The organism is Glutamicibacter sp. M10, from assembly GCF_025452055.1.
Taxonomy (GTDB): domain Bacteria; phylum Actinomycetota; class Actinomycetes; order Actinomycetales; family Micrococcaceae; genus Glutamicibacter.
The window spans coordinates 57672-112868 of the sequence record NZ_CP104918.1; the positions used below are offsets into that span (position 1 = coordinate 57672).

General features: G+C 57.3%; 57 protein-coding genes, 1 tRNA gene and 5 pseudogenes (1 of these 63 cut by a window edge). 31 read left to right on the forward strand and 32 right to left on the reverse strand.

Annotated features, from left to right (window positions below; all coding sequences use genetic code 11):
- The 3 genes from N6V40_RS00295 to N6V40_RS00305 all read right to left on the reverse strand — a co-directional run.
- On the reverse strand, positions 1–239 hold the beginning of the coding sequence (locus N6V40_RS00295) for a carbohydrate ABC transporter permease (protein WP_262198472.1). It extends 886 nt beyond the left edge of the window; 239 of the gene's 1125 nt are visible here — the first part of the coding sequence; it begins with the start codon at positions 237–239; its stop codon lies off the left edge, out of view.
- Between the two features lie 91 nt (positions 240–330).
- Entirely contained in the window at positions 331–1662 is a 1332-nt protein-coding gene (locus tag N6V40_RS00300; RefSeq protein WP_131090422.1) for an ABC transporter substrate-binding protein, read from the reverse strand.
- A 279-nt stretch (positions 1663–1941) separates the two neighbouring features.
- Positions 1942–3852, reverse strand: coding sequence for an ExeM/NucH family extracellular endonuclease (locus N6V40_RS00305; protein ID WP_262198474.1), 1911 nt, complete (start codon positions 3850–3852; stop codon positions 1942–1944).
- Positions 3853–4122: 270 nt separating this feature from the next.
- On the opposite strand from N6V40_RS00305, the gene N6V40_RS00310 reads away from it, so the two are divergent.
- The 4 genes from N6V40_RS00310 (at position 4123) to N6V40_RS00325 (ending at position 7847) form a co-directional block, all read left to right on the forward strand.
- Positions 4123–4533, forward strand: a complete 411-nt coding sequence (locus N6V40_RS00310; protein ID WP_262198476.1) for a hypothetical protein — start codon at positions 4123–4125, stop codon at positions 4531–4533.
- Positions 4482–4910 (forward strand): hypothetical protein, encoded by a 429-nt coding sequence (locus N6V40_RS00315; protein WP_262198478.1) that lies wholly within the window; start codon positions 4482–4484, stop codon positions 4908–4910. The genes N6V40_RS00310 and N6V40_RS00315 overlap by 52 nt, the downstream gene beginning before the upstream one ends.
- Positions 4910–7240, forward strand: coding sequence for a YhgE/Pip domain-containing protein (locus tag N6V40_RS00320; RefSeq protein ID WP_131090425.1), 2331 nt, complete (start codon positions 4910–4912; stop codon positions 7238–7240). Before N6V40_RS00315 ends, N6V40_RS00320 begins: the two co-directional genes overlap by 1 nt.
- A gap of 67 nt (positions 7241–7307) precedes the next feature.
- Positions 7308–7847, forward strand: coding sequence for a TetR/AcrR family transcriptional regulator (locus tag N6V40_RS00325; protein WP_262198481.1), 540 nt, complete (start codon positions 7308–7310; stop codon positions 7845–7847).
- On the opposite strand, the gene N6V40_RS00330 is transcribed toward N6V40_RS00325, so the two are convergent.
- The 4 genes and pseudogenes from N6V40_RS00330 to N6V40_RS00345 all read right to left on the reverse strand — a co-directional run bounded on the left by N6V40_RS00330 (position 7801) and on the right by N6V40_RS00345 (position 12166).
- Complete coding sequence (locus tag N6V40_RS00330; protein ID WP_262198483.1) at positions 7801–9471, reverse strand: ABC transporter ATP-binding protein; 1671 nt, start codon at positions 9469–9471, stop codon at positions 7801–7803. The two genes, N6V40_RS00325 and N6V40_RS00330, sit on opposite strands and share 47 nt — an antisense overlap.
- Positions 9429–10556, reverse strand: a complete 1128-nt coding sequence (locus N6V40_RS00335; protein ID WP_262198484.1) for a DUF1611 domain-containing protein — start codon at positions 10554–10556, stop codon at positions 9429–9431. The genes N6V40_RS00330 and N6V40_RS00335 overlap by 43 nt, the downstream gene beginning before the upstream one ends.
- A 228-nt stretch (positions 10557–10784) precedes the next feature.
- Positions 10785–11311, reverse strand: a pseudogene (locus tag N6V40_RS00340) (SixA phosphatase family protein).
- Between the two features lie 69 nt (positions 11312–11380).
- Positions 11381–12166, reverse strand: coding sequence for a winged helix-turn-helix domain-containing protein (locus N6V40_RS00345; protein WP_131090430.1), 786 nt, complete (start codon positions 12164–12166; stop codon positions 11381–11383).
- 616 nt (positions 12167–12782) lie between these two features.
- Here N6V40_RS00345 and N6V40_RS00350 point away from each other — a divergent pair.
- Together N6V40_RS00350 and N6V40_RS00355 are read left to right on the forward strand one after the other, a co-directional pair.
- Positions 12783–13523, forward strand: a complete 741-nt coding sequence (locus N6V40_RS00350; RefSeq protein ID WP_131090431.1) for a response regulator transcription factor — start codon at positions 12783–12785, stop codon at positions 13521–13523.
- The gene (locus N6V40_RS00355) at positions 13520–15034 is read left to right on the forward strand and encodes a sensor histidine kinase (RefSeq protein WP_262198487.1); all 1515 of its coding nucleotides are present in this window, start codon (positions 13520–13522) and stop codon (positions 15032–15034) included. The genes N6V40_RS00350 and N6V40_RS00355 overlap by 4 nt, the downstream gene beginning before the upstream one ends.
- A 34-nt stretch (positions 15035–15068) precedes the next feature.
- On the opposite strand, the gene upp is transcribed toward N6V40_RS00355, so the two are convergent.
- Positions 15069–15716 carry a uracil phosphoribosyltransferase gene (gene upp, locus N6V40_RS00360; RefSeq protein ID WP_131090433.1) on the reverse strand — a complete coding sequence of 216 codons (648 nt, stop codon included), beginning with the start codon at positions 15714–15716 and terminating at the stop codon, positions 15069–15071.
- A gap of 124 nt (positions 15717–15840) precedes the next feature.
- On the opposite strand from upp, the pseudogene N6V40_RS00365 reads away from it, so the two are divergent.
- A pseudogene (locus N6V40_RS00365) lies at positions 15841–16316 on the forward strand (nucleoside deaminase).
- Positions 16317–16410: 94 nt separating this feature from the next.
- Positions 16411–16501, forward strand: a tRNA-Ser gene (locus N6V40_RS00370).
- Between the two features lie 62 nt (positions 16502–16563).
- Here N6V40_RS00370 and N6V40_RS00375 read toward each other — a convergent pair.
- The 9 genes and pseudogenes from N6V40_RS00375 to modA form a co-directional block, all read right to left on the reverse strand.
- On the reverse strand, positions 16564–17766 hold the full coding sequence (locus tag N6V40_RS00375; protein WP_131090435.1) for a glycerophosphodiester phosphodiesterase family protein: 1203 nt from the start codon (positions 17764–17766) through the stop codon (positions 16564–16566).
- A 97-nt stretch (positions 17767–17863) separates the two neighbouring features.
- A pseudogene (locus N6V40_RS00380) lies at positions 17864–18405 on the reverse strand (YaeQ family protein).
- A 58-nt stretch (positions 18406–18463) separates the two neighbouring features.
- Positions 18464–19900 (reverse strand): hypothetical protein, encoded by a 1437-nt coding sequence (locus tag N6V40_RS00385; RefSeq protein WP_262198490.1) that lies wholly within the window; start codon positions 19898–19900, stop codon positions 18464–18466.
- A 112-nt stretch (positions 19901–20012) separates the two neighbouring features.
- Positions 20013–20285: a DUF6457 domain-containing protein gene (locus N6V40_RS00390; RefSeq protein WP_131090438.1), complete on the reverse strand. Its 273-nt coding sequence runs from the start codon at positions 20283–20285 to the stop codon at positions 20013–20015.
- Between the two features lies 1 nt (position 20286).
- Positions 20287–20868, reverse strand: a complete 582-nt coding sequence (locus N6V40_RS00395) for a molybdenum cofactor guanylyltransferase (RefSeq protein WP_131090439.1) — start codon at positions 20866–20868, stop codon at positions 20287–20289.
- The gene (gene glp / locus N6V40_RS00400) at positions 20865–22118 is read right to left on the reverse strand and encodes a molybdopterin molybdotransferase MoeA (protein WP_131090440.1); all 1254 of its coding nucleotides are present in this window, start codon (positions 22116–22118) and stop codon (positions 20865–20867) included. The genes N6V40_RS00395 and glp overlap by 4 nt, the downstream gene beginning before the upstream one ends.
- Positions 22115–22855, reverse strand: a complete 741-nt coding sequence (locus N6V40_RS00405) for an ATP-binding cassette domain-containing protein (RefSeq protein ID WP_262198495.1) — start codon at positions 22853–22855, stop codon at positions 22115–22117. Before N6V40_RS00405 ends, glp begins: the two co-directional genes overlap by 4 nt.
- A pseudogene (locus N6V40_RS00410) lies at positions 22852–23657 on the reverse strand (ABC transporter permease). Before N6V40_RS00410 ends, N6V40_RS00405 begins: the two are co-directional and overlap by 4 nt.
- The gene (gene modA, locus N6V40_RS00415) at positions 23650–24420 is read right to left on the reverse strand and encodes a molybdate ABC transporter substrate-binding protein (RefSeq protein WP_262198497.1); all 771 of its coding nucleotides are present in this window, start codon (positions 24418–24420) and stop codon (positions 23650–23652) included. Before modA ends, N6V40_RS00410 begins: the two are co-directional and overlap by 8 nt.
- Before the next feature lie 132 nt (positions 24421–24552).
- Here modA and moaA point away from each other — a divergent pair, with 132 nt between their 5' ends.
- A complete protein-coding gene (moaA, locus tag N6V40_RS00420; protein WP_262198499.1) occupies positions 24553–25629 on the forward strand; it encodes a GTP 3',8-cyclase MoaA in 1077 nt (358 codons plus the stop codon).
- On the opposite strand, the gene N6V40_RS00425 is transcribed toward moaA, so the two are convergent.
- Positions 25589–26134: a DinB family protein gene (locus tag N6V40_RS00425; RefSeq protein WP_165477389.1), complete on the reverse strand. Its 546-nt coding sequence runs from the start codon at positions 26132–26134 to the stop codon at positions 25589–25591. The two genes, moaA and N6V40_RS00425, sit on opposite strands and share 41 nt — an antisense overlap.
- Positions 26135–26238: 104 nt before the next feature.
- Here N6V40_RS00425 and N6V40_RS00430 point away from each other — a divergent pair, with 104 nt between their 5' ends.
- The gene (locus N6V40_RS00430; protein WP_131090445.1) at positions 26239–27183 is read left to right on the forward strand and encodes a helix-turn-helix transcriptional regulator; all 945 of its coding nucleotides are present in this window, start codon (positions 26239–26241) and stop codon (positions 27181–27183) included.
- 226 nt (positions 27184–27409) lie between these two features.
- Positions 27410–28603, forward strand: a complete 1194-nt coding sequence (locus tag N6V40_RS00435) for a M20 metallopeptidase family protein (protein ID WP_262198502.1) — start codon at positions 27410–27412, stop codon at positions 28601–28603.
- A 16-nt stretch (positions 28604–28619) separates the two neighbouring features.
- Here N6V40_RS00435 and N6V40_RS00440 read toward each other — a convergent pair whose 3' ends face one another.
- The 4 genes from N6V40_RS00440 to N6V40_RS17165 all read right to left on the reverse strand — a co-directional run bounded on the left by N6V40_RS00440 (position 28620) and on the right by N6V40_RS17165 (position 31008).
- Positions 28620–29327, reverse strand: coding sequence for a GNAT family N-acetyltransferase (locus N6V40_RS00440; protein ID WP_262198504.1), 708 nt, complete (start codon positions 29325–29327; stop codon positions 28620–28622).
- A 96-nt stretch (positions 29328–29423) separates the two neighbouring features.
- Entirely contained in the window at positions 29424–29831 is a 408-nt protein-coding gene (locus tag N6V40_RS00445) for a molybdenum cofactor biosynthesis protein MoaE (protein WP_022875540.1), read from the reverse strand.
- Positions 29828–30382 carry a rhodanese-like domain-containing protein gene (locus N6V40_RS17160; RefSeq protein ID WP_315973733.1) on the reverse strand — a complete coding sequence of 185 codons (555 nt, stop codon included), beginning with the start codon at positions 30380–30382 and terminating at the stop codon, positions 29828–29830. The genes N6V40_RS00445 and N6V40_RS17160 overlap by 4 nt, the downstream gene beginning before the upstream one ends.
- Positions 30355–31008, reverse strand: a complete 654-nt coding sequence (locus tag N6V40_RS17165) for a HesA/MoeB/ThiF family protein (protein ID WP_315973734.1) — start codon at positions 31006–31008, stop codon at positions 30355–30357. Before N6V40_RS17165 ends, N6V40_RS17160 begins: the two co-directional genes overlap by 28 nt.
- A gap of 37 nt (positions 31009–31045) precedes the next feature.
- Here N6V40_RS17165 and N6V40_RS00455 point away from each other — a divergent pair, with 37 nt between their 5' ends.
- The 7 genes and pseudogenes from N6V40_RS00455 to N6V40_RS00480 all read left to right on the forward strand — a co-directional run bounded on the left by N6V40_RS00455 (position 31046) and on the right by N6V40_RS00480 (position 33724).
- Positions 31046–31297: a MoaD/ThiS family protein gene (locus N6V40_RS00455; RefSeq protein ID WP_262198507.1), complete on the forward strand. Its 252-nt coding sequence runs from the start codon at positions 31046–31048 to the stop codon at positions 31295–31297.
- A 3-nt stretch (positions 31298–31300) separates the two neighbouring features.
- Entirely contained in the window at positions 31301–32074 is a 774-nt protein-coding gene (locus N6V40_RS00460) for a molybdopterin-binding domain-containing protein (protein WP_262198509.1), read from the forward strand.
- Positions 31966–32532: a molybdopterin-binding protein gene (locus N6V40_RS00465; RefSeq protein WP_262198511.1), complete on the forward strand. Its 567-nt coding sequence runs from the start codon at positions 31966–31968 to the stop codon at positions 32530–32532. The genes N6V40_RS00460 and N6V40_RS00465 overlap by 109 nt, the downstream gene beginning before the upstream one ends.
- Positions 32525–33001 (forward strand): cyclic pyranopterin monophosphate synthase MoaC, encoded by a 477-nt coding sequence (moaC, locus tag N6V40_RS00470; RefSeq protein ID WP_131090451.1) that lies wholly within the window; start codon positions 32525–32527, stop codon positions 32999–33001. Before N6V40_RS00465 ends, moaC begins: the two co-directional genes overlap by 8 nt.
- A 52-nt stretch (positions 33002–33053) precedes the next feature.
- Positions 33054–33161: pseudogene (locus N6V40_RS17170) on the forward strand (MogA/MoaB family molybdenum cofactor biosynthesis protein); the annotation flags it as partial.
- Between the two features lie 77 nt (positions 33162–33238).
- Positions 33239–33367 (forward strand): molybdopterin-binding domain-containing protein, encoded by a 129-nt coding sequence (locus N6V40_RS17175; RefSeq protein ID WP_315973818.1) that lies wholly within the window; start codon positions 33239–33241, stop codon positions 33365–33367.
- 147 nt (positions 33368–33514) lie between these two features.
- On the forward strand, positions 33515–33724 hold the full coding sequence (locus N6V40_RS00480) for a DUF1653 domain-containing protein (protein WP_131090453.1): 210 nt from the start codon (positions 33515–33517) through the stop codon (positions 33722–33724).
- Between the two features lies 1 nt (position 33725).
- Here the strand turns inward: N6V40_RS00480 and N6V40_RS00485 are convergent, their stop codons facing one another.
- The gene (locus N6V40_RS00485; protein ID WP_131090454.1) at positions 33726–34157 is read right to left on the reverse strand and encodes a MarR family winged helix-turn-helix transcriptional regulator; all 432 of its coding nucleotides are present in this window, start codon (positions 34155–34157) and stop codon (positions 33726–33728) included.
- 197 nt (positions 34158–34354) lie between these two features.
- Here N6V40_RS00485 and N6V40_RS00490 point away from each other — a divergent pair, with 197 nt between their 5' ends.
- Complete coding sequence (locus tag N6V40_RS00490) at positions 34355–35332, forward strand: hypothetical protein (protein ID WP_262198514.1); 978 nt, start codon at positions 34355–34357, stop codon at positions 35330–35332.
- 60 nt (positions 35333–35392) lie between these two features.
- On the opposite strand, the gene N6V40_RS00495 is transcribed toward N6V40_RS00490, so the two are convergent.
- Positions 35393–36031: an alpha/beta hydrolase gene (locus tag N6V40_RS00495; RefSeq protein ID WP_262198515.1), complete on the reverse strand. Its 639-nt coding sequence runs from the start codon at positions 36029–36031 to the stop codon at positions 35393–35395.
- A gap of 215 nt (positions 36032–36246) precedes the next feature.
- On the opposite strand from N6V40_RS00495, the gene N6V40_RS00500 reads away from it, so the two are divergent.
- Positions 36247–37185, forward strand: coding sequence for an esterase/lipase family protein (locus tag N6V40_RS00500; protein WP_262198516.1), 939 nt, complete (start codon positions 36247–36249; stop codon positions 37183–37185).
- On the opposite strand, the gene N6V40_RS00505 is transcribed toward N6V40_RS00500, so the two are convergent.
- The 4 genes from N6V40_RS00505 to N6V40_RS00520 form a co-directional block, all read right to left on the reverse strand.
- Complete coding sequence (locus tag N6V40_RS00505; RefSeq protein ID WP_131090457.1) at positions 37186–37971, reverse strand: IclR family transcriptional regulator domain-containing protein; 786 nt, start codon at positions 37969–37971, stop codon at positions 37186–37188.
- A 75-nt stretch (positions 37972–38046) separates the two neighbouring features.
- On the reverse strand, positions 38047–38703 hold the full coding sequence (locus N6V40_RS00510; RefSeq protein ID WP_131090458.1) for a 3-oxoacid CoA-transferase subunit B: 657 nt from the start codon (positions 38701–38703) through the stop codon (positions 38047–38049).
- Complete coding sequence (locus tag N6V40_RS00515; RefSeq protein ID WP_131090459.1) at positions 38700–39374, reverse strand: 3-oxoacid CoA-transferase subunit A; 675 nt, start codon at positions 39372–39374, stop codon at positions 38700–38702. Before N6V40_RS00515 ends, N6V40_RS00510 begins: the two co-directional genes overlap by 4 nt.
- Before the next feature lie 18 nt (positions 39375–39392).
- The gene (locus N6V40_RS00520; protein ID WP_131090460.1) at positions 39393–40604 is read right to left on the reverse strand and encodes a thiolase family protein; all 1212 of its coding nucleotides are present in this window, start codon (positions 40602–40604) and stop codon (positions 39393–39395) included.
- A 209-nt stretch (positions 40605–40813) separates the two neighbouring features.
- Here N6V40_RS00520 and N6V40_RS00525 point away from each other — a divergent pair, with 209 nt between their 5' ends.
- The 8 genes from N6V40_RS00525 to pcaC all read left to right on the forward strand — a co-directional run bounded on the left by N6V40_RS00525 (position 40814) and on the right by pcaC (position 48177).
- Positions 40814–42007, forward strand: a complete 1194-nt coding sequence (locus N6V40_RS00525; protein WP_262198518.1) for an MFS transporter — start codon at positions 40814–40816, stop codon at positions 42005–42007.
- Between the two features lie 9 nt (positions 42008–42016).
- The gene (locus N6V40_RS00530; RefSeq protein WP_131090462.1) at positions 42017–42766 is read left to right on the forward strand and encodes an IclR family transcriptional regulator; all 750 of its coding nucleotides are present in this window, start codon (positions 42017–42019) and stop codon (positions 42764–42766) included.
- A 128-nt stretch (positions 42767–42894) separates the two neighbouring features.
- The gene (locus N6V40_RS00535) at positions 42895–44091 is read left to right on the forward strand and encodes a 4-hydroxybenzoate 3-monooxygenase (protein WP_131090463.1); all 1197 of its coding nucleotides are present in this window, start codon (positions 42895–42897) and stop codon (positions 44089–44091) included.
- A gap of 36 nt (positions 44092–44127) precedes the next feature.
- Positions 44128–44934: a protocatechuate 3,4-dioxygenase subunit beta gene (pcaH, locus tag N6V40_RS00540; protein ID WP_131090464.1), complete on the forward strand. Its 807-nt coding sequence runs from the start codon at positions 44128–44130 to the stop codon at positions 44932–44934.
- Entirely contained in the window at positions 44934–45512 is a 579-nt protein-coding gene (pcaG, locus tag N6V40_RS00545; RefSeq protein ID WP_131090465.1) for a protocatechuate 3,4-dioxygenase subunit alpha, read from the forward strand. The genes pcaH and pcaG overlap by 1 nt, the downstream gene beginning before the upstream one ends.
- Positions 45513–45575: 63 nt before the next feature.
- Positions 45576–46982 carry a lyase family protein gene (locus N6V40_RS00550; RefSeq protein ID WP_131090466.1) on the forward strand — a complete coding sequence of 469 codons (1407 nt, stop codon included), beginning with the start codon at positions 45576–45578 and terminating at the stop codon, positions 46980–46982.
- Complete coding sequence (locus tag N6V40_RS00555) at positions 46964–47761, forward strand: alpha/beta fold hydrolase (RefSeq protein WP_131090467.1); 798 nt, start codon at positions 46964–46966, stop codon at positions 47759–47761. Before N6V40_RS00550 ends, N6V40_RS00555 begins: the two co-directional genes overlap by 19 nt.
- 17 nt (positions 47762–47778) lie before the next feature.
- A complete protein-coding gene (pcaC, locus tag N6V40_RS00560; RefSeq protein WP_131090468.1) occupies positions 47779–48177 on the forward strand; it encodes a 4-carboxymuconolactone decarboxylase in 399 nt (132 codons plus the stop codon).
- A 58-nt stretch (positions 48178–48235) separates the two neighbouring features.
- On the opposite strand, the gene N6V40_RS00565 is transcribed toward pcaC, so the two are convergent.
- Complete coding sequence (locus N6V40_RS00565) at positions 48236–48682, reverse strand: acyl-CoA thioesterase (protein ID WP_131090469.1); 447 nt, start codon at positions 48680–48682, stop codon at positions 48236–48238.
- Positions 48683–49021: 339 nt separating this feature from the next.
- Between N6V40_RS00565 and N6V40_RS00570 the strand changes: the two genes are divergently transcribed.
- A complete protein-coding gene (locus N6V40_RS00570; protein ID WP_131090470.1) occupies positions 49022–50869 on the forward strand; it encodes a calcineurin-like phosphoesterase C-terminal domain-containing protein in 1848 nt (615 codons plus the stop codon).
- A gap of 998 nt (positions 50870–51867) precedes the next feature.
- On the opposite strand, the gene N6V40_RS00575 is transcribed toward N6V40_RS00570, so the two are convergent.
- Positions 51868–52968, reverse strand: coding sequence for a HigA family addiction module antitoxin (locus N6V40_RS00575; protein ID WP_262198523.1), 1101 nt, complete (start codon positions 52966–52968; stop codon positions 51868–51870).
- A gap of 11 nt (positions 52969–52979) precedes the next feature.
- Positions 52980–53282, reverse strand: coding sequence for a type II toxin-antitoxin system RelE/ParE family toxin (locus N6V40_RS17545; RefSeq protein ID WP_131090473.1), 303 nt, complete (start codon positions 53280–53282; stop codon positions 52980–52982).
- A gap of 210 nt (positions 53283–53492) precedes the next feature.
- Between N6V40_RS17545 and N6V40_RS17180 the strand changes: the two genes are divergently transcribed.
- The gene (locus N6V40_RS17180) at positions 53493–53714 is read left to right on the forward strand and encodes a hypothetical protein (RefSeq protein ID WP_315973735.1); all 222 of its coding nucleotides are present in this window, start codon (positions 53493–53495) and stop codon (positions 53712–53714) included.
- The gene (locus N6V40_RS00580) at positions 53711–54463 is read left to right on the forward strand and encodes a D-2-hydroxyacid dehydrogenase family protein (RefSeq protein ID WP_315973736.1); all 753 of its coding nucleotides are present in this window, start codon (positions 53711–53713) and stop codon (positions 54461–54463) included. The genes N6V40_RS17180 and N6V40_RS00580 overlap by 4 nt, the downstream gene beginning before the upstream one ends.
- On the opposite strand, the gene N6V40_RS00585 is transcribed toward N6V40_RS00580, so the two are convergent.
- Positions 54432–55145, reverse strand: a complete 714-nt coding sequence (locus tag N6V40_RS00585) for a phosphatase PAP2 family protein (protein ID WP_165477391.1) — start codon at positions 55143–55145, stop codon at positions 54432–54434. The two genes, N6V40_RS00580 and N6V40_RS00585, sit on opposite strands and share 32 nt — an antisense overlap.
- Positions 55146–55197 lie beyond the last annotated feature (52 nt).

The window sequence follows — 55197 nt, forward strand, 5'->3', positions numbered from 1 at the left end:
TCCCAGTCATTAATCGACACCACGAAGGTGTAAACCAGCGGGAAGAGGCCGACCAAACCGAAGAGGATAAAGAAGGGCGAGATGTAAAGATATGGGGAGTATTTGTAGTCCAACCGTCCGCGGAAGTGGCGCCGTCTGATGCTTCGCTCCGCTTTAGTTTCATCCAGCTTCTCACCGGTGCTTACACGCGGTAGTTCGGTGTTGAGGTGGGGCCGTGACATTGGTGTCGTGGTACTCATCTGTGTTGTCTTTTCTGCTGCAGTGCCTCTGCGCGAGGGAAGAAATCCGTGGTTGGTTTCGCCCTCGCGCAGAGCGGTGAAGGGTACTTAGTTACTTGATTTCCAGTTCCTTCAGCGTTGACAGCGCACTGTTCCACGCGGATTCTCCGTCGGTGCCCTTATCAATGGCGATGGTTGCTGGCCCGAAGACCTGTTCCTGGATCACCGAGTCATCGGCGCCCTTGAACTGTGCTTTGACGCCGTCGGCTCGGTGGCCCAACATTTCACCAATCGGTGCTCCATTGAAGAACTTCGTTAGGTCGTTCTCACCGGTCACGGCCTTGGACTTCTGTGCTTCAACGTTGCTCGGGAACGCTCCGGCAGTTTCGAAGGAGGTAGCCTGCGAAGTGGCGTTGGTCAGGTACTGGGCCAGCTTGGCCGCCTCGGCAGGGTGCTTTGAGGTGGTAGGTACGGTCAGGAATGCGCCACCCCAGTTAGCTGCGCCTCCGGGGAAGACATCAGCAAAGTCCCATCCAGCTGAGGAATCCCCGCCAGCTCCTTCAACCTGGCCTTTGACGTTTCCGAGCATCCAGCCTGGGCAAGGCATAACCGCAAAGGAACCGTCAATGAATGCCTGTCCTTTACCCCAGTCCCACTGGGTCTGCCCGGATGACAGTCCCTTCTTTGCTGCCGCTGAGAGCTTGTCCCATTGTTCGCGCAGCTGCGTATTTCCCTCGATGTTCAAGGTTCCATCGGCCTTGTAGTAGCCCTCATCGAGTTGGTTGGCCATTGCGTTCCAGACAAAGCCGGACTGGTCGTAGAAGGCCTTGTCGGTTTTCTTGACGTAGTCTTCGCCGACGCTGAAGAAGTCATCCCAGGTGGCATCTTCGCCGCCGAAGAGTTCAGCCACCTTTTCACGGTCGCTCGGAAGTCCTGCCGCTTTGAAGAGCTTGGAGTTGTAGCACAGGCCCATCGGCCCGATGTCGGTGCCGTAACCAATGAGTCGTCCTTGCTCATCGGTAGCCTGCTTAACTTTCCAGTCCACCCAATCAGCTGAGATGTCCTTGGCACCATACTCGTTGAGATCGGTGAAGCTCTCGGAGACGGTCATGACCTGACCCAGCCAGCCTTCTTCCACGGCCTGGACATCTGGCAGACCTGCGCCGGCAGCCTGCTTGGTCTTCCAGTCCGTCAATGCGTTGCCGCCGGTGTCGATGTTGGTGGCTTCGATGGTGACGCCAGGATTTTCTTTTTCGTATTTCTTGTACAGCGGGTCAAGGCCCTGAGTGCCGAAGGTGGTGACGGTCAGGGTGACGGGATTATCCGCCGAAGCTGGCTGGGCGGCATCTTTGCTTTCGCCCGATGAGCAACCTGCTGCGAGCAAGGCGATGCTTGAGGTCAGTGCGACAACCTTGGCAAGGCGAGATGTTCGTGAAGACTTCACGGTGACTCCATTCAAGTTCGGTTCGTGCGAGTGTGGGGTACTTCAATATTTTGAGAGCGCTCTCAAAATACGGCAAAAAGAATAGGGTTCATCCCTGAACCCTGCTTGCCATGGTTATGAAAGCAGCTCCGCTTTTCGTTTTGTGAGCGCTCTCACAAGACGTCTTCATCAATTCTCCACGAAGCGATTTTTCTGTCAACCCCAAATTTAAACCGAGTACGGCCAGGTGCCCCTTGCTGGCAGGTTCACCTGGCCGTTCCGGTTTGCTAGAAACTAGCCTTACTTGTTCAATTCAAGTCCCACCAACACCGGATCATGATCCGATGAGCGGTACTGATTTGCGGTGAACAAGTCGGTGATGTTGTAGTTGTGACGGCTGTACTCGTAGCCCACAGATTCGATGGCGTTGATGTTCCAGATGTCCTGACCGGTCACCTTGGAAGCCAATTCCGGAGAAGCCAAAATGTGGTCCAACGAACCACTCAATCCGTCATAAACATAGCTCTGCGAGTCAGCTGCAGCTCCCAAATCGGTGAAGCCAGCATCCTTGAGAACCCGGATTGGATCCTCAGCGGCATAGGAGTTGAAGTCTCCTGCAAGCAGCACCTTCTTGGTATTGCGGGAGATCTTAAGATCCTCGGTGAATTTCACCAAGGCCTTGGCCTGCTCAACACGGTCCGCGTTCCAGGCACCCTGGCCATCGCCAGAGTCCACGTTGCCTGAACCATCATTTGGTCCGGAGCCCTTGGACTTGAAGTGGTTTGCGACCACCACAAAGCGGGTGTTCTGATTTCCACCAACTTTTTGGAAGGCTTGGCCTAGCGGATCACGTGCATTATCAAAAGCAGGATCCTGCAGGATCACCGATTCCTCGACTGGCTTCACTGCCTGAGCACGGTAAATAATCGCAGTGCGGATCACGTCCTCATCAGCTGGCACAGTTGCCGGGCTTGGAACAAGGTTCCATACCTTGCTACCAGCAGCCACGTTCAACTGATCAACAAGATGAGCCAGAGACGCGTCACGATCTTCGCCGAAGCGCGCTGAGTTCTCAATTTCTTCCAGAACCACTACGTCCGCGGTGAACTTGCTCAACGCCGAAACAATCTTGGACTGCTGCCGGTTGAAGTTTTCCGCGTTGGCGGCGCCACGAGCATCACAGCCCTGACGAACGGTGAGCGGGTTGCCCTCACGGTCACGGTAGTAGGTGCACCCTTCGAGCTGGTCACCGGTAGTAGTGAAGTAGTTCAACACGTTAAAGCTACCGACGCTCACGTTCCCGCCGACCTCTTCGGGAGCTTCATTGTTGATCTGCTCGAAGTTCAGCGCGATATCAGCATCATTGGAACCAATCACTTGTCCCTGCGGCTGCAGCCGCCACAGGTCGTAGCGGTAATCCAGGATCATCGCCGAGGTGAACGTGGCTTTTGCGCCAACGGTCACGCGCTGCTTGGCATCGATGTATGGCAAAGCCACGGAGGTGTTTTTGGCGGTGCTGAAATTCAAGGTGGCACCATCATCAACCACAATGGCTCGCCGCTCATTTTCATCGGCCAAGGCTTTGGCGTCTGCGCTATTGGGAGCAAAAACATCGGTAGGCTGACGCAGTAGTTTTTCGCCGGGCAAGATTGAGCTGGTTCCTTGCGCAAGGCTCAGCTCACCGTACTGGTTCAGCGAGTAGTTATCCGAGACAGTAAAATCTCCCTGCGGATCCACGAGCATTGATTCGATCTGTTCACGTGCCGCGTCGCCATTAGGCAGTGGCACCGCCAACGGCTTCACGCTCTCGGCCGGTTCGCTCAACCGCGTGACTTCTTGGGCCTTGATCTGGGTCAGCCCGTAATATTCACCGACGCTTCCGGCGACCTGAATGTAGTCCCCAACCTGGACCGAAGAAACCTCATCAGGCGCATAGACGAAGATCGCTGGGCTGCCTTCTGTGGGCAACTGGCCTCCGGTGCCGGGGGTCTGAACATAAAATCCGCGAATCCCGCCCTCGGCATAGGCGCCAGTGACAACACCGCGCACTGTCGCGTCCTTGCCTACCATCGGCGAGTTAGCTCCAGTACCTTGCACCTGTTCGATGGGGGTAATTTCAACAGTGTCCGCTTGGGCAACCGAAACGCATGAGAGCGCTAGGGCACCTCCCAAGAACACTGCAGCAATGCGAGTTGTTGACCTCTTGCTCATGTTTTCCCTTAGCTGATGATGATCGTAGGCGGCGAGGTAATCGCAACCATGGCTATGGTCTCGAGGTAATCAAAGTTCGGTGAACCACCGGTGAACTTTGTCCTGCATTAGCGAGACCACCCCAAGAACCATCCAAAGGCATCAAGCGGTTTACGTCTAGAGGTGATTAAAAGAATATAGTCACTAATTGAACTGACCGGTCAGTTCAATTAGTCTGGTTTTGTGCTTATCGCAGATTCAGTCACCGTCAAAGGCCGCCATGAAGAACTAGTGCCGCCCACCTCTTTACGTGTGGACCGCGGTGAAGTTCTCTTAGTTGTTGCCGACCCGCAGATTTCGCGTACCGCGTTGGCCCTCGCGCTCAGCGGACGGATGCAGCCAACCACCGGAACGGTGGCCTGGGGACATTCAGACTCACTGAAAACCCTGCGACAGCACAGCGCATTGCTCGACTCCCCTGAAGTCAACGAGCCCGAAGCACACCTAAAGGTCCGTGACCTAGTCGGCGAAGACCTTGCATTGGTTCCCGGTCCCATTTGGCGCAAGCCTCGGCCCAAAAGTGGATGGAAGAGCACGGTTTCAGCGATGTTGCCAGCGAATGGGCCGACGCAATCGACCCAGCACAACGCATGGAACTACAGCTACTTCTGGCTGCTGAGAACCCCAAGTTGGAACTGCTAGTTCTCGATGCACCAGACCGTCACGATATGCAAGACGAACTCTGGATGGATCTGCTGGCCGATTTTGCTTCCAGCTCACGCGAATTTGCTGTGGTGGCCATCGTGAGCAATGTTCCCTACGGCTGGGATGGCCCGGTGAGTTACCTCGGATCTCTCTCGGCGCAGCCCATTGAGCTGACCCTTCCGGCGGTCGAACCAATGCACGAAGAGTTCTCCGGCGAAGAATTTGTGCAAGAAGAACTGGACCTAGATCTTCCCGAACCCACGAACCAGGTACCGCTTGCTGATGAATCAGCCAGAGAAGCTCCTCTCGATGAGGATCCGGTCAGTGAAGACGAACCAATCGCCACTGAGACCAGCGAAGCGAAGGAAAACTAATGACGACTTTGCAACTTGCGCTCTCTGAACTTAAGCGCATGACCCGTGGCACCCTGCCTAAACTGGCGCTGATCGCTTTGACCTGTGTCCCGTTGCTTTACGGTGCCCTATACCTCTACGCCAACTGGAATCCTCAGGGAAACTTGGACAAGGTCACCGCAGCTGTGGTCAACCTCGATGACGGCGCAAAAAAGGACGGCGAGTTCACCCGCGTTGGTGATAGCGTCGTCGACAACCTCGAAGAGGACGGCACCTTCAGCTGGGCCCACCTCGACTCCCGTAAAGACGCCGAGGACGCGGTGGCCAGCGGCGAATACGCCTTTGCACTCGTTCTGCCGGATAACTTCAGCGCTGCCCTCGTTTCCCCGGGCGACTTTAAGGACGCCGACCAGGCAGACCTTGAGCTGCTGACCAACGACGCCAATAACTTCATGGTTTCCAACTTCGCCCGCACGCTCGCCGGCGAAGTGCGCACCTCCGTCTCTGAAGAGGTGGGAACCGAAACTGCCTCAGCGATGATTGCCGGTTTTGTGGACATCCACGATTCCATGGGCGAAGCCGCGGACGGCGCCGAAAAACTCTACGACGGTACGATGAGCCTCGGCGACGGTGTTCTCACCCTGGCCGATGGCACCACCAAATTAGTTGACGGCAGCAGCGAACTGTCCGACGGCAGCGTTAAGCTCAAGGGCGGCACCGCCCAGCTCTCGGGCGGTCTACAGGAACTACTGGCCGGACAGAAAAAGCTGAGCAACGGCACCAACGATTTGGCCGACGGCACCAGTGAACTAGCCGCTGGTGCGGACAAGCTCAGCTCCGGGCTAAACACCATGGAATCCAAAACCAAGGCGCTGCCAAGCTCGGTGGACCAGCTTAACGACGGTGCGCAGAGCGCCAAGAGCGCGGCCGATCAGCTCGCCACCGGCTCCCGTCAGGTCGCCGACGGCAACAAGCAACTGGCTACCACCGCCGATGATGCCATCTCGGTAATTGATCAGCTGCAAACGGACGCAGATAAAAAGCTGGACAACGTCAAAACCGACACTCAGGCACAGCTGGACAAGCTCGTCGCCGACGGCACCTTGACCGAAGAGCAAGCCACAACCGTTGAATCCACGGTCACCCAAAGTGTTGAGAATTCCACTGTGCCCAGCACCCTGGATTCCAAGGTGAACGAGGTCAACTCCGGACTGACCAGCATGCAACAGAAGCTGCATACACTCTCCGATGGCTCCGAGAAGGTAGCCGACGGCAACAAGCAGCTTGCCACCGGACTGGGTACTTTGGCTGCCGGTACCCAAAAACTGGACGCCGCAGTACCATCTCTGGTCGACGGTATTTCCACCGCCGCCGATGGTTCGGCCAAGCTGGCCACCGGCGCGCACAGTGCCAACGACGGAGCTCAGAAACTGGCCGACGGTCAAGCCTCCGCGCTAGAGGGCACCGCCAAGGCTGCCGACGGCGCCAAAACCCTTGATACCGGAGCCGCTTCCCTCGTTGACGGTACCGATCAACTGCACGGTGGGCTCGTGAAACTTTCTGACGGAGTTGGTGATCTGTCCAAGGGCGCTAACAAGCTTGAAGACGGTTCCTCCGATCTCGCCAGCGGTCTTGATGATGGTGTAAAGCAGGTACCCAACCCGGATCAAAAGACCAGCGATAAGCTCGCCGATGTCATCGGTTCGCCGGTAGCGCTTGATAACGTCAAACAGGCCGAGGCCCAGTCCTACGGTGCCGGTTTGGCCCCATTCTTCATGACCTTGGCAACCTACATGGGTGTTTTGGTCCTGACCCAGGTGATGCGCCCGATCACCAAGCGCGCGCTACTATCCAACGGTAGTAACTGGAAGATTTCGATCGGCGGCTGGCTTCCCTTTGCAGCCATTGCCGTGGTGCAGACCAGCATGCTCTACGCTGCGGTGCACTTCGGTCTGGGCCTGAACACGGCGCACCCATGGATGGCTTGGCTGCTACTGGTCCTCGCGGCCCTATGCTTCAGTGCCCTGATCCAAGGATTCTTCGCGTTGCTGGGCACCGCGGGTAAGTTCCTCGTATTGGTGCTCATGGTGCTGCAGCTGATCACCGCCGGTGGTACCTTCCCATGGCAGACCTTGCCAGAACCGTTGCAATTCCTGCACCAAATCTTGCCCATGGGCAACGTGGTACTGGGCTTGCGTCACCTGGTCTACGGTGCCGATCTGGGCGTGCTCTCGGGCATCATCGGATCCTTGCTCGCCTACACCGCCCTAGGATTACTGCTAAGCATGCTGGCCGTGCGCAAGAACAAAACTTGGACCTTGAAGACCCTGCAACCGGAGTTGAAAGATTGACAGCCATCCCAGCCCAGCGCCAACGGGTGCGCGCCACCAGTTCCAAGGAACGGCTTTTGAAGCTGCCATGAAACTGCTGGGCACCCGTTCCCCCGACGCGGTGTCGGTCGATGAAATCGCTTCGGCAGCCGGAGTGTCTAAAGGAACCGTGTATTACAACTATGGCTCCAAGGACGAACTGGTCAGCCAGATCCTGAACTTTGGTGCGCAGAAACTCCTTGATGGGCTCAGTCAGGCAGCCGCCTGCGCTGATCCCTATCAAGCGTTCAAGAAAATGCTGGAATTCTCCATGGACTTCGTGGCCAGCTACCCGGCATTTGTTCAACTGTGGATGCAAGAGCAGCTCAGCGCCGACACCGCCAGTGACTTCACTTCCACTCCGTTGCACTCTCAGGTCACCACCTTGCTCATCGAAGTCCTCGAGCGCTTGGTGAAACTGCCCAAAGCAGAAAAGCTGCCAGTAGCCACCACCATTTTTGGTGCGACACTTTTCAACGCACGCATGAGCACGACGCGCAGCGATGAACTGGGGCGCGATCAGATGGTGCGCTCAGTACTGCTCATCGTTGATGGCTTGCTGGCAACTGCGCCGCCTGCCAAGAACTAGTCGGATTAATTCCCGGCAAGTCTCCGGCATAAATCACCACGCCCGGATAGTTGTTGACCCGCTGCACCACGCCCGGGTATGCGCTATGCGGTAGACGGGTCAGCAACTCATCGATCACCAGCACCGGCGGTTCGCGCAATAAGGCACGAGCCACCAAAAGGGCTGCCTGCTGACTTCGCTCCAGTGGCTTTCCGCCACGACGAAGTCGGGTTTGATCCCGCTCTGGTAACTGCGTCAGGTCAAGCCCACACTCCTCCGCCAATTTCAGTGCTTTAGTTAGTGAGGCCCCGGGATGACGGTAACGCAAGGCCCGCGCCAGGGTGCCACGTTCGGGCACCATCGCTTCGAGGGCTGAGCCCACCAGTTTGCGTCGCTGGCTTGGGGGCAAATCTTCGCTGCGTCCTTCGGCAATCCACACTCCAGCATTCGGGTCGCCACACTGATCAAGGTTGCCGGTGGCAATTGATTCAAGTAACGCGGCCCGCTGCCAGTTGTTGCCCTGTAGCGCGATGCGTTCACCGGGCTGGACACGCAAAACTGGGTAAGGTGGCAGACCAAGGGCGTCAGTATGGTAAGGCAACTGAATCCGCACCACGGCGCGCTGCCCCAGCAGCTCCTTGGCATCACGAGTGCTCAACGATTGTTCATCAGCTTTTCGCCACTGTTCCTCCTGCTGTAGCAAGGGAGCAATGATGCGCCGGCCGGCCTTGTAGTTCTGCCGGTACTCCACCGCTTTGCCCCATTCCCCCAGCGCCCCGGCGCAGATCCCAATCAGGGTCAGCGCCGTGGCCACGGCAGAGCTTTCCAGCCCAAGCAACGACGCAGCACCGACCATCAAGGCAGTCCCCAGCAGCGGTACCGCCAGCGCACTTGCACGTAAGGCCCCAGCAAATCGGGCGCGCTGCACCGAGGAATCGATCACTTTCTGTGAAGAGTCCTGCACCCGACTGACCTCGCGGTCGATGCCTCCCCCAGCGCTAATGGCAGTCCGCGCAGCAACCGTGTCGGAAATTCGGGCTGCCAAATAACCACGGTTTTTCCGCAACCTCCGAGCACTGCCAAAAGTCCCCGGTGCCAAGGCCAGCAAAAAGACGACCTCCAACACCAGTGTCACCCCAAGGCTCCCGGCCAACAATGGGTGCAACATCCACAGCCCAACCCCGCTGAGAAACAGCAACGGCACTCCTGCCACCAGCGGCACCATTCCCTGCACAATCCAGTTACGGATAGATGAGAGATCATTCGTGGATCGGGCGATGGTGATACCCGCCGAAGGCCCCCGTGCACTGCGCAAAGCGTGAGAGATCAACCCGCGGCGCAGCTGCGCCACATAGTGTTGCCCCAGCTTCTCGGCCAGTACCCGCTGCGCATATGTGGCGGCAAAAATCCGAGGATCAACCCCACTACCGCCCCAAGCATTGTGCTGCTCACTGTGGTGGTGAGCTGTCCGATCAGCCAAGAAATGATGATGGATATCAGGCCGGCAATGATCCCCAGACTCAGCAGCCCGGCCAGCAGTATTCGGCGTTTCCCTGCGAGCAATGGCGGCAGCGCCACCTGCATTTTGCTCAACTTCGCCACCTAACGTGTAGGCAGCAAGCTGGTGGCTACCTCGGCTTGGCATAGATCGTAGGTGCCGATCACCGCGGTGGATAGCTGATTCTGCGCCTCTTGGGCGGCCAGCGGGGAGGCGGTCACCACTCCGGAGACGGCAGCAACATCAAGCCCGACCTCCAATAAGATGCGCTCTCCCGCTTGGGCTCCCAAGGCATCTTGGGCACTGAAAACTACCCTGTCGATATGCTCGGCGAAGATCGGATCGGCCAACAATCGCGAGGTCTCACCCTGGAAAAGCCCGTCAGCGATCTCGATGATGACCGCATCGGCACCGGTAGCGCTTTGCTCACGGATCATCGCCGCCAGCAGCGAGCGAACCGTTTCGTAATCCAGTTTGTAGGTGGTTGGGAATCCAAAGTCGGTGAAGTCGCAGACGCTAAAGGCGCCTGCGTCGGTGAACAAATCAGGGTCATTGCCCGCGCCGGTTCCGGTAGCTTTACCGGCCGCGATGTTCAGCCCAGCGTTGACCAACCCGTTGACCAGGCACCCCAAAGTGGTGGATTTTCCGGAGTTCATCGACGTTCCCAGCACAGCGATGACCGGAGGTCGCTTGGCTCCAACCTGCGCGGCCTGTGCCGATTCATTATGGATATCCAGCGGAGCAAAGTCTCGCAGGTTCACTACCTGGCCGTGCCGCAACAACAGCCCCACCGGTTCAAGAGCTGTGGCCTTATCGATGGAGGCGTGCTGTTCGATCACTTCGCTGGCCACGCCCCTGCCGGCCACCAACTGGCACGGTCCAAGGTTGTTTGGAACATGAGCCAGGAACTGATCCGGTGCGTAGCGGTGCCCGTACGCCACCATGATTTCTTGACCGACAAACATGAGCTGTCGGCGCGAGGTCGGAGATTGCAAACGCAGGTGTTTGCCCAGCTCGGTGACCTTGGCGATCACCACGTCCCCGGCGCTGGGGACCATATTTGCACGGCGCACGATCTGGAAGTCTTGCGGGTTGCGTTGTAGCTGCGCGGCAACAAACCGCGTGGTGTAGGCAGCACGAATACGGCTCGCGCGCTGTGCGTCGATGGGCTGCTGTAGTTCATTGCGAGCTTCGGTGCTCTGCAGCGGAAGCGATTGTGCGATGGCGGCCATGATCCCATTTCCTTTTCACCCGAGTCCCGGTCCACGTTCAACGTGTTCCGGCATTGGCGCTTTCGCCAACAGTTCTCAGTGAATCGAGTAATGGTTAACCCAAGATGAACTCCCGCTGGTGGGTTCACCTACATCCGATGAGACGGCTTTCATCTGCCTCTCATAACCGCAGATCATCGGATAATTAGCCGGTGACTAGGCGATAAGAAAAACTTGGTGAGAGTACTCTCATGCGGGTCGTGGTGCGAAGAAATGGGTAATATTTGCATCGCGAGAGTCCAACTGCGAGTACGAATGGCTGGTTTCAAGCACCGTTGTTCCCAGCGTTGGATAGTCCATGGCCAGCTCGTACACGGCCTCCTCGTCGGAGTCCACCGAGGCAAGTCGAAGGGCAAGGTCCTGAAGCACCGGCTGGTGGCCAATCACCAAGAGTGTGCTGACCGTATCGGGCACCTCATTGATAATGGAGCACAGCTTCGCAACACCGGCACCATAAATCCGCGAGTCCACGTAGGGCGTGGGCCCTTTTCACCAAGCTCTGAGAGCACCCATGCACAGGTGGATCGAGCTCGCAGCGCATCGGAGCACAGGATATAGTCCGGCACCAGATTGTTCTCTACTAGCCAGGCACCGGCCGCTGGAGCTTCACGATGCCCGCGCGATGCCAGCGGTCGCTCATGATCGCTCACACCCAGCGGGTAGTCGGCTTTGGCGTGACGCATGAGGATGAGCTTGCGCGATTGCATGGTGTTCATCTTCCCAGCTTAAGACAGCAGCGGCGGGCAAACCGAATACGGTTTGCCCGCCGTTGCCAGGTGGTGCAATTAGATGGAGTATTCAGGCGCTGCCCAAACAACAACTTCTGGGTGCTCGTAGAAGCGGTAGCCCTGACCGCGCACGGTGCGCACGGTATTAGCTAGGCGACCTAGCTTGGAGCGCAGGCGACGGATGTGTACGTCGATGGTGCGTTCGTTGGGTACCTCTTCGGCATTGCGCCATAGGTTTTCCAGCAGTTCTTCGCGTCCCACAGTGCGGGTGCCGTTTTCAACCAGGAAGTTGAGCAGTTCAAATTCCTTGAAAGTCAGATTCAAGGTTTCGCCGTCTAGGTAGACTTCGCGACGCGAAAGGTCGATCAGTACACCCGATGGGCGTGGGGTGCTTGGACGAGCTTCGGCACGTGGACGGCGTGAGACGGTTGGGTCTCCCAGCGCCTGACGTACAACGTCAATTGGCTCACCCTGCGCGCTGGTTGGAGCCAGTGCCACGGCGGCGTGGGTCTGAGCCTGAGGAGAAAGGGTGGCGAGGAAGGCGCGAACCTGAGTTGCCAGCTTGCCCAGCGAAGTACCCTGCGCCTGAGCTGCCGCTTCATCAAGTCCTACGTACAGTACAAAGCCGCGAGCCGAAGTGTCGGCGGTGGCCTGACCGGTGGACTGCACGGCAGTGGTGGTCGGCTGATGGGATGGTTCACGAGTTTCTGGGGTGTTAGAAACTGCGCGCAGGGGACGATATCCCGCTGGTGCATAGTTGCCAGCAGCCTGACGCTGTGCAGCAGCTGCGCGGTTCTGCGCGTTGCGAATTGAAACGTGGACGTATCCGGATCCAGCCGACATAATGTTTTCCTCTTTTAGTGCGAAGGCCAAGTGGTCTGGCGCTCGTGCTTCGGGTTTTGCTTGCGCCGTTCATGGCCTTCGTCCACGTTCAGCAGTTGGGTTTCCCGTCAGCGACTTTCCGATTTCTATTTACGAACGAGCCGTAAATTCATCTTTTAGCCGCCGACGCCGAGCATTCGATTACAAGTTGCATCGGCAAACCACGACTGCCCGTCGGGATGCTTTTTGCTGTTCTGCGCCGTACTCACACCTCTAGTTTCCTCGTAACATTGTCAACTTGCAAGTAACAAACTATGGCCATGTCCACATAGTGAGACAAATACGTTCAAAGGTGATACACACCACTTTAGACATTTCTTGACTATCTAAGCGCTTAACTACTCAATATGCTCAAGACTTTTACTTCGACCGAACATACTGACTACCCTATTCAGGGGCGTGAATATTCATTCACGACAACACGCAGTCCACACTTCAATCATTCGTCGATCACTACCCTTGACCAAATTAAGTACCTCCCGTTAGCAAAAATCCTGCATAAACTCGACATACAGTCATAGCTGGCGCACAGTAAAAACATATTCTTACCCCAAGGCAATAGGAGACGCTGTTAAACATGAACGATTCTCGGTTTTCACCTTCGCAACTGCCCCGCCTCACCCACCCTGATGGCACTGCCATCAAAGTCCTTGTTGTAGACGATGAACCATCGCTGGCCGAACTGGTCTCCATGGGTACCCGCATGCTTGGTTGGGAAGCCACCATGGCTCACGACGGCCCAGAAGCCGTAGCCACCGCCCGCTCTCTGGCCCCCGACGTACTGGTTTTGGACTGGATGCTGCCAGGTTTTGACGGCCCAGAAGTACTTCGCAAGGTCCGCACCCATTTCCCTGAAATCCCCGTCCTGTTCCTCACAGCTAAGGATGCCGTCGAAGACCGCATCGAGGGCCTAGGCGCCGGAGCCGACGACTACGTCGCCAAGCCGTTCAGCCTCGAAGAAGTACTGATCCGACTGCACCGTTTGGTTGAGCGTTCGGGCGCCGCGGCAGCGGACTCCGCTGAACTAGTGGTCGGCGATCTGGTGCTGAACATGGACTCGCACGATGTCTCCCGCGCGGGACGCGAAATCTCCTTGACCGCCACCGAGTTTGATCTGCTCAGCTACCTGATGAGCAACGCCCGTCGCGTGGTTTCCAAGTCCCAGATCTTGGACAACGTCTGGCACTATGACTTTGACGGGCAGGCAAATATTGTCGAGCTCTACATCTCCTACCTGCGCAAGAAGATCGACGTTGACGCAGAGCCAATGATCCACACCGTACGTGGCGTGGGCTACGTCCTGAAGCCGGCGGCATGAGTCGTTTCTCCCCCAGCACCAACGTAGGTTCGCCACACTCCCTGCAGCGCAAACTGCTGCTGATCCTGCTCACTTCACTCACGGCTGTCTCGGTACTTTTGGGTGTGCTCTATAACGCCGGCATGCGCCAGACGTTGATGGACCAGCTCAATAGCCAACTGCGATTGACCACCGAGCGGGCGCTGAACTACTCCCAAGGCGCACCAGCGGTGAACTCACGTCTGGACGCTCCGGGACAGTCCGCCGGTACGCTGACCGCACGCTTTGTGGACAAGTACGTCTTCAACGGTGGTGTGCTCGACGAACGCACCGGTGAGTTGCAGCAGCTGAGCCAAGAAGACGCGATTCCGATGGTGGACCTAGAACTCAGCGATACCCACGGAGACGGAAAATTCCATCCCGTACGTGCCCACCTAACCGTTGGCGACTACTACCTGGTCGCGGTCAAAGACTCCGGGTCCAATGGGATCCTGATCGTCGGTCTGCCGTTGCACAGCACGGATATGGCGCTGCGTGGCATGGCTTGGCTGACCCTGTTTATTGCACTGATCTTGATTGCTGGTGCCGGACTGGCTGGCTCGTGGCTTATCTCCCGCTCACTGGCCTCGCTTAAACGTGTTGCTTCAGTCGCCGAGTCGGTGGCCGCCGAGGATCTAGATTCGGGCAAGGTGGCCTTGACCCAACGTGTACCGGTTGAGGATGCTGTGCCAGGAACCGAGGTGGGCAACGTTGGCAACGCACTGAACGCGATGATCAGCAACGTTTCCACGGCCCTGACCGCACGCGAAAAGTCTCAGGCCCAGATGCGACAGTTTGTTGCCGATGCCTCGCACGAGTTACGTACCCCGCTGTCCTCAATTCGCGGTTACACCGAGCTGCTATCCGCCACCGAGCATTTCTCCCCCGACGGACAACGCTCCGTTGACCGGGTGTTGCAGCAAAGCAGCCGAATGGGATCGCTGGTGGAGAATCTCTTGCTGTTGGCTCGTTTGGACGAAGAAAATTCGTTTAAGCGCAGCAACCTAGATTTGAGCACGCTGACCGCAGACATCACCGAAGATTTTAAACTGACCGCCAGCGATCACCAGTGGGAATTCGAATCCCTGGCCGAGCAGACCATCGTCTTTGCCGACTCCACGTCATTACGCCGCGTGATCACCAACCTCTTGGCCAATGCACGTAAACACACCTCGGCAGGCAATACCGTAACGGTGACGGTAGATCAGGATGACGAGACCGACGAGGCAGTGCTTGAGGTGCATGACACCGGTGAAGGTATTGCACCGGAGTTCTTGCCTCGGGTCTTTGAACGTTTCACCCGGGCAGACACCGCACGCTCGGGTTCGGACGGCACCACCGGTCTAGGTTTGCCGATTGCCAAGAGCATCGTCGAGGCGCACGGTGGCAGCATCTCGGTCACCTCTGAACCGGGCAATACCGTGTTCGAAGTACGACTGCCGCTAGACGACGTCGACGAGTCGGACGAGCAAACACCACAGGCCACGGTCTAGTGACCGTGGCCTGTGGGCTACTGCTGAAAACTACTTAGACGATCGGTGGGGTGACACCGTACAGGCGGTCACCGGCATCACCAAGGCCAGGAATGATGTAGGACTTTTCGTTCAGCTTCTCGTCCAACGAAGCAAGCACAATGTGCACGCGGTTGTCGCCACCGTGGATTTCTTCCAAACGGGCCACGCCCTCAGGGGCAGCGATCAGGCAGATGCAAGTCACCGATTCGGCGCCACGATCGAAGATGAACTTGATCGCTTCAGCCAGGGTGCCGCCGGTAGCCAACATTGGATCCAGAACAAATACCTGACGGCCAGTCAGGTTGTTTGGAACGCGGTCAGCGTAGGTGATGATGTCCAGGGTTTCCTCGTTGCGAGCCATGCCTAAGAAGCCAACCTCTGCGGTTGGCACCAGACGAGTCATGCCTTCGAGCATGCCCAGACCGGCGCGCAAGATCGGAACAACCAATGGGGTCGGCTTGGCAATTGCAGTACCGATAGTGGTAGCAACTGGGGTTTCAACCTGAATGCTTTCGGTCGTCACCTCGCGGGTTGCCTCGTAGGCCAGCAGGGTGACCAGTTCGTCAGTGAGCTGACGGAAGATCGGAGATGGGGTGTTCTTATCTCGAAGAACTGAAACCTTGTGTGCCACCAGCGGGTGGTCGACTACCTGTACGCGCATAAGTAGAAATCTATCAGCACCGTCATAGTTGAATCGATAGAAATCCCCGATTTTCCGCACTTAAAGGATAATGATGTGCCCAAAGAAACAGGAATCACGCGCTAGCACGTAAAGTAAAAGCACTATGGTGCACGAATACGATGCTTGGATGGACCTTGCTCTGGGTGAGGCACGCGCCGCGCTAGCCACAGACGATGTCCCCATCGGCGCAGTGATCCTCTCCCCGAAGGTCAAGTTCTGGCCACCGGACGCAACCAACGCGAAGCGGTCAAAGACCCCACGGCGCATGCCGAAGTGGTGGCCATTCGTGAAGCGGTCCGGGCCTTGGAAGAACGCGGCGACGACGATGGTTGGCGACTAACCGACTGCATCTTGGTGGTCACCCTAGAACCTTGTGCCATGTGTGCCGGAGCAATTGTCCTGGCTCGAATCCCCAAACTTGTTTTTGGCGCTTGGGATGAAAAGGCCGGCGCCTGCGGTTCGGTCTTCGACATCGTTCGCGAACCACGACTGAACCACTGGGTCGAAGTCTATTCACGAGTCAAAGAACAAGAATGTGCAGAGCTTCTGCGCGAATTCTTCCGGAGCAAACGAAGCTAAAACATCAGCCAGGTGTGTTTCGAGCCACTTCAGCGCGAATATCTGGCCTCCGTTTTTGTATTCACCTTTGGTTCGGTATAGAGTTATCAGGTCTGGTGACGTGTCCGAGCGGCCGAAGGTGCAACACTCGAAATGTTGTGTACGGTAACCCCGTACCGTGGGTTCAAATCCCACCGTCACCGCCAAGAAAACCCCGTAGATTCATTGAATCTACGGGGTTTTGCTTTGCCCAAAAAGCTATTGCAAGCTAGTTGGAGAACAAATCAGTGAGCTTGCCCTTGGCATCCCACAGAGCCAACGAGTCTCCCCCATTGTTCAGCACACCGGGACCATCAACGTAGAACGCTTCGTCACTGTTGGTACCTGGACCGGAGTACACGCGCAGCTTCTGCCCTGGCTCCAATACGTAGCCATCGCCAATCTGCAGCTTGTTGTTAGCCGCATCGCGGATCAGGTAGCCACTGACATCGACGGTCCGCTGACCGGTATTTTCCACTACAACGTACTCGCCGTTTTCAGGAGTCACGTCACTTCCTGGAGCATCGTTCAACGCATCAGAAATCAGCACACCGTTATTGGCTGGGAAAACTTTCTTGCCATTCAGGTGACGATCGATCTGTGCCGGGAAGTCACCGGTAATTCGCTCAACGCCCAGTTCCAAAGCGTCATCGACAACTTCCTCAGAGTCAACGGTGTACACACCCAAGCCCAGACCTGCGTCCTTAACTCGTTGCGCGCCAGCGGCGTCCAGAGTGCGGTAGCTGGTGCCGAAGGCATCAGCGTAAGTTGCGTAGTGCTCAAGTTCTTGTGCCGAAGGAACAGTTCCCGTCAGTTGCTGCAATGGCACCTGCGGAGCCAGCTGCGCAAAACGCTCGTTGGATGCCGCGTCAAAACCCAGTACCTCGATCTTGTTGGCAGCTAGCAGCGCCTTCCATTCGGTGTCTTTTGCCAGCGCATCGGCAACAACCTGCTCTACGCCTGGCGATGAGGCAGGATCTTTGATCTCGATGAAGACGCCGGTGCCGCCGGTCAGCACGCTAGGAACATCATCGAAGTGTGGAATCTTGGCCCCGACAAACTTGCCCGAGAAGTAGGATCCGGCATCCAGCTGCTGGAGCTCGTCCCAGGTGAACGAGGTGATGGGATCGTTGGCGCGATCCGGGAAAACCTCTTCGACATTTGTGGTGCGGGCTGGGGTTCCGTCGTGGAAGATGAACGGCACCCCATCTTTGGAAAGCTGAACATCAATTTCGACAAATTCAGCTCCGGACTGACTTCCTGCTTTCAGGGCTTCCAAGGTGTTTTCCGGTGCCACACCGGCAGCACCGCGGTGGCCGATTACCAGCGGCGAAGAATCTGAAGACTTGATTTCAGCGGCCATTGCTGGTGCGGACAGTGAGGCAACCAAGCAAAGCGTTGCAGTTCCCAAAGTAATGCTGCGCAGTTTCATGATGGACTTCCTTCGGTGTCATTGATGAACACCGGCCATACTTCCGCGCTCTGATGGCCTCCAATTCAAGAGCAGTTGAATCGGAGATTAATCTTTACTACTCGATGATGTGCTCGCTGATCTGGGTTTCCAGATTTGTTCCGTTCAGTTCGAAATAGATCTGGCCTTCAGTGACCGATACCGACATGGTGTTGCGACGGGTCAGGCAACGTACTGCCTCATCAACAAATTGGGGGTCAAAAGATCGGAACCGAATCTCAGAAGATTGGTGGATCGTCTTGCCTCGCCAAGATGCCAGTAACTTTGCTGGATCTCGGTGAGTGTAAATTGCGGTGCGGTCTGCTCGCTTGCTTCCAAGGTGCAAGCGCTGCGCATCTGGCGCGCCAACCTCGATCCAGGCGGTGATGAGTCCCGTGAGGTCTTTGACAAGAATTGCGGGTTCTTCACCAGTTGAAACGCCACCAGCAGAGAAAGTGATTCCTTCTTCGTACTCCAAGCAATAGGTGAGTACTCGGGTGATCATGTAAGCATCGGTCTCAGAGGGTGCTGCGCGACGCGCAGTGAAAGATCCTCGTATACCCCGCGATCTACATCAGCAAGTTGAACGTCAAAAGTGTGCATAGTCGCGCCGATAGCCATAGTTGTCGAGTCTACCGTGGGCAGGGCATCACCAATGAACGCCTAGTGCGTGAAGATCTTAGGAGGCATCCGGGAACCGGATGATGAATTGACGACTATCACTCGGAATCGTTTCAACTTTCCGAGTTTCAATCACTTCGGTGAGTTTGCTTTCCAGTCTGGCCAACCCGATCAGTGGAGGTGCAGTAGATTCGTACTCGACTGCTCCTGGTGGACTGATCTTGATCTTGTGTGGAGTTTCCTGAATGACTTTTTCGGTCCATCCGGGAGCTTCCTTGGCTAGATTGCAGTAACCGCACTTCATGCAACCGTTGATGGAGCAGGTTTTTCCACCTTTGCAATGCTGCTCAACGTGATCTGCTTGTCTAGGCTTGTTGTTGCAATAGGGAGTCCGACAGTAAGGATCTCTGAGTTCCAGCAGCTTACGCAGTGAACCCTTGAAGAGGCGTTCCTTGGAGTCCATGGCGACCAAATCTTGACCTTTAGGCAAAACGTAGAGCCGCCGGATGGATGGAAATGCCCTGATCCGCCTGCGTAGCTGATCAAGTTCCGAAGTTGGAGTGTGGTCATCCAACTCGTTATAGCTATCAAAGAGTCGGGCCGCATATTTGGCCGGAACACTGCCGTATCCAGAAACTGACGCCGGATCTTTTCCGTCCATCAGCAAAGCCATATCCGTCATCACAAGATTGACGTGGAGCTTGATGGGCAGAGGCATGTCGGCGGGATGGCCGGCGAGCTTGGATACCAGAATGTCGACCTTCAGCTGTTTGATGGTGCGCGGATCTCCGCCTTTTTTAGCCTTCTGGGCTTCATGCTCAAGGGCATCTTCAATTGCTACACCGACCTCGATGGGCAACTTCACGTTCATGTTGATGCAGTCTTTGCCTTTGAAGAAGGCAACACCACGATGCTTCGCCTTGCGTTCAATTTCTTCATCGCGCTCTTCCCCGCGGATCTGATCCACGGTCTTTTGCGCAATGTCATGGGCCTCATGAGTAGAAGCTGAATCAAACATTGAAGGATTGTCGGCAAAAAACCGGTCAAACTCCTGTCGCTCTGACCGGCTGACGTCTTCTAGCGGGCTCAAGATTGACATGATCAGCTTCTCGCCAAAGTCTCCAAGCTGATACCGGGAAAACAGGTAGGGCATGTCCGAGATCAAAAAGCGCATGCGACGAACGTAAGCCAGGGAGGCATGAGGTGAGCGCTTGCGTGCCAAGGCTATCTGGCTTGCTGTTCCGCGCTGTTTTGCCGTGGCCGGTTTGCCCGGCGATGTCTCGTTGCCTTCATCCATATGGGCTGCAAGACGAGCCTGAACCGAACCGAGGAATGAAATTTGAGATTCAACTTTCTCAAGAGCGATCACCGAAAAAGTTGGGTCAGCGTTGCGCAGAGCCATGTTGACTAACGACAGCTCTTCTGGCGTGAGACATGGTGTTCTACCGAAGCTGGATCCCTCAGGAATTCCGTCTTCGACATTAGTGCTGAACACTTCTTTGTCTTCGAACATATATTCATTATATGCCGAAAATGACCGGGATTACAGGGTTTTCCACAACAAGAAATCAGAACTTTGAAGCGAAAAATTCGAACACTGGCTCGTATTAGGCGTCATCTTCCGGATGCTCGTCGGACCATTGGTGGGCACGAGAAACCAACTGCTGGGCAAGGCCGGAAAGATCGCCCTTACTGCTGCCCAAGGCAACACCGAGCAAGAAGGTACTCAACGGAGCCGCCGGGCGGGCAACCTCGTGGGCAACGTGCTTGGCAACATCCAAGACCGTGGCAATGTCAACGCCGGTGGCGTCGAGTCCCAACTCTTTGGTCGCAGCTTCTAACCATTCGTTGAGCGCTTCGGGAGGCAGGTGTACAGCCATGTCATTCCTTTGTGTTGCGGCGGGCGCGTTCCAGCGCCTGCGGGGTATCGATGTCATCGGTGGTTTCATCATCCACCGGTAGTTCAGCCAAATCTAGTGCGCCGAGCGCTTTGCGCACCGGGGCATTAACCAACTGCCCGGCCAGTTTTTCGCAAGCTTCAGCGACGGCGGCGGTGCGATAGTACCCGGCGAGCCACTGCACGTAGCCTTGAGCATCACGAAGCACCAGCCCATCGGCGGCGCACTGATCCACGTGGTCGCTCAGGGCAGAAATGACCGCATCGGGATGCTGCAGGTCGCAGGCCAGGATCATGCACCACCCGCTACTCACCTCAGGGATCCCGGCGGCGATGGCCGCTAAGGGGCCAGCAAAGGGCGGGTCTTCGCGCAACACCACGTCGGCTAAGGCGCCGGTGACCTGATCGCCGATCACCACCACGCGGCCGACTGTGGCACGACGGGCAGCAAGAATGACCCGATCCACCAAGCGCTGGGAGTGAACAAGCAGTTCGGGCTTATTCGCTCCGCCCAGCCGGGTGCCGCGCCCGCCGGCCAGCACAAGCACGTCAAAGTCGTCCGTCATAGCCCGGTCCGCAGTACATCAACGGTATCGCCCGGGTGGATCTCTTCAACGCCGGCCGGAATCAGCGCGTAGCCCTGGGCGGAGCCGAACCCACCGACCGAGTGGGAGATGCGACCGGCCGCAACCGCCGGGGCGCAGCGCAGCTGCTCGCCATGCTCAAAGACGATGGGCAAAACCTGCAAGCGGTTGCCGGCGGCCCTCCACCCAAGTGCGGCGACTGCCTTGAGCCGGGGACGCTGCAATACGCTGTGGCCTTGCATGGCACGCAGGGCAGGGCGGACAAAAAGTTCGAAGCTGACCGCTGCGCTCACCGGGTTGCCGGGCAGCGCGAACATCATCGCGCCTTTAGCCAAACGTCCGGCACACTGCGGCTGGCCTGGGCGTACGCGCACGCGGGTGGCGTACACGCCGGGCTCGTCGGCCAACACCTTGCGCATCACGTCATAGTCGCCGGGGCCGACCCCTCCGGTGCTCAGGATCGCGTCGTGGGTGGGCGCCAGCTCATTAAGCTTCGCGCGCACGGTCTGCGGGTCATCAACACAGTGCACGATCGTGGCCGCAGTAATGCCAGACTCGGCGAGCAACCCGGCAATCAGCAGCGAATTGGTTTCCGGGATCTGTCCGCGGGACAGTGTTTGGCCCGGCGGGCGTAGCTCGGCGCCGGTGACCAACACGGCCACCTTGGGCATGGTGCGCACCAACAGTTCGCTCGCCCCTGCGGCGGCCAAGGCCGAAAGTCGGGCTGCGCCGAGCTCATCTCCGGCGCGGGCGATCAGCTCGCCGGTGCTGCGGTCTTCACCTCGTTGACGCACATCTTTGCCTTTAGGCACCGGCACGTTGATCCGCACGCTGGACACATCCCAGCCGGCCACCGCGGCACTGGTGTCCTCGATGCGCGCCACCGCGTCGGCAGCCGTGGGCAAGGGAGCGCCGGTCATGATCTTCACACACTGACCGGGCAACAGCTGCGGGTCCCAGCTGCTTCCGGCGGGAACTTCGCCGATGACTTGTAGGGTGGCCGGGCTGCCTGAAGTAAGAATCGCGGTGTCGGCGCTACGCACCGCAAAGCCATCCATCGCCGAGTTATCCCACAGGGGCAGCGGGTGGCTGGCCAATACGTCGCTGGCCAGAACCGCGCCGTGCAGTACCGGGCCCACCGGCAGGGTTTGTGGTGCCAATGGCTGAACCAGGCTTAACAGCCGGGCGCTGTGTTCGGCCACGCTGATAGCTTCTTCGGGCTGGCGTTTCATCGCTGTTCTCCTGGTGGGTTGGCGGGAAGGGTGGCCACCACCGCGCGCATAAACCGGTTGACCGGGTTGGCAAAAACTTCAGACACACTTCCCGAGTCAATGATCTGGCCGCGTTCCATAACCAGAAGTTGATCGGCCAGCGCCAAGGTGTCGGCGGCCGAATGCGAGATGACAATGGCGCTGGTATTTGTGCGCGTGAGCTCTTCGCGCACCAGTGCGCGCATATCCATGGCGGCCTCAACATCCAGTGAGGCAAAGGGTTCATCGATCAGTAACAGCTTGGGCCGGGCGGCCAACGCTCGGGCCAGGGCGATGCGTTGGCGTTGCCCGCCGGAGAGGGCAGCCGGGCGCGCAGCAGCTAGTTCTTCTAGTCCCAGCCGAGCCAGCCATTCGTGGGCGCTAGCCAGCGCCGCAGTTTTACCCAACCCCGAGGCGTGGGCCCCAAAGGCAATATTTTTGACCGCGTCCAGATGCGGGAACAGGTGCGGGGCTTGACCCAGCAGCCCCACCCCGCGCAGGTGCGGGGCTAGGTGCCGGCGCGCATCGGCCAAAATGGTGCCATCAAGTTCGATCCGCCCGCCCGCAATTTTCTCGGTTCCGGCGATGGCGTTCACGATGGTGGACTTGCCAGCCCCGCTGGGCCCCATGATCGCCAGCGTACTGCCCGAACGCACCTGGAATTTTGCCTGAACGTCAAAGCCGGCGCGTGGCACCTGCAGATCAACAAGCAGTCTCATTTGATGGCCCCCGGACGCCAAGCGCGAACACACAAAAGCACCAGCACCGCGGTTCCCAGCAACAACAGGGACAGCGCCACGGCGGTATCCCGTCCGGCGCCGGCCCCATTAAACGCGGTGTAGATCGCCAGCGGCATGGTCTGGGTGACCCCGGGAGCATTGCCGGCAAACAGCGCGGTGGCCCCAAATTCGCCGATGGCCCGCGCGAAGCACAAGATCACCCCGGCCACCAGCCCGGGGGCGGCCAACGGCAGGGTGATACGGGTGAGCACCATCCAGCGCCCGGCGCCCAGAGTTGCAGCGGCCTGTTCGTACCCGGTGCCCACCGAGCGCAGCGACCCCTCCACCGAGAGCACCAGGAAGGGCAGCGCCACAAAGCTTTGCGCGATCACCACGGCAGCGGTGGAAAAGGGCAGGGTGATCCCCCAGAGTGAATCGATCAGTTGCCCGATCGGGCTGGTGCGACCAAAAGGAAAAGCAGCGCCACCCCACCGACCATCGGTGGCAGCACCAAGGGTACGGCGATTAGTGCACGTAGTAGTTGCGCGATCTTCGGGCTGCTGCGGGCGATCACTAGGGCCAGCGGCACCCCGAGCACAACGCACAACGCGGTGGCCGCCACCCCGGTGCGCACCGAAAGCCAGAGGGCCGACAGGGCTTGTTCGCTGGTGGCATCGGCAAGCAGGGTGGACCAGCTAGCCCGACCCAGCAAGGCCAACAGCGGCAAGATCAGTAGGGCTACCCCCAGCACCGCCGGGGCGAGGGTGAAAGCCGGGACGCGCAGCCCAGTGTCGCTAGCCATTGCCCTGCGCAGCCCCACTACCAAATCCGTAGTCGGTCAGGATCTGCTGGCCGCGCTCGCCGGTGACAAAGTCGAGGAACTCTTGGGCGGCCGGATTATCGTCCAGGGTGGCGATCGGGTAACTGTTGACCACTTCATCGGCCCGTTCGGGCACGATAGCGGCCAGATCGGGTTCATCCTCCACGTCGGTGGCGTACACCAGCCCTGCGTCAGCTTCGCCGGCAGCTACCTTCTGCACCACCGCGGTGACATTTTGTTCTTCGCTGACCGGCTTAACCTTCACCCCGGCCTTTGTCAGCAACTGCTGTGAGGCGTTACCGCACGGCACCTGCGAGGCGCACAGTACGGTGCTGGCTCCGGCCAAATCGGACAGCGACTTGATGTTGGCGGGGTTATCTTTTGGCACCGCGATCACCAGGGTATTGCTGGCAAAAATCACTGGTTCGTGGCCAAATCCTGCTTCGGTTACCTCGTCCATATTACGTTCGTCAGCCGAAGCAAACACGTCTACGTCCGCACCTTCAACAATTTGTGTGGCCAAAGTTGAGGAGCCGTCATAGTTGATGCCGTTGATCTTTACTTCGGGATGTTCGCTGCGAAATTCTTCGGCGATTTCATCGAAGGCACCGTGCAGTGATGCTGCTGCAGAGATGGTGATGCTTTGCTGATCAGCTGGTTTATCACTGCTGCAACCGGAGAGGAGCAGGGCGGCAGCGGTGCCTGCCAGCACACATCGGGCAGCCAGCGGCCAGGTTACACGCATGAATTCTCCAGTACTTAAGCTTTGTGCCCATGCTACAACCGCGGTCCGTTCAAATACGTTATTTTACGTGTTGATTTGCTGTTTTACCCGCCGATCTTCCACCGTTAGTCCGCGGCAGTTACGCTGGTAGTTATGACAGTTTTACCGGCAGGGGATATCACCGACGCCCGTGGGCGGCCCCTGCATGATTTGCGGATCTCGGTGACCGACCGCTGCAATTTCCGTTGTGTGTACTGCATGCCCAAGGAAATTTTCGGTCGCGACTTCGCCTTCCGCGAGCGGTCGGAATTACTCAGCTTTGAAGAGATTGAACGCTTGGCACGCGTGAGCGTAACCCTTGGCGTCACCAAGCTTCGGCTGACCGGTGGCGAACCCTTGTTGCGCCGTGGCATCACCGAGCTGGTCTCGATGCTCGCAAAGTTACGCACCCCTGAAGGTGCACCAGTGGATTTGGCGATGACCACTAATGGTTCGGCGCTGCCCAAGATGGCGCAGTCGCTGAAAGATGCCGGACTGAACCGTGTGACCATCTCGCTGGATTCACTTGATGATGCCAAATTTAAAGCCATCAACGACGTGAACTTCCCTGTCGCCCGTGTGCTGGAAGCAATCGAGGTGGCCCGCCAGGTTGGTTTAGGTCCGGTGAAAATTAATACGGTCGTCAAACGCGGGGTCAACGACGATGAAATCCTGACCCTAGCTGAGCATTTCCGTGGCACCGGGGCCATCCTGCGCTTCATTGAGTATATGGATGTGGGCACCACCAACGGCTGGAAGGTTGATGAGGTTCTTCCCTCAGCTGAGGTGGTCTCAATGATCAACGAGCGCTGGGCGCTGGAACCGGTGACCAAAACCGAACCGGGAGAAACCGCCAACCGCTGGCGCTACGCCGATGGTGCCGGTGAAATAGGCGTGATCTCCAGTGTGACCAATGCGTTCTGTGGCAACTGCTCACGCTCACGAGTTTCCGCCGAGGGACAGCTCTACACCTGCTTGTTTGCTGGTTCCGGCTATGACCTGCGCAAGCTGATGAGGGAAGGGATCAGCGACGAGGACTTGGCTAAAGCACTGACCGGCCACTGGCGTAAGCGCGATGATAATTATTCTGAGTTGCGTGCTGCACTGACCCCGGGAAACCGCAAGCGCATCGAGATGTCCTACATAGGGGCTAGCCCATCGATTTCTGCCCGTCCAGCGATTCACGAATGATGTCCGCATGTCCCGAATGCTGGGTAGTTTCGGCGATGATGTGCAACAGCGTTCGGCGAACCGACCACTGGGAGTCAACAAACCACGGAGCGGCAGGCAACTCGTGCACGGTGTCTAGATCTATCTGGGCAAGCAGCGCGTCGGTCCGAGAAGCAATCTGCGCATAGTTCTCCAGAAGCGCTTCCAAGGTTTCGCCGGGTTGCATACGGAATTCGTTGAGGAACATTTCAAGCGCTTCGGGAGGCATATCGCTGAAGTCTGCGCCATCCCAAGCCATCGCAGCCCGGCCTTTGACCATGAATTCTTGCCACTGCCCTTCCACGGCACTGACATGTTTGATCAAACCACCAAGGGTCAATTCACTGACGGTAGTGCGCTGTGCAGCCTGCTCGTCGCTCAAACCCTGCACAGTGAAACGCAGGAAATGCCGTGCGTTAGCCAGTGCCTGGAATAGGTCGGCGCGTTCGCCATTCAGGGTGGTGTTGGTAATGGCCATGGTGCTCATGATTGCCTCCTGGCATAAGCTGCAGCCGGTATTTCCAGCTGGTAATAACCACAGTAGAAGTGAAAAGTGCCAGTTCCTGTCCTAAATCAAGGCAGACTTATTCCATGAGTACCAGCACCAGATTTTTTCGTTTGCTCTCACTGCTGCAGACCCATCGTTATTGGTCCGGAGACGAGCTAGCCGAACGCCTAGACGTCAGCCTGCGCACCGTTCGCCGAGACATCGACCGACTGCGCGATCTGGGGTATCCGGTGCAGGCCGATCGTGGCGTGGGCGGTGGCTATCAGTTGGCTTCCGGCACCGCCATGCCTCCCCTAGTACTCGATGATGAGGAAGCCGTAGCACTGGTGGTCTCCCTGCAGTCCAGCGTGCACGGCGGATCTTCCACACTGGCCGAGGCGGCCTTGCGGGCGATGGGAAAAATTGTGCCCGTGCTTCCAGCCAGGTTACGCAAGCGCGCGCAGGCACTGACTGCGAGCACCGTGCCACTGAATTCGCAGTACTCCGCACCGGATCCGGTAAATCCTGAAGTACTGGTGGCTTTTGCCCAGGCTTGCCGCGACCATGAACGAATCGCTTTTGATTACAAAGATGCCAAAGGAGCAAAGAGTTCACGCAGGGTAGAGCCGGCCCAACTGGTGAACGTGGGCAACCGCTACTATCTGGTGGCCTTTGATCTGGACCGCGATGATTGGCGCAGTTTCCGCGTAGACCGCGCACAGAACGCTTCACCCAGAGCCTTGCGCTTTGCGCCCCGCGCGGTGCCAGGTGGTGATGCGGCAGGGTTTGTCCGTGCAGGCTTGCGCGGGACTGGACCGCAAGATGTCAGCGCACGCATCCATGCCAGCGCTAAAAAGTTGGAGCCACTGATCGGCCGCTGGTTCCAGATTGAAGCAATCGATGCCAACAACTGTTTGGTGCGAACCGAGAATATGAATCTGAACTGGGCCGCATTTGGACTCGCCATGAGCCAGGCCAAAGTCAGCGACATCCAGCCAGCAGAACTGCGCACGCTCCTCGATTCGTGGACGGAGAATCTCAGCTCCTGATTGCGAAAGTTGTGAGATGCAACAAAAACAGCCTTGAGAAGTGCTCGCGAGGCAATCCCGGGGAGTATAGTCGCTGGCGTGCTGATCACATTCAAATCATTCAGATTAAAGCTCTCACTAGAGAATACTTAAAGATTTAACCATCAGCACGGCCATATGTATCATCACGAAGCCCTTCCGATGGCCTTTGCAATCGCGCCGAACACTTCCCATGAAAGGCTGCCTCATGACCCCTGCCGACTTTACCTCTGACGCGCAAACGATCCTTCCTGAACTTGTCGAACTGCGCCGCGCATTGCATGCGGACCCCGAGCTGGGACTGACTCTGCCTCGAACCCAGCAAAAGGTACTCGACGCCCTCGAAGGGCTACCGCTGGAAATCACCACCGGCACACGCACCAGCTCGGTCACCGCCGTGCTTCGAGGAGAGCTGCCCGGTCCGAGCGTTCTGCTTCGTGGCGACATGGACGCATTGCCGATCGTCGAAGAGTCCAATCTGGACTTTGCATCCACCAATGGCAACATGCACGCCTGCGGCCACGATCTGCATACCGCGGGACTTGTTGGTGCAGCCAAATTATTGTCGGCCCGGAAAAGTGAACTTCATGGCTCAGTCATCTTCATGTTCCAGCCAGGAGAAGAAGGCCACGGTGGCGCCAAGATCATGCTCGAAGAGGGACTACTCTCGGTAGCCGGAGAACCTCCGGTTGCCGCCTACGCCATCCATGTGGGCCCCGGTCCACGCGGGCTCTTCGCAACTCGCGGCGGTCCGGTAGCTGCCGGCTCAAACCAGCTGAGCGTGACATTGCGTGGACGCGGCGGACATGGCTCACAACCACATCAGACCCTGGATCCAGTTCCCGCTGCAGCAGAGCTTGTCCTGGCCTTGCAGAGTTTTGTCACTCGACGGTTTAACGCTTTCGAGCCGGTGGTCCTCTCGATTACCCGCATGAACACCGGCGACGGCGCAATCAATGTCATCCCGGAAAGTGTCGAGTTGGCGGCCACCATCCGCACCATGTCCCACGAATCCCTTGCAGTCTTAGAAGAAGGGTTGCCACGAGTCATCCAAGGCGTGGCAGCAGCCCATGAGCTCACCGCGGATGTGAGCTTTGAAACGTTGTACCCGGTGACTGTGAACGACCCGGCTGAGACCGACGCTGCGCTGGAAACGATGCGCGAAATCTACGGCGAACAGCGCGTAGCGGTGATGCCTTCACCAATGATGGGTTCTGAGGATTTCGCTTTTGTGCTCGATGAAGTTCCAGGCACGTTTATCGGACTGCTCACCTCACCGTCTGAAATGACGGCCAAGGAAACGGAGTGGAATCACTCGCCGCGCGTCATTTTTGATGACCAGGTACTCGGAGATCAGGCCGCAGCACTGGCAGCTATTGCCTTTAAGCGCACCGCCAGCTAACCATGTGCGCTGCGCGCTAGCTCTTGAGAATTACAGTGGTTTGGGTCCCTGCATACTCAAATCCGGCGCGCATAGCTGTTCGGATGGACGCTGCGTTGTCGACGTGCACACGCCACTGAGGAATCAGGCCAGCGTCGAGTGCATGCTGTTGAGCGATGGCAACTGTCTGAGAACCGAGTCCACTTTGCCGATTGGCAGGTGCGACGAGCGCGCCGAGGTGGGCCAGTTTTTCTTCCCACACGTCGTAGCCAGCACCTGCCATAGGCGCCGACTCATTCTCAGATTCGCTAATCATGATGAAGGTATTTTCCATCTCGCTCAAGCCGACTTCTGCGATGTCTTTGGATGGGCAGGCTTTTTCGAGATCAATGGCGTGCTCTCGCAGACGGCTCACCTTTGCATTGGGGGTAGGCAATATTGGGGCCGTATCGCTGTAGTACAACTTCGCTTCCCCTAGAGGTTTTCCTCCATAGGGAGCACTGAGTTCTAGAAGTTTCGCGTGATTGACCAGATCTGAATCGGGTAAATTTCGTCCGGCTTCAATCGCCCATGAAGGGCCAACCAAGATCCCTGTGCCGAACAACGAAACGAACATGAGTACGGCGCTATCGTTCTTTTCGCGATAAACGCGATTCTCGCCCCGCTCCAGTGCTTCGGCCGAAATGCCGAGTATCGATGCCCAAGAGTCTCGAATAGTCGCGATGGTTTCGGGGTGCAAGGTCATGCTGAAAGATTAGCGGATTGTGCCTGAGGCGCGTCTTGTTAACGGACTGAAAGAGTCTCCAAGACTGCTGTTCCAAGGATTCAAGCAATACTTCGTCTACAGCCCAACCCATTCTGAACTGCCGGAAGTGAAGTGCTGCTTCTTCCAGATTGGGACCTCGGCCTTGATGCGTTCCACGAGGTTCTCAATCGCATCGAATGCTTCCTTGCGGTGCGCGGCCGCCGAGGCAGCGACCAACGCTGCATCACCAATCTTCAGCGGACCTACGCGGTGCACTGCCGAGAGCTTCAGACCGGTGCGTTCTTCTTCCTCGGCGATGATCTTCTCAAGGAAGTCCTGTGCCTGCGGATGGTGCGAGTAGTCCAAAGAGTTCACTGATTGGCCGCCGTCGTGGTTGCGAATGATTCCGTGGAAGAGCACTACCGCTCCGGCGGTATCGGACTGCACGGCATCGCGGACTGCGGCCTCGTCGATGGGTTCTTCGGTGATCAGCGCGTAGCTCACGAGCGGGCTCCTTCGGTAGGTGCGGGTTCGGCCAGCAGCTGCGGGGCCACCTCAGCCAGTGCGGGAAGCCCGCCTTCAAGGTAATTCGTTGTGATGCCTTGACCGGCGAGCAAGGATGCTGCGCGTTGCGAACGCGGACCACGAGCGCAGTAGACCGTCACCTGCTCTGGGATCTGATCTAGAGCTGCGCCCGATTCAATCGCGGCTTCCAATTCCGGCAGGGGTAGATGCAAGGAACCGGCAATGTGCTGCTGCGCGCGTTCGTCATCATTGCGTACGTCCAACAACACCGGAGCGTCCGTTCCGGCTAGCAATTCGGCGAGCGCTTGGGCGCTGATGCTCTGGGCTTCGGGTAGTGAACCAGAGCAGAAGAGCACGTAGTCGATCAGCTCGGTGACTTCAGTGCCTTGCGGGTCCCGGGAGAATTCGAGGGTTCGGGTGTTGGCGGCCAGCGCATCATAGATCAGCACCTTGCCCACCAGCGGGGTGCCGATTCCGGCGATCAACTTCATCGCTTCGGTGGCTAACAGCGAGCCGACGGTTCCGCACAATCCCGGTAGCACTCCCCGGCGGCGCAGTCGGGCACGGTGCCCGGGGCCGGTGGCACCGGGAACAGGTCACGGTAGCCGGGGCCGTGTTCGTGCCAAGCCACGGAGACTTGTCCGTGGTGTTGCAGGATGGAGCCCCAGATCAATGGAATGCCGGTGAGTTGGGCCGCGTCATTGGTCAGGTAGCGGGTCGGGAAGTTGTCACTTCCGTCGATAACCAAGTCATAATTCGCAAAGATCTCTAACGCATTGGATGAATCCAAGCGCAGATTATGCTCGATGATTTCCACATTTGGGTCCAGCGCTGTGGCAGCTTGAGCCAGTGAAGTGGTTTTGGCCAGCCCGATATTGGCGGTGGTGTGGGTGACTTGGCGATGCAGGTTAGATAGCTCCACGACGTCATCATCAACGATGCCGATGGTGCCTACGCCTGCTCCGACTAGATAAGGGACGCTGGCGCTGCCTAGTCCTCCGGCGCCGATGACCAGCACCCGGGCGGCAGCCAGTCTGCGCTGCGCGGTGTCATCAAATCCGGGCAGGGTTAGTTGGCGCGCGGCTCGTGCAGCCTGTTCTTCGCGCAGTGCTGGCCCGGGGGCTACAAGCGCGGGAAAGTCGCGTTCACTTTTCATCGTGCTCCTTATCGCTGTGGCGCGATAGCATGAAGTCATGTCGAAGATTACGATACGCTACTTCGCTGCCGCGGCGGCAGTAGCGGGCTGCGAGCAGGAGAGCTGGGAACGCCCCGAAACGCTCGCGACGCTGCGTAGCGAACTGATCAATTCCTACGGGACAGAAATGGCACAGGTTTTGCGTGCCGGAAGTTTCCTGATCAATGGAGTGGTGCGCCGCGATGCCGGCGAGCTTGGTTCAGCCGAAAATCTTACGGTGGATGTTCTGCCACCATTTGCTGGCGGATAACCGATGACCTGCACCTTAGAAAACCATCAAGCCGAACTTGTTGCCGTGCTGTCCCCGGTCTTTGCTTCCTTAGATAGCGAAGTGCTGCCCACTGATAGCCCCGAGGCTGCTGATCGGATCCTTAGCGAGGATCTGTACGCCCAGTTACCTATCCCTGCGTTCACCAATTCGCAGATGGATGGATACGCTGCACGTAGCGCGGACCTGGCCACTGCAACATCTTCATCCCCGGTGACTTTGCCGCTCGGATTCACCGCTGCCGCTGGCGATCAGCAAATCACTTTGGCCGAAGGTACCGTCAGCCCGGTGATGACCGGTGCGATGATCCCGCTCGGCGCCGATACCGTGATCCCGGTAGAAGAGAGCGTCACAGGAACATTCCCTGAGTTGGTTCGAGCGAATCAAGGGGCCCCGAGCGGGCAGGCCACTTTCACCGCACCCAGTGAACCGGGGCGCTTCATCCGCCCTGTCGGTGTTGATCTGGAAGCCGGCGCGTTGGTAGCCAAAGCCGGAACCCGGCTGACCCCCACCATGATTGCCGCGCTGGTTTCCAGTGGACTGCGGGAAGTTTGTGTACGCCGTGACCTAAAGGTGGCGGTGTGCACCACGGGGACGAACTCAGCGATGATCAGCGCTCCGAAGGTCAGATCCCGGACTCCAACTCCCCCATGCTCGTTGCTTGGTTGCGCCGCTATCAGGTGCAGGTCCGCACACTGCAACTACCTGATGATCCTCAAGGCTTTGCACTGGCTATTGATGCGCTGCAAGAACAGGTAGATCTAATTCTGACGGTGGGCGGCATCAGTGCCGGAGCCTATGAGGTGGTCCGCCAAGCTCTTTCGCCATTGGGTGGTTCCTTCCACCATGTGGCCATCCAGCCTGGTGGCCCGCAAGGTTTCGCCCAACTGCCTCAGGCAGCGGTGCTGTGCTTCCCCGGTAACCCGGTTAGTGCGCTGTTATCGGCTGAATTGTTCTTGGCTCCGTTGTTGCGCAAGTTCAACGTTTTGCCCGAGCCGGTATCGCAGCATTACCCGCTGGCCGCCAATGTCAGCTCACCCGAGCATAAACATCAGGTACGCCGGGCGGTGATCCGCGAGGGCCAAGTGGAAATCCTGGATCCGGGCTCGCATCTGGTCCACGACCTGGCCCGCGCCGATGCGCTGGTACATATCCCGGTCGGCGTCAGCCAACTGACTGCTGGGCAGCAAATTGAAACTTGGAGCATGAATGTCTGAAAAACTTACTCACCTGCGTGAAGACGGCAGCGCCCACATGGTTGATGTCAGCGACAAGGCTGTCACCAAGCGTGTTGCTACCGCAGAGGCCATCTTTGTCACCCGCGAAGACGTGGTTCCGATGCTGATGACCGGCAATCTTCCTAAGGGTGAGGCCTTAGGCACTGCTCGGGTTGCGGGCATCATGGCGGCCAAGCGCACCTGGGAACTGATTCCGCTGTGCCACCCGTTGCCGATTTCCAAGGTGTCCATTGACTTCGAGGCCCAGGATGCCGCGGTGCGTGTTATCGCGCAGGTAACCACCAAGGGCGTCACCGGGGTGGAGATGGAAGCGTTGACGGCGGCCAGCGTAGCCGCATTGACCCTATACGACATGGTCAAGGCCGTAGATAAGCACGCCGAGGTTCGCTCCGTGAAGGTCTTGGCAAAGTCCGGTGGCAAAAGTGGCGACTGGGTTCGTGAAGACTAACCGTCAGGCCGCGGTGGTGGTTGCCTCGACCAGCGCTGCTGCGGGAACTGCCGTGGATAAAACCGGCCCGCTGATCCGCCGGTGGCTGCGTGAGCGCGAGTTCCAAGTGGTAGACCCCTTGGTCGTAGCCGATGGGCAACCGGTGCACGATGCCGTTCAAGAACAGCTCGCCGCCGGCACCTCGGTAGTGATCGTTACCGGTGGCACCGGGGTCTCCCCGATGATCGGTCCCCCGAGATGGTCGAACCACTTTTGGATGTGCGACTTCCGGGGATTATTGAGGCCATCCGACGTCGTGGTGAGGCTTCAACTCCGCTGTCGATTATCACTCGTGGGGTGGCCGGCTTTGCCGGCAAGACTTTGTGATCACCCTGCCCGGTTCCACCGGCGGGGTCAAAGACGGATTGGCCGTGCTGGATACCGTCCTGGAACATTTGCTCACTCAGCGCAGTGGCGGCACCGGCCACGGACCGCGCTAAAAACACTACTTACTTTGATCAGAAAGACTGAAATATGAGCGTCGAAGCTGGAATCTACCAACACTTTAAAGGACAACGCTACGAGGTGCTGGCCGTGGGCAAACACAGCGAAACCGAGGAACCACTGGTCTTCTACCGCAAGCTCTACGATGACTACAGCTTCTGGGCCCGTCCGCTGGAAATGTTCGAAGAGACCGTGGACCGCGACGGCTACAGTGGGCCACGGTTTGTGAAGGTTGCTTAGACTACTGTGAATCTGCCTCGTTGTAGCGCTCAAGCGCTGCGGCGAAGTCGCTAATTTGTTCCGCGCTCCAGCCTTCCAACCGCTCAATGACCGCGGCTCGATGTACGGCAGCCGAAGCATCTAGTCGTTCTTGACCTAATTTGGTGAGCTCCAGAATGCGGCCTCGTCCGGCTTCTGAATCGTCGTAAGCCGCGTAGCCCAAATCGAGCAGCGTACCGACTTGGCGCGAGACCGTTGAACGATTCAGTGAGAACGCTTCGGCGATATCGGTGGCCCGAGACCCCGGCGTATCGGCGATGAACCGTAACAACGAATGCTCCACCGTGCTCAAGGGCTCAGCAAGTTGCCGTGAGCGTGAGTTTGCTCGTCGAGTGATCATCTGCATGTGATGGTAGACGGACTCGATGTCTGTTTCCCGTTCTTTCCTGCCCATAACCCCGAGTCTAGTACGTGGCGGAGAACTCAAGATTTTATGTTGCACAATGCAACACAAGCGGTATCCTTAAAACATATGACTGCCACCGACACCACCGCCCCCAGTACCCCCGCTGCCAAGCATTCCGACTCCACGCCGCACAAACTTACGCCCCTAAGCCTGCACCGAAGGGATGGGGAAAGCTGGCGCGAACCATGCTGATTCCGTTCTTCTTGTGCGCCATCATGGGTTTGTTCTACCTCGGAGCTTTCCATCAGCCCACCCCGCACAATGTGCAGGTGGCAGTGGTTGGAGATTCTGCAGCCACCAAGGTTTTTGCGCAGACTTTGCAAGATGAATCGGATGGAGCACTGAATGTGCGCACCGTCCAGGACAACCAGTCCGCACAGCAGTTGGTGGAGAATCGTGAAATCGTAGCCGCTTACGAATCAACCAAGGATTCGGCCACGCTTTACGTTTCGAGCGCCGCTTCAGAAACGTCGGTGAACGTCGCACAAAAAGTCTTCATGAACGTGGCCTATAAGCAGGGGCAGCCATTCCACGTTGCCGATGTGGTTCCTACCGGAGAAAACGACACTAGTGGACAGGGTCTATTCTTCTTACTCGTCGCACTGAGCATTGGTGGTTACGCCAGCGCCGTGCCACTGGCCGGGTTCATGGGCAAGGTCAAACTATCAGTTCGCTTTGCTTTGGCAGCACTAGCAGCAGCAGTTATCTCGACCATCGCCGTGGTTGTTTCCGGTCCGATCTACCACGTTATCAATAATCACTACGCCGCCATTTGGCTAACATCGTGGGTCTACGCCGTCTCGATCATCATGCTCGGCATGGGATTACACCCAATGCTTCGCCACTGGACCACACCGATCTTGACCATGTGCTTTGTGGCCTTGAACTTCACCAGCTCCGGTGGCATCTTCCAGCCAGCCATGCAGCCAGGATTCTTCGGCGCACTGAACACCTTCTGGAATGGCGCCGGGTGGCTACATGCCGTTCAGACCATGGTCTACTTCCCAGGACAAGGAATCGGCATGGATATCCTGCGCTTGATCATTTGGCTAATTCCCGGCGCAGCCTTGATGGTCGCGACTCACATCTGGAGCGCGCATAAGACGCGTCTAGCTAACGAGAACGCAAAGATTGAAGAAGTAGAACGGACCGTGGCCGCCTAGTTCGCCTACTAATTCCGAGTCGCCACTAGCCTCACCGAAAGGTGAGCTAGTGGCGATTTTTTATTCTGCAGCGTCCAGTTGGCTGGCCACGTGCGAGCGAACATCCAACAGTTCGTCCGCATTAATTCCATGGGCTAGACCCGGATAGATACGTTCGGTCAATATGGAATATTGAGGCAAGAATTCACTGGTCCGCTGGATAGCTACCGGGGCAATGACTTGATCCTGCTGGCCTCGGCCCCAGAAAACGGCCGGACGCTGCCTAGCAAGGGACGCGTCTCCGGGTTGGGTAGCGCCGAGTACAAAACCACCAAGGATTGTTGTAGCCACCACGCGTTCAGGGCGGGTTCGCAATAGCTGACTTGCCATCAACCCGCCCTGCGAGAATCCGATGGGGATGATCTTGATTTCAGGGGCAAGATTTTCCTCAACCCATGCCCAGATCAGCTCGGTCGCAGCTTCGACCGGCGCCGCATCAGGAACCCCAGGGGTAACGATCTCGAACCACGCAGCCCCGCCATACCCCAATTCCAGAGGCGCACGCAGCGAAGCCCACGGCAGAGACAGCCCAAGTGGTTCCGCGAGGGTGCTCAGATCATGCTCATTAGAGCCGAACCCGTGCAAAAAGAGCAGCACCGCACCCGATTCAGGGCTCTCGCTCCATTGCGTGGAGCGTACGTCATTTAGCTGTTGAGCCATGCTCGCGGTACCTCATCTGATCTTTGAAAAGTCTTCCAAAAACAGCATAACGTATTTAGTTGAAGCTACAACTACTTTTTTAAAGGTAGATCCACTACTGAATCAAACGAGCTTGTCAGCGCACACGAGTCCACTCTTATCCCGCGTCGACATGCAACGTCATCAACCAAGTAAGCGACCACTAACCCTAGACAATCGGTAAAAGTATTGTGATCATGGTCACATGCTACTCGGAAGTAACGGGTGGTATTCCATCACTGCCACCGAAGGACATCATTCAACGACGCATTCTCTCCGGCCTGGCTGCGCTATGCTTTGCCGCGGCTACACTCGCAGCACCAGCCATCGCACCAAGTTCAGGAAATACCGCTCAAGCTCAGAGCACCAGCACCGCTTCACTGAATGTCAGCCCCATCGGGGCCAACAACTGGAGCTGCGTGCCAAGCGCAAAACATCCCACCCCAGTGGTTCTAGTTCACGGAACTTTTGAAACCATGGCCGACAACTGGCTCACCCTTTCACCAACCCTCAAACGCCAGGGGTACTGCGTTTACGCCTTGAACTATGGGCTTGAAGGTGGGCTATCGGGCACCGGTGATATCCGCGAATCCGCAGCACAGCTCAGTGATTTTGTGGATCGGGTGCGTGCGGCCGCCGGAACCCAGAAAGTAGATATCGTGGGGCACAGCCAAGGCGGAATGATGCCTCGCTGGTACATGGGCGGAGCCAAGTACGTCAACGACCTTGTTGCCGTTTCACCTTCAAACCATGGCACCCAAGGAGTCATCGCGCCGTCGAGCACCGGTATGAAGCTGATCGGTGTTGTTGGAGCTGTCGCCTGCGACGCGTGTATTGATCAGGTGGCCGGAAGTGAGTTCTTGACCGAGCTCAACTCCATCGGTGACACCGTCAATGGTCCGGACTACACGGTGATCACCACCAAGTACGACGAAATTGTCACGCCGTACGGTTCGCAGTTCCTCGACGGTCCAGATCAGAAGGTCACCAATGTTCTCATACAAGAAAAGTGTCCATTAGATCTCTCCGGTCACCTGACGATCAACCATGACCCGGTAATGCATCGATTGGTGCTCAACGCACTGAGCACCGATGGGCCAGCCAATCCGGCCTACCGACCGTCGTGCACCATCTAACTATCGGCTAGTGGCTAAGGCTTCGCGCACCTGCTGGGCAGCCTGAAGTAATCGAGGCAAGATCGCTTGGGCTGCTGCTTGAGCGCTCTGCTCGCTGGCCGGATGCACGCTCATAGACACGTTCATCGCCGCCGCCACGGTGGAGTCTGCATTGAAGATTGGTACCGCTACCGAGCGCAATCCAATCTCCAGTTCCTGATCAACTACCGCGTAGCCCTGCGTACGGATCTTTTCTAGTTCCTTGCGCAGGGCTGCCGGCGTTTTCAGGCCCATGCCAGTGCGAGATTCAAAGCCCTGCGCCAAAACTTCTTCGCGAAGCTCATCGGGTCCAAAGGCCAACAGCACTCGACCCATGGAGGTGTTGACCGCAGGGAATCGGGTACCGACAGAAATGCCAACACGCATAATCGAGCGGGTGTGCACGCGGGCAACATAAACAATGTCGGTGCCATCAAGTACCGAGGCAGAGGCTGATTCATGCACTTGCGCGGAGAGATCTTCAAGCACTGGTTCGATCAGCTGCGGCAGGGTGGCGCTGGACAGATAGGCATAACCCAGCTGCAGAACCTTGGAGGTCAGTTCAAAATGCTTGCCGTCTGAACGCACAAAGCCCAGCTCTTGCAAGGTGAGCAAAAAGCGTCGGGCGGTAGCCCGTGAAAGTTCGGTGCGTGCGGCGACCTCGGAGAGAGTCATCGACATATGCTCCGCGTCAAAGCAGCTGATGACGGCCAAACCGCGGGCCAGGGACTGGACCGACGTTGAAGGTGTTGCCTGCTCGCTCACCATACTCCTTGCATGCGTAAAAACTCTGATGGGGTGCCCTCCACCAGATGGAAGGCACCCCACTAATCTACTGTGTCTCTAGGCCCAGGTCAGCTCAACTGGGACCTTGGCCTGCAATTCATCGAAGCTGATGCCGTGAGTCGAGCGCACAAAGACCTTGCCATCGCGCAGTTCGAAGATCGCAACCTCGGTGTAGATCCGCGAAACACAACCCAGCCCGGTGACCGGGTAGCTCAGGGTTTCCACCAGCTTTGATTCACCTGCCTTGGTGAACAGGCTCATCATCACCCACGTCGCTTTGGCTCCGATGGCCAGGTCCATGGCGCCGCCAACTGCGGGAATCGCGCCTTCGGCGCCGGTGTGCCAGTTGGCCAAGTCGCCAGCCTGCGAGATCTGGAAGGCGCCAAGTACACAAACATCCAGGTGCCCTCCACGCATCATCGCGAAAGAGTCAGCATGGTGGAAGTAGGCTGCACCAGCTAGTTCGGTGACCGGGATCTTGCCGGCATTGATCAAATCCTCATCAATGTCTTCACCGGTGGCTTCTGGGCCCATGCCGAGCATGCCATTTTCGGTGTGCAGGGTGACGCCCTGCTGCACCGTAAGGAAGTTGGAAACGTTGGTCGGTTGGCCAATACCCAAATTCACAAAGGCTCCGGCAGGAATGTCGCGGGCTACCAGCTGCGCCATTTCATCGCGGGTCAACTTTGCTTCGGTGGTGCGCACATTCGTCATTCTTTTTCTCCTCCAAGAGCTACCACGGTGTCAACATAGATCCCCGGGGTGATCACGTGCTCCGGATCGATGCTTCCAATCTCCACCACTTCATCAACCTGCACAATCGCGGCCTTGGCCGCGGTGGCCATAATCGGCCCAAAGTTTCGCGCGGTTTTGCGGTACACCAGATTGCCGAAGGTGTCGGACTTCAGCGCCTTGATCAGGGCGAAGTCGGCATGGATGGGCGTTTCTAAGACATAACCTTTGCCGTCGATAATCCGACTTTCCTTGCCTTCAGCGAGCAACGTGCCATAGCCGGTAGGGGTGAAGAAGCCGCCGATGCCGGCTCCCGCGGCGCGAATGCGTTCGGCCAAATTGCCCTGCGGAACAAGTTCCAGTTCAATCTCCCCGGCGCGGTAAGCCTGGTCAAAATGCCACGAGTCGGACTGGCGAGGGAAGGAGCAGATGATCTTTTTGACGCGGCGTTCCTTGATCAACAGGGCCAGACCAGCATCGGCTTGGCCGGCATTATTGTTGACCACCGTCAGATCGGTGGCGCCACAATCCATGAGCGCATCAATGAGCTCCATGGGCTGTCCGGCATTGCCGAATCCGCCAATCAAGATGGTGGAGCCGTCACTGATTTCTGCGACGGCGTCCGCCGCGGTGCTGGCAATACGTGGTGCCATGATGATTTCCTCTCGAAGCTATTTGGTGGCGTTGACGTTTTCGATGACCACGGCAAGACCTTGGCCTACGCCGATGCAGATGGCAGCCAGTCCATAACGTTCGCCGGATTCCTGCAGGCGTCGGGCCAGTGTGCCCAGGATCCGCAGTCCCGAAGCGCCCAGTGGGTGACCGATAGCGATAGCCCCTCCCCAAGCGTTGAGAATTGTAGGGTCGATATCCCAGGCACGGATGCAAGCAAGGGACTGTGCGGCGAAGGCTTCGTTCAGTTCCACCGCTGCAATATCAGACCACTTCAGGCCTGCTTTATTCAGCGCCTTGTTGGCCGCTTCCACCGGGGCAAAGCCGAAGAATTGCGGCTCCAAAGCGGTAGCGCCATTGGAGACGATGCGCGCGATGGGATCTTGGCCCAACAACGCACCACCCTTTTCGGAACCGATAAAGGCCGCCGAAGCGCCATCGTTCATCGGTGAGGCGTTGCCTGCGGTGACCGTGGCGTTCTCTCCGGTACGAAATACCGTGCGAAGCTGCGAAAGGCTCTGGGCGGTGGAGTCAGCGCGGATGGTTTCATCGCGGGTTACTTCGGTGCCACGCTTATTGGCTGGCGGTACGGAAACAACTAGATTGTCATACTTTCCGGCGTCCCAAGCGGCCGCAGCCTGCTGGTGCGAAAGAGCGGAAAATTCATCCTGATCTTCACGCGAAATGTTGTGCTTTTCGCGCAGCTGTTCGGTGGCCTCACCGAGTGAGACGGTCCATTCGCCCGGCATGGCTGGGTTAACCAGACGCCAGCCAAGGGTGGTGTTGACCAGCTCTAAGTTGTTCATCGGGAAGGGACGCTCGGTTTTTGGCAGTACCCACGGGGCACGGCTCATCGACTCAACTCCGCCAACCAAGATAAGGTCCGCGTCCGAGGTGGCGACTTGACGTGAAGCGGCAATCGAGGCATCCAACGAGGAACCACACAAGCGGTTCATGGTGGTGCCGGGCAGTGAGGTTGGCAGACCGGCGAGCAACGTTGCCATGCGGGCTACGTTTCGGTTTTCTTCGCCGGCTCCGTTGGCATTACCAAAGATGGATTCATCGATGGTGTTCACATCAAGCTTTGGCGAACGTGCAACAAGTTCGCGCACCACATGCGCGGCCAGATCATCCGGGCGGTGGCTAGATAGCGCGCCACCAATCTTGCCAAAAGGGGTGCGAATTGCGTCGTACAGGTAGGCCTGCTGCATAGTCTCACTGCTCCATTGCTGAAAGATGTTCACTGTGTGAACTTAAGTTCGTAAGATGAACTTTACTAGCCGCCCAGAATCTAATCAAGAGAACCTTTTGATTTGTTCACTTCTTGAACATTGGTGCGCTCTACGAAAGTGGTGCTACGATCACATCGCCGTGACACGCATCACTGGCTATGCCAACAGAGACCTCAAAGGGGCGACTCATGTCTTCACCACAAGGTGACACGCAAAAACTCAAACTCGGCGGCTGGATCGCCGCACTCTGCTTCTTCATCGTGGTCTTCGAGGGCTACGACATTGTTGCCCTGGGCGCCACCATTCCAGTGTTGACCGACCCAAATGTCGGCGGGTTCAGCGTGAGCCAAATGAACTGGGTCAACACCTTCTCACTGATTGGCGTCGGTGTCGGAGCCGCAACAATGGGACGGCTGGCCGACCGCTTTGGACGACGTCGCCCACTGCTGATTGCAGTCCTCGTCTTTTCGATCTTCACCTTGCTCTTCCCGTTCCTGCCTAGCGCCTTCTTGATGGGCACCTTCCGCTTTATTGCAGGCCTAGGACTTGGTGGTTGCATGCCTGTGGCCTTGGCGTTGATGCAGGAAAATGCCCCGGTAGGGCGGCGCGCACTGGCCAATAATCTGCCGATGGTTGGCTACCACCTGGGTGCAGTGCTGGCATCGCTGGCAGGCAAGGCCGCCGGGGTGCACTGGTCGGTACTGTATTTCCTCGGCGGCGGACTGGGCCTGGCCCTGCTGGCGCTGCTGTGGTTCAAGCTTCCCGAAAGCGAAGTGATCGCCAGTAGTGAGCGCACCTCAATTTCCGATGTACTCAAACCGAAATACCTGCGCACCTCAATCGGCCTTTGGATTGCCGCATTTATGGGTCTGGTATTGGTCTACGGTCTCAACGCTTGGCTTCCTAAGATCATGGGAGCTGCTGGTTACCCGGTGGCCGATTCGCTGACCATGCTCTTTGTATTGAATTTGGGCGCCATCGCAGGGCTGTTTATTAGCGCCTACGCAGCTGATAGCAAGGGCATCAAACTTGTCTCGCTGATCTGGTTTGCCGCCTCGGCAGCACTGTTGCTTCTGTTGGCAGTACCTTTTGGAAGCCAAGTTCTTTTGACCGCAGTCCTCTTTGTCACCGGCGTTTTTGTTTTCTCCGCCCAGTGCCTGATGTATGCCTACGCAGGGCACGTATACCCGCGCAACCTGGTGGCCACAGGCATTGGACTAGCCTCGGGCATCGGCCGTTTTGGCGCCATCATTGGCCCATACATCACCGGCCTGATGGTGGCTGCTGGCACCGCATACCCGGGAGCATTTTTCCTTTACGGTGGCGCCGCACTGCTCGCCGTGTTGGTCATTGCTCAAATTCCAAAGCCACAGCGTAGTTAGAGTTGTTCCATGGCCAATTCTCCTAGTGGGGATTCAATGTTGGACCGCTTGGTGCGGATCTTGGATTCCTTTGACGCGAACAACCAATCGCTCAGCGTGAGCGTTTTGGCGCGCCGGGCAGATATCCCCCAAGCGAGCATGTATCGACTGCTGGACTCAATGGTGGCCCATGATCTGCTCAGCCGCGATGCGTCCGGGCAGGTTCGCTTGGGCTTGCGATTATGGGAGCTGGCCAACCGTAGCGCCACCACTCAAGACCTGCGTACGGCGGCTCTTCCCTTCATGGAAGACATCAACCAGCTTCTTGGGCAGAACACTCAACTCTCGGTGTTGCACCAGGACGAAGTGCTGATCATTGAGCGTCTTTCGCGGCCCGGCTCGGTAGTTAATCAGGCCAACGTGGCCGGCCGCATGCCGGTTCAACGCACTTCCATGGGAATGGCTCTTCTCGCGTTCTCCCGCCCGGAAATCATCGGTGATTATCTGTCCCGTCACGATGCCGTCATGACCGCTTCCCATCCAGATTTCCGGGCGAAGATGGCTGAGATTCGCCGTACCGGCTATGCCTCATTTGATGGCTTCATCGATCCGGAAACTACCGGCGTTGCCGCGCCAATTCTTGATGATGCTGGCTACCAAGTCGCGGTCATTTCCGTGGTGCTCCCCCGCCAGACTCGTGCGGTGCAATCGGCCGGGCTGGCACTACGCACGGCGGCGCGAGGAATTTCTAGAGCACTGCAGCTAGGTGGAACCGCCTAGGACGAGGACTGGGTCAGTTGAAGTACCTGATGCACTTTTCTCATTCAATGAGAAGCGAACTGAATTCACACCTGTGACGCAAGCATCATTGTGCAAGACCCATTTCCCGGCACTGACAGGTAGGAACCATGGCAAAGGCGCCACGCATCCTGAAGACCAAGGTTGGCATCATCGGCGGCGGTCCCGCCGGGCTGATGCTCTCGCACCTGCTGGCTACCTCGGGCATCGAGAACGTCGTGGTGGAAATGCGCGATCACGAGACGATCCGCAACACCCACCGTGCTGGCATCCTCGAAGCCCAAGCAGTCACCATGCTCACCGAGTCCGGGGTCAATGGTCGAGTACTCACCGAAGGTGACGAGCACGCAGGAATCGACCTACGCTTCAACGGCGAATCCCATCCCCTAGACTTCCGTGACCTAGTTGATGCCACCGTGACCTTGTACGCGCAGAACGAGGTGTTCGTGGATTTGGCCGCAGCTCGTAAGCGCGATCGAGGAGATGTGCGGTACTCGTGCGAAGTCACCGAGATCCTGGACATGGAGACCTCCACCCCGAAGTTCCGCTTCACCGATGCGCAAGGTGAGCTCTTCGAGGTGCACGCCGATGTAATCGTTGGGGCCGACGGCTCCCGCTCTTTCGCCCGACGCCAGATGCCACAAAAGCTCGCCAAGGATTTTAAAGTCTCCTACCCCTTCGCTTGGTTTGGAATCCTCACCGAGGCCCCAAAGTCCGCAGCGGAACTGATCTACGCAAACTCGCCGCACGGCTTTGCGCTGATCTCCCAGCGCAGCGAAACTGTACAGCGCATGTACTTCCAATGTGATCCCAACGAGGACGTCAACGCGTGGAGCGATGACCGCATCTGGGCCGAGCTGCAAAAGCGCGTGGACGGACCGGATAACTTCCAGCTACAAACCGGACCCATCTTTGATAAGACCGTTTTAGGCTTCCGCTCCTTTGTCCGCGAACCACTCTCGCATGGACGGATGTTCCTGATCGGCGATGCCGGACACACCGTCCCACCCACCGGGGCCAAGGGCCTGAACTTGGCCTTCGCCGACGTCAAAGTACTCTTCGAAGCGCTGGATTCATTCTTCTCCACCGGCAGCGACAAGCTGTTGGACGGGTACTCGAACTTGGCACTCAAACGAGTCTGGAAAGCACAGAACTTCTCCTACTGGATGACTTCCATGCTGCACACCCCGGTGGGCGGCGACCCGTTCATGGCCAAGCGTGCCCTCGGTGAATTGGAAACCGTCACCTCCTCACGCTTCGGCCAGCAGTATCTCGCCGAGTCCTACACCGGCTGGCCCCACGCATAACACCGCACCCACACAAATTTTCAGAAAGGAGCCACCATGAGCGCCAACAGCAAGACACTGGATCCAGCAGCCACCACGGCCACGCAGGAAGAGATCAGCGCCGAAATCTCCAGCACGCATGAGGACTACCGCCAGCAACTGCTGGCCGGCAAAAAGGCAGAAACCCAGCCCCGAGTGGACTTTGCCTCCTACCGCTCCTCACTATTGCGTCACCCCACCAAAAATCTGCACCACGCAGATCCGGAAACCATCGAACTGTACTCCCCGGCCTTCGGCCAGCGTGACGTCCACGCCCTGGAATCAGACTTAACCATCCAACACAACGGTGAACCGATCGGCGAGCGCATCGTGGTTTCTGGCCGAGTACTTGATGGCGACGGCCGCCCGGTGGTCGGTCAGCTGGTGGAAATCTGGCAGGCCAACGCCGCCGGTCGTTATGTGCACAAGCGCGATCAGCATCCAGCTCCGATTGATCCGAACTTCACCGGGGTCGGCCGCGCCATCTCAGGAGCCAACGGCGAGTACTCCTTCACCACCATCAAGCCGGCACCGTACCCGTGGAAGAACCACCACAACGCGTGGCGTCCGGCGCATATCCACTTCTCGCTGTTCGGTACCGACTTCACCCAGCGGATGATTACCCAGATGTACTTCCCGGGTGATCCGCTGTTTGCACTGGATCCGATCTATCAGTCGATCACTGATCAAGACGCACGCGACCGGCTGGTCGCTACCTATGATCATTCGGTCACCAGCCACGAATGGGCCACCGGCTACAACTGGGACATCGTACTGACCGGGTCCAACCGCACCTGGATGGAAGAAGAAGAGGCGGATCACTAATGTCGCAAGCTCCAGAATTGAAGCTCACCCCCACTCCAGGACAGACCATCGGCCCGTTCTACGGTTACGCGCTGCCCTATGAGAAGGACAATGAGCTGGTCAACCAGGCGCACCCCAACTCGGTGCGACTACACGGCGTGGTCTATGACGGCAAGGGAGAGGTCATTCCCGACGCGCTGCTAGAAATTTGGCAGGCCGATGAGCAGGGCCAGGTGGTCTCGCGCGAAGGCTCGCTGGTTCGTGATGGTTACACCTTCACCGGTTGGGGCCGAGTAGCGGTAGATAACGTCGGTGGCTACAACTTCACCACGCTGAACCCGGGCGCCACCGAAGAGGGCAAGGCACCGTTCATCATGCTTACGGTCTTCGCCCGCGGTTTACTCAACCGGCTATTCACTCGGATCTACCTGCCCGAGGATACCGAGGCGCTGGCCAATGATGCACTGCTGGCTTCGTTACCTGAGGCAGAGCGCAAGACGTTGATTGCTACCCGCGAAGAGGATGGATCACTGCGCTTTGATGTTCGTTTGCAGGGTGAGGATGAAACCGTGTTCCTTTCCTACCCGCGCGAAAGCTAGGCGTCTAGGACTACAGTTCTAGAGCGAGAGACAAACTAAAACAGTGAAGAATCGAGGGACTTGATGGATGGCGCAGACTACGGCGTGCTAGCTCCAACCTGGGCCGGTACCGCGGCAGCTTCGCTGTCCAACGACGTGGCTTTTATCCAAGCCATGCTTGATGTTGAGGCTGCTTGGGTGCAAGTTCAGTCCGATGCCGGCTTGTGCAGTACCGACGATTCGCGGGCGGTTAACACGGTGGCTGGCATTCAGCGCTATGACCTCACGGTCTTAGCTTCAAAAACTCCCGATGGTGCCAATGCGCTGATCCCACTATTGGGCATGATGCGAGAACAGCTCGCTGTTGATGGTGCACCCAAGTCCGCGAGCACCGCATTACACCGCGGGGCCACCAGCCAAGACATTATCGACACCGCACTGATGCTGGTCCTGTCCAAAACTATCGGCCAGACCCTGAGCGACTTGCGCAGTACTGCCGACGGACTAGTAGGCCTCGCCCGGGCCCACCGAGAAACGGTGTGCATTGCCCGGTCTCTGACCCAGCATGCACTGCCAACAACTTTCGGTTGGAAAGCAGCCAGCTGGCTCTCGGCCGTGCTGGATGCCGAGAAGCAGCTTGATGATGCTTCGCAGCAGCTACGACTGCAGTGGGGCGGCGCGGTAGGGACCCTAGCTTCCTTGGAACAATTCCTTGAAGTCCATGGCGATGCCTCGGTGAGCACCGGGCAGCTTAGTTCTCAGCTCGCAGACCGTTTAGGGCTGAAGGATCCCGGCGCACCATGGCACACCAACCGCATGCCCATCCTTCAGATCGGCTCTGCTCTGGGTGCGACCATCGCGGCACTGGGTACCTTTGGCGCCGATGTACTCACCTCTTCGCGCCCGGAAATCGGCGAGCTATCCGAACCACGTGAAGCAGGCAAGGGTGGTTCCTCGGCCATGCCGCAGAAACAAAACCCGGTGCGTTCGGTGTTGCTGCGCAATGCTGCTTTCAGCTCCCCTGGATTACTCTCAACGCTTTTCACCGCTGCTGGTACCGCGGTGGATGAACGCCCTGACGGTGGTTGGCATGCTGAATGGAGCGCGCTACGCGAACTGACCCGGCTGGCCGCGGGAGCAGCATTCCATGCATCATTCCTGGCCAATGGCTTGAGCGTGAATCTTCCAGCCATCAATCGCAACCTCGCGCTGGGTGGAGATGCGGTGCTGTCCGAACGCTTGGCTACCGTGTTGTCTCAAATGGTTGACGGAGGCAAGCCTGCCATCCAGGACTTGGTGCGTCGCAGCCTGCGTGAAGAACGGCCTTTGCACGAACTTTTGCGTTCAGAAATTCCCGCGGAAGACTTCAGCGATACCAAGTTGAACGAACTTTTTGATCCTGCCGGTTACCTTGGTGCCGCGGATCGTTTCACCGAAACTGTATTAGCCGACTACTCGGCACGGAAGGAACTATGGCAGTCCCAGAACTAACTCCGTCGCTACTTCATACCGATGCTCAGCTACCTACCCTCATTACTGGCCCTTCGCTGGGCACCGCGGCCCTGCCGTTGTGGGGTCCGGCCTTGCCCTATCTTAAAGAACATTTCCAGGTCATCGCGTGGGATCTTCCCGGGCACGGCGTCAGCAAGCCATCAACGCAAGAGTTCACGTTGGCCGAGCTGGCCACCGGCGTCACCACCATGGTTGAAGCGTTACGAACTGATGGGGTTATCGCCGAGAACACCAAACTGTTTTACGCCGGAGTTTCGGTTGGCGGTGCCACCGCGTTGCAGTTAGCCGTGGATCATCCTGGCTTCTTCAATGCTTTGGCCTCGATCTGCTCGGCTGCCAAAATTGGTACGCCTGAAGGCTGGACCGAGCGCGCAGAACTCGTGGCAAAAGCCGGTACCCCGACCATGCTCGCAGGTTCTGCCCAACGCTGGTTCGCGCCCGGGTTCATCGACAAGCAACCAGAAATTTCAGCCAGCCTGCTGCACAGCCTGCAGGACGCGGACCGCTTCGCCTATGCCCACGTTTGTGGCGCCTTGGCCGACTTTGATGTGCGCGAACAGTTGCAGGCCACCACGGATCCGATCCTGGCTATCAACGGCGCACAAGATCAGGTGTGCCCACCGGCCGACGCGCAGTTCATCGCCGAGTCTGCACCTAAGGGCCACTCTGCCATTGTGGAATCCGCAGGCCATTTGGCTCCTGCCGAAGCACCAGAAGAAACAGCAACATTGCTGGCCGATTTTTTCCTCTCCAACTAAGAAAGGACAGGACTACGATGACCGACTCACAGCGCCTGCCCGGCGACACTTACGATGCAGGCATGAGCGTGCGCCGCGAAGTACTCGGTAACGAGCACGTTGACCGCTCCACCAATAATTCGAACGAATTCACCGACGAATTTCAGGAAATGATTACCCGCTATGCGTGGGGAACCATCTGGACGCGCGACGGTTTGCCGCGCACCACCCGTAGCGCCATCACCCTGACCGCAATGATTGCCGGTGGCTACTGGGAGGAACTAGAAATGCATGTGCACGCGGCACTGCGCAATGGAATGACGCCCGAGGAAATCAAGGAAGTCTTCCTTCAGTGCGCCATCTACTGCTCTGTGCCTGCCGCCAATGTTGCCTTCAAGATCGGCAAGAAGGTTCTGGACGAATACGCAGCGCAGTAAGGACTGCTCTTACTGCTCGCATGACGGCCAGCTCGCCAACTTGAGCTAGGAGATTCGTTCAGTTCCGTGTTCGTGCGGCAGCGGCCGGTATTAACGACGCCTCCAGCCAGCTACGTTCCTGATCAGTGAGAACCCGTGAGGACACTCCGTCAGCGGCGAGCGGAACCATAACGGTTGTTGAATCAAAGACCGGCTGGTCGTCCTGATAACCGATTCCTCGCACGGTGAAGGACTTGTTGCCCACCCGACTGATCCCCATGCGGATGACCATTTCAGGCTGGTAATACAGTGGCCGTTTGTAGTCGATCTGAATGGAGGCCACAACCGTTCCAAATTCGAACCGGCCGGTCTTCCCGTCTTCTCGGGTCCAGCGGATGCGGGCCTCTTCCATCAGCGTGACAATGCGGGCGTTGTTTACATGTCCCAATGCATCCTGATCAGACCAGCGCAGTTGCAACACAATTTCCGTTGCGCCCGCCAATTCATTTTTTGCTTGAGTGCTCATGCATTTATTGGATCAGATTTTGGCTCCTGCCTCCTCCGGCGTGACGGAGCGTTAACACCCAGACTCCACGTCTATCTCCCCCGAACTTCGCAGTGGCTAAACGTTTGGCATCTTCACCAGGACGTCAGTTCCCGACGCTAGAATTTCCGAAAATTCGTGTGGCCACTACTGCTTACTCTGGTCATGGAGAGCTAAATACGCCCAAGACAGCGCATAAGTATTAACGGGATCGATTATTCGTCATTACCTGAGCGGGGGCTGTTATTCACCTTAGATTGACAGCGTTGACAAAGGTCGGCCAAGGGGCCGGCAGATTGTCACCACCCCGGAGGAACGTACGTGAAATTTTTCGCTCGACCCGGCAAAACCAATCAAATTACCCCACTACGAGCTACTGCAGGCGCACTCGTTGTCCTCGCAGCATCGGCAGGTCTCACCGCCGCCAATTCAGCACCCGACCCAGAACCGGCAGCTAAAGCAACCGCAGACTGGAAGTCCTCAGCCTACCGAGGTTCAGTTCAGGTAGTCCGCGCAGAAGACGAAAAGTCAGCAGCCAAAGATAAGAGTCTCGAAGGCGTCGTTTTCGAGGACAGCAACAAGAACTCCAAACAGGACGCCAACGAGCCAGGCCTGCCCAAAGTCACCGTGTCCAACGGTCGCGACGTTGTCACCACCGACGGTCAGGGTCGCTACGAACTGCCGGCTTTTGAAAACATGACAGCCTTCGTCACCCAGCCTCGTGGCTTCCAGGTTCCTGTCGATGAAAATAACGTCGCACAGTTCTCCTACATTCACTTGCCAGAAGGCTCCCCCAAGCTGAAGTACGGTGGCATCGCTCCCACCGGCGGACTGCCAGAGGCCGTGAACTTCCCACTGACCCGCAGCACCGCAACTCAATCACCTGAGCAGAGCTGCGCCATTGGCGCCGACGTGCAGACCTACAACCAGAAGGAAGTTGAGTACGCTCGCAAGGGCGCCTTTGCTGACCTTGCTGCCCGTACCGACTACACCGGCTGTGGCGTGCTGTTCATCGGTGACCTCGTTGGCAACGATCTTTCCCTGTTCGCCCAGACCCGCGAGCTGACTTCCATGCTCAACGGCCCGGCCCGTTTCCTTCCAGGCAACCACGACATCGACTTTGATTCCGTGGACGGCGTGCACGAGTTTGATACCTACCGCGCTCAGTTCGGCCCTGAGTACTACTCCTATGACACCGGCAAGACCCACGTGGTTGCGCTGAACACCATCGAGTACCCAACCAAACTTCCCGCTAAGCGAAGCGACTACACCTACCAGCTAGGTGAGCAGCAACTTGAATGGTTGCGCGCAGACATCGCAAAGGTGCCAAAGAATAAGGCCATCGTCCTGGCCGGTCACAGCCCATTGTTGGAATTCTTCTTCAATGATGAGCACACCACCAAGGAGGTCAAGGAAATCTACAAGATCCTCAAGGGTCGCGAAGTGGTCTCCTTGGGTGGTCACACCCACATGTCGGAAAACCTTCGCGAAGGGGATTTGATGAAGGGTTGGATTGATGAAGTCGGTCAAGATGGCTTGCCATTTACCCACCTCACCGTTCCTGCTGTTGCCGGCCAATGGTACGGCGGACGAGTCACCGAAACCGGTTACCCGACTTCCCTACAGCAGGATGGTACCCCGCCAGGCGTATTGACCCTGGACATCAAGAACACCAAGATCACCGAGCGCTTCACCCCTACTGGTGGCGATGACAGCAACCAGATGGCCGTAGGCCTGAACACTCCTGCGTACCGTGACTGGTACGAGGAGAATGTGGACAAGAAGTACGGCACAATACCGGCTTTGAAGAACCCACTGACGGTCAGCCGTGCTGGTTTGGCTAATGACACTTGGCTGACCACCAACGTCTGGATGGGCAGCACCGGTTCCACGGTGAAGGTTTCCATCGATGGCGAAGACCCGGTCAAGTCGACTCGTACTCAATCGCTCACCGGCGAAACCGCGCTCACTGGAGCCAAGTATTCTGACCCAGTGGCTATCGCCGAGCAGTTTGTCCACGGTGGTGGACTGCCTGAGAAGACCAGCCACCTGTGGCGTCTTGAACTACCCGATGATCTGAAAACCGGATCACACACCGCTCAGGTAACGGCCACCGACGTTCATGGTCGTTCCTTCACCGACAAGCTCGAATTCGAAGTCACCGACTAGTTTTCAGTTTGTGAATGGTGGCTTGCGCTATGGGCGCCAGCCACCATTTTTATGCGCAAGAGCAACATGAGGGCTGCGCCCTACTTATTATTTCTGTGCAAGCCTTGTTCAAGTCCTCCTATGCCGGGCGGATGATGCACATTGGATAAAGTATCGGCTATGGCTCTTACCCTGGATTCCATTTTTCGCAGTGCGGAGATTGACCCCGCTCAAATTCAAGTTATCCGGCACGCCTTCGTCGGGAAACGCGAAGACTCTGAAATGCAGGGTATTCATGCGGATTCTACTGATCAAGAGATCCTAGAGTACACTGCGCAACAGTCTGCGAACCCTCGAATTTTTCCCGCTATACCTCCCTCCATCTGGGTGGTATTCGTCAAGGAGGGCGGAGACCGAGCAAGGTTTTGGGCTGTAGTTCGAAATCATGGCGAAGTTTCGAACGATGGTTCCTCTCGACGGTTCAATCTAGAAGTGACCGACGATCTTTCCGATCTTACGAATAGGCTTGTCATCGGATGGCGTTCTCCGCGTACTTGGCGCCTCAACGGTCCAACAGCAAGCCATTATCCTGTCGTAGAGATCGCCGATTCTCGGCCTATACCTTTTCCGGGCTTTGACAGCCTTGTGCTTGATTACCCGCAGCTTCAAGCAATCATGCGCGAACATCGGTATTCATCGTGGAGAACAGCCCTCTCATCGGTGATTGGAATTTATCTCATCACTGATACTAGGGATGGCCGACACTACGTGGGTAAGGCAGATGGCGTGGACAACATTCGTCAACGATGGAGTGCCTATGCGGCTAATGGACATGGTGGCAACGTAGAGCTCCGTGGCCTCGACCCAGACTTTTTCGTTTTTCATTGCTCCGAGTATTTGATCCGTCTACACCCACACGAGCCATCGACATGTCGGAGAGTCATTTCAAAGTAGCCCTAGATTCTAGGAAACACGGGCTTAATAGGAACTAGGTGACCTTAAGGCCCGACAGCCACCATTTATTGTGCGCTGAAGGTTCCTTCTAGATTCACGAACAGCGAGTTACCGAGGTTGTAGTCGAGCATTCGGTGTCGGTGCATCTGATGAACCGCGACTCCGGGCGCAATTCCAATTTCCTGTGCCTTCTCAGCTATTTGTCTGTCGTGGGTCAGGCCATGGAACGGTGTCAGGCCTCCTGTGCCAAGAAGAACGTGCTTCGCAAAACCATTGGCCGATTTTTCGGCAGCACTACTTCGTTTTTTCTCGGTGCTGCACTCAAGATGCATCTGGCCGCGCGGGTCATTGAGGATATGAGCGATCTCGTGGAAAAGCGTCCAAATGACAAAGCCGTCTTTACTCCAGCGCCCGGTCTGCTGAATGACCGGCACCCGCTTGTCGATCCAACGAGTTACTCCCAACAGCGGAAACTTTTTGGGCGGCTCAACGACCATAAAAACCACGCCAACTTCTGAGAGCATCCGCGCGATATCGTTCAGCATTTCCGGATTTGGCTGGGCGGCACGCTTTCGAAGTTCAGGAATAACGGCCCGCAATTTGCGCGCTTCATACTTGTAGTTGCGCCCGCGCTCGTAGTCCTGCGTCAGTTCTGCGGCACGCAACCAGGTAGTCAACGAAGTCTGATCGAGCTGAGCCGCAGAATCCTTGAGCGTCGCCAAACCGTATTCACCGATCAGCGACTTCGCATGTTGTTGGTCATAGGCCTTCCACGTCCCACAACGATGAAACGAAAGAAAATCTGAGACAAGTTTGCCCGGATTTTTCATGCTTGCTGTTGTGGCACCGATGCTGCGCAGATAGCTCGCCGCGGTGGGTGCAATTTGCTCGGCAAAGTGTGCCAGATTTTCTTCATCAACGATTCGGGCAAGATCGCTTCGATACATCACTTCGTACTTTAACCACGTCGTCGCCGCGATCCCCACTACACGTTCCAGACGCAGTGCCGTTTCGCTGGTGATGGGAGCATGTCCATTGATGATCTCATTGACCTGCTTGCGGCTACAGCCCAGCAAATCTGCGACTTTCTGCTGCGAGAAGCCCTGATCATCAATCCATTCCTCCAGATATTCACCTGGTGCAACGGCGTAATTGGTGGTGGTCATGTCGACTCCTCTCAGTGGTAGTCGGTTATTTCTAAAACTGTGACTTCGCGGGCATTAGGCTCATTGGGAATTGGTTGGATGATTAGTCTCCAATTTCCGCTGAGCTCTGACGCCCAAGTGCCCGCGCGTTCGCCTTGAAGTGGGTGCCATCTCCCACCTGGATCCCGCTGCACAAGGTTGGCCAGTGTGTCTGAAGCTTCCAATGCTTTGAAGCGCAATCGCAGTTTCTTCTTAAGGTCGGGTCGTCTTTTATGCATCTGGATTTCATCGGTGCATAGTTTCTCAAGCTTGTTCCCTTTGAAACTTACCTTCAATTTTATGTCACCAACTTCGTTACAGCATAGACCTGAGTGTTGTGAATTGAATCCTGACCGCCACAGAAATACGCGCCAGATCTGCTCTCATGAACTCACAGATTTGTGGTGCATTTGAGGCCACGAACACCAGATGTTTATTACAAAGTAGCAAGTTCACTGTGCGGCAGAAACAAGACGGCAAGACCACCTCGCGCATAGGATGAGCTCATGCGCATTGCCATTTTGGATGACTATCAGAACGTCGCTACTGACCTCGCAAATTTTGAGGCACTGACGACCGAGCTCAACGCTGAGCTGACAGTATTTACCGAACACATCTCGCACGATGACGCCGTCGTCTGTGAGGCACTTAAGAACTTTGATGTCATCGTGGCCATGCGTGAGCGCACCCCTTCCCGGCATCAAGGTTTGCACTGCTCCCGCAGTTGAAATTGTTGGTCACCACCGGCCGGCGCAACGGGGCCATCGATCTGGAAGCCGCTGCCGCGCACGGCGTCGTGGTTTCGCATACTGGCTATGTCCCTACCGATGCCGTGGAACATACCTGGGCACTGATCTTGGCCGCAACCCGCCGACTGGACGTGGAGCTGTTTTCTTCAGAATCTCCCCGCGCTGAAGCCACACCATGGCAGACAAGTTTCGGCATGGGGCTGGCGGGAAAAACCCTCGGCGTGTACGGACTGGGCAACTTGGGATCCAAGGTGGCAAAGGTCGGCTTGGCCTTCGGCATGAGGGTTGTTGCCTACAGCCAGAATCTCACCAAAGCCCGGGCCACAGAGGTGGGCGTGGAGTTAGTCTCTGAGGCAGAGCTCTTTGCCACCAGCGACATCGTGACCGTTCATCTCAAGCTCTCCGAACGCAGCACTGGCGTCATCGGGGCAAAACAATTGGCGTGGATGCGTCCGGAATCTATTTTGGTCAATACTTCACGAAGCCGAATTGTGCAGACCGATGCGCTCATTTCGGCTCTTGAAAACGAACTTCTCTATTTGGCAGCGCTCGATGTTTTCGACACCGAGCCTTTGCCAGCCAAGGATCGGTTGTTGAGCACACGCGGTGTGATTGCGACCCCGCATATTGGCTACGTAACTATCGAACAATTCTCAATGTTCTACCGTGACGCAGTTGAAGATATCCGCGCTTGGGCTAACGGTTCACCGATCCGCGTGCTGAGCTAGGCAGATTGCGCCACGGCACAAAGAAGTAATGCAGGATCGCTACAACCGCGGCCCACGCGATTCCAATGAGCAAGCCCACCAGTACATCGGAGACCCAATGGTGTCCGATGTAGATACGTGATGCTCCCATGGCCAGAACAAACAATGTGGCCACGATGCAGATGAGATAGGCATAGCGGCGCAGCCCGTAAATGATTGCTAAGTAGCTAGAGATGCCAATCAGCGCGGCGGCATTAAGAGTATGGCCGCTGGGGAATGAATAGGACAGTGGCGGCGTCGGCCCGTTAGGAATACCTTCCGGGCGATGTACTTGCAGGCTCGCCTTGAGCAAGATGGTCAGCCCGACGGATACCGCTGCGGTCACCGCCACGGAAATAAACGGCCAGAAACTTCGTGTTTTCCAGCTCAGCAGCCCGGTAATGAGCACCATGATGATGCTCATGCCCGGCGTTGATCCCCAGAAATACAAAAAATCAGAGATCGCAAAAAGGACGGGCGACTGATTATCCAATATCCATTGGTAAGTCGGCGCGTCTAGGTCTGTGGCCCACCCGCCGGCGTGCAGGGACACCAGCACACGTCGGGTGAAGTAGAAGATGGCAACGACGATGCCAAAAATCATCCAGAGCACCTGCATGCCGCTGGGTCGCTGGCCTTGCGGAAGTGGTCTGGGTGTTCTCATACCCTCTATCGTATCGGTGCACCCTAACAAAGCATTCAACCGACGAATGCGG

Excerpts from the sequence above, each read along its gene's own strand:
- N6V40_RS00425 (WP_165477389.1), bottom strand. The coding sequence starts at position 26,134 with ATGAGCACCATGGCCATTACCAACACCACCCTGAATGGCGAACGCGCC.
- glp (WP_131090440.1), bottom strand. The coding sequence starts at position 22,118 with ATGAAACGCCAGCCCGAAGAAGCTATCAGCGTGGCCGAACACAGCGCC.
- N6V40_RS00520 (WP_131090460.1), bottom strand. The coding sequence starts at position 40,604 with ATGCAGCAGGCCTACCTGTACGACGCAATTCGCACCCCTTTTGGCAAG.
- N6V40_RS00515 (WP_131090459.1), bottom strand. The coding sequence starts at position 39,374 with ATGGCACCACGTATTGCCAGCACCGCGGCGGACGCCGTCGCAGAAATC.
- N6V40_RS00405 (WP_262198495.1), bottom strand. The coding sequence starts at position 22,855 with ATGAGACTGCTTGTTGATCTGCAGGTGCCACGCGCCGGCTTTGACGTT.
- N6V40_RS00480 (WP_131090453.1), top strand. The coding sequence starts at position 33,515 with ATGAGCGTCGAAGCTGGAATCTACCAACACTTTAAAGGACAACGCTAC.
- N6V40_RS00330 (WP_262198483.1), bottom strand. The coding sequence starts at position 9,471 with ATGCCAAGCCGAGGTAGCCACCAGCTTGCTGCCTACACGTTAGGTGGC.
- N6V40_RS00525 (WP_262198518.1), top strand. The coding sequence starts at position 40,814 with ATGTCTTCACCACAAGGTGACACGCAAAAACTCAAACTCGGCGGCTGG.
- N6V40_RS00430 (WP_131090445.1), top strand. The coding sequence starts at position 26,239 with ATGAGTACCAGCACCAGATTTTTTCGTTTGCTCTCACTGCTGCAGACC.
- N6V40_RS00555 (WP_131090467.1), top strand. The coding sequence starts at position 46,964 with ATGGCAGTCCCAGAACTAACTCCGTCGCTACTTCATACCGATGCTCAG.
- N6V40_RS00390 (WP_131090438.1), bottom strand. The coding sequence starts at position 20,285 with ATGGCTGTACACCTGCCTCCCGAAGCGCTCAACGAATGGTTAGAAGCT.
- N6V40_RS00535 (WP_131090463.1), top strand. The coding sequence starts at position 42,895 with ATGGCAAAGGCGCCACGCATCCTGAAGACCAAGGTTGGCATCATCGGC.
- N6V40_RS00435 (WP_262198502.1), top strand. The coding sequence starts at position 27,410 with ATGACCCCTGCCGACTTTACCTCTGACGCGCAAACGATCCTTCCTGAA.
- N6V40_RS00440 (WP_262198504.1), bottom strand. The coding sequence starts at position 29,327 with ATGACCTTGCACCCCGAAACCATCGCGACTATTCGAGACTCTTGGGCA.
- N6V40_RS00325 (WP_262198481.1), top strand. The coding sequence starts at position 7,308 with ATGAAACTGCTGGGCACCCGTTCCCCCGACGCGGTGTCGGTCGATGAA.
- N6V40_RS00550 (WP_131090466.1), top strand. The coding sequence starts at position 45,576 with ATGGATGGCGCAGACTACGGCGTGCTAGCTCCAACCTGGGCCGGTACC.
- N6V40_RS00465 (WP_262198511.1), top strand. The coding sequence starts at position 31,966 with ATGCTCGTTGCTTGGTTGCGCCGCTATCAGGTGCAGGTCCGCACACTG.
- N6V40_RS00335 (WP_262198484.1), bottom strand. The coding sequence starts at position 10,556 with ATGGCCGCCATCGCACAATCGCTTCCGCTGCAGAGCACCGAAGCTCGC.
- N6V40_RS00375 (WP_131090435.1), bottom strand. The coding sequence starts at position 17,766 with ATGAAACTGCGCAGCATTACTTTGGGAACTGCAACGCTTTGCTTGGTT.
- moaA (WP_262198499.1), top strand. The coding sequence starts at position 24,553 with ATGACAGTTTTACCGGCAGGGGATATCACCGACGCCCGTGGGCGGCCC.
- N6V40_RS00460 (WP_262198509.1), top strand. The coding sequence starts at position 31,301 with ATGACCTGCACCTTAGAAAACCATCAAGCCGAACTTGTTGCCGTGCTG.
- pcaC (WP_131090468.1), top strand. The coding sequence starts at position 47,779 with ATGACCGACTCACAGCGCCTGCCCGGCGACACTTACGATGCAGGCATG.
- N6V40_RS00485 (WP_131090454.1), bottom strand. The coding sequence starts at position 34,157 with ATGGGCAGGAAAGAACGGGAAACAGACATCGAGTCCGTCTACCATCAC.
- modA (WP_262198497.1), bottom strand. The coding sequence starts at position 24,420 with ATGCGTGTAACCTGGCCGCTGGCTGCCCGATGTGTGCTGGCAGGCACC.
- N6V40_RS00575 (WP_262198523.1), bottom strand. The coding sequence starts at position 52,968 with ATGACCACCACCAATTACGCCGTTGCACCAGGTGAATATCTGGAGGAA.
- N6V40_RS00350 (WP_131090431.1), top strand. The coding sequence starts at position 12,783 with ATGAACGATTCTCGGTTTTCACCTTCGCAACTGCCCCGCCTCACCCAC.
- N6V40_RS00505 (WP_131090457.1), bottom strand. The coding sequence starts at position 37,971 with ATGGTGAGCGAGCAGGCAACACCTTCAACGTCGGTCCAGTCCCTGGCC.
- pcaG (WP_131090465.1), top strand. The coding sequence starts at position 44,934 with ATGTCGCAAGCTCCAGAATTGAAGCTCACCCCCACTCCAGGACAGACC.
- N6V40_RS00530 (WP_131090462.1), top strand. The coding sequence starts at position 42,017 with ATGGCCAATTCTCCTAGTGGGGATTCAATGTTGGACCGCTTGGTGCGG.
- N6V40_RS00510 (WP_131090458.1), bottom strand. The coding sequence starts at position 38,703 with ATGACGAATGTGCGCACCACCGAAGCAAAGTTGACCCGCGATGAAATG.
- N6V40_RS17175 (WP_315973818.1), top strand. The coding sequence starts at position 33,239 with ATGGTCGAACCACTTTTGGATGTGCGACTTCCGGGGATTATTGAGGCC.
- moaC (WP_131090451.1), top strand. The coding sequence starts at position 32,525 with ATGTCTGAAAAACTTACTCACCTGCGTGAAGACGGCAGCGCCCACATG.
- N6V40_RS00490 (WP_262198514.1), top strand. The coding sequence starts at position 34,355 with ATGCTGATTCCGTTCTTCTTGTGCGCCATCATGGGTTTGTTCTACCTC.
- N6V40_RS00455 (WP_262198507.1), top strand. The coding sequence starts at position 31,046 with ATGTCGAAGATTACGATACGCTACTTCGCTGCCGCGGCGGCAGTAGCG.
- N6V40_RS00395 (WP_131090439.1), bottom strand. The coding sequence starts at position 20,868 with ATGACGGACGACTTTGACGTGCTTGTGCTGGCCGGCGGGCGCGGCACC.
- pcaH (WP_131090464.1), top strand. The coding sequence starts at position 44,128 with ATGAGCGCCAACAGCAAGACACTGGATCCAGCAGCCACCACGGCCACG.
- N6V40_RS00305 (WP_262198474.1), bottom strand. The coding sequence starts at position 3,852 with ATGAGCAAGAGGTCAACAACTCGCATTGCTGCAGTGTTCTTGGGAGGT.
- upp (WP_131090433.1), bottom strand. The coding sequence starts at position 15,716 with ATGCGCGTACAGGTAGTCGACCACCCGCTGGTGGCACACAAGGTTTCA.
- N6V40_RS17165 (WP_315973734.1), bottom strand. The coding sequence starts at position 31,008 with ATGAAAAGTGAACGCGACTTTCCCGCGCTTGTAGCCCCCGGGCCAGCA.
- N6V40_RS00320 (WP_131090425.1), top strand. The coding sequence starts at position 4,910 with ATGACGACTTTGCAACTTGCGCTCTCTGAACTTAAGCGCATGACCCGT.
- N6V40_RS17180 (WP_315973735.1), top strand. The coding sequence starts at position 53,493 with ATGCGCATTGCCATTTTGGATGACTATCAGAACGTCGCTACTGACCTC.
- N6V40_RS00495 (WP_262198515.1), bottom strand. The coding sequence starts at position 36,031 with ATGGCTCAACAGCTAAATGACGTACGCTCCACGCAATGGAGCGAGAGC.
- N6V40_RS00585 (WP_165477391.1), bottom strand. The coding sequence starts at position 55,145 with ATGAGAACACCCAGACCACTTCCGCAAGGCCAGCGACCCAGCGGCATG.
- N6V40_RS00355 (WP_262198487.1), top strand. The coding sequence starts at position 13,520 with ATGAGTCGTTTCTCCCCCAGCACCAACGTAGGTTCGCCACACTCCCTG.
- N6V40_RS00500 (WP_262198516.1), top strand. The coding sequence starts at position 36,247 with ATGGTCACATGCTACTCGGAAGTAACGGGTGGTATTCCATCACTGCCA.
- N6V40_RS00345 (WP_131090430.1), bottom strand. The coding sequence starts at position 12,166 with ATGTCGGCTGGATCCGGATACGTCCACGTTTCAATTCGCAACGCGCAG.
- N6V40_RS00315 (WP_262198478.1), top strand. The coding sequence starts at position 4,482 with ATGGAACTACAGCTACTTCTGGCTGCTGAGAACCCCAAGTTGGAACTG.
- N6V40_RS00565 (WP_131090469.1), bottom strand. The coding sequence starts at position 48,682 with ATGAGCACTCAAGCAAAAAATGAATTGGCGGGCGCAACGGAAATTGTG.